This window comes from Ruegeria sp. YS9, assembly GCF_024628725.1.
Lineage (GTDB): Bacteria > Pseudomonadota > Alphaproteobacteria > Rhodobacterales > Rhodobacteraceae > Ruegeria > Ruegeria atlantica_C.
In genome coordinates, this window is the sequence record NZ_CP102409.1 from 1,979,330 (window position 1) to 2,034,881 (window position 55,552).

Consider the following 55,552-nt stretch of genomic DNA (forward strand, 5'->3'; position numbering starts at 1 on the left):
CAATTCAGGCGCGCGCGTTTCTTGTCATTCGATTTGATGATCGTCCACGGCGCGTCCGCGGTATCGGTGTAAAAGAACATGGCCTCTTTTGCTTCGGTGTAATCGTCCCACTTGCTGAGGCTGGCCTTGTCAATCGGTGACAATTTCCACTGTTTCAGAGGATCCGTCTCGCGACTTTTGAAACGACGCTGCTGTTCTTCCTGCGTGACCGAGAACCAGTATTTGTAAAGCTGGATGCCCGACCGCACCAGCATCCGCTCTAACTCCGGCGTCTGCCGCATGAACTCTAGATATTCATTGGGAGAGCAGAAGCCCATCACCCGCTCGACACCCGCGCGGTTGTACCAGGACCGGTCATAGAACACCATTTCGCCAACTGTAGGCAGTTCCTGAATATAGCGCTGATAATACCATTGCCCCTTTTCTTCCCAAGTGGGTTTATTCAAGGCCACGACCCGGGCCTGACGCGGATTGAGGTGCTCCATGAACCGCTTTATCGTACCGCCCTTGCCAGCAGCATCGCGCCCTTCGAACAGCAGAACGAAACGCTGCCCGGTTTCCTGCGCCCACAGCTGAACCTTCAGCAACTCTGCCTGAAGCTTGGCCTTCTGTTCTTCGTACACCGACCGCGCCATCTTGCGGCCGTAAGGGTACTTGCCGCTTTCAAACGCCTGCCGGATCTTTTCCGGGCTGGGCTCTGCGACCTCTGCAACCGGGGTCGGCCCAGTCTTGGTCTGAGTTGAATCTACTTTGACCCGAGCAATGGCATCCATAAATTTTTCCTTTTCTGTTGTCCCGAAAGTGAGCTAGCAGAAAGGCCAAGGATGCGCTTTGATTGGGGTCAAATTGATGCCTCAAAAACCCATGAATTCCAAACCGGATCCGAGGTTCCGATGCAAACGCCGTTTTTCAAGCTGTGCCCAAGCGGACCTTGCCTGAATCCTCAATGACATCTTTTTGAACCGCCCTCGGTCAACATGCCAAATCTGGCACCCGTATAGCGCACCGGATCTGCCGATACCCCTTGTTTCAGGCTTTATCGATGCCCCCAATCGTCAGGGTTGTCCGAGTTGTTGGGCGACAGACCCAATTCGTCGCCTTCCGTCGAACATCCCAGCCCCAGAACTGTCCGGTTCGCATAAGAGAAGTAGGAACAGACCTGATTGATCTCGAGGATTTCTCCATCGTCCCACCCCGCGTCACGCAGCGCGATCACATCCGCTTCGACCAGATTGCCCGGATCCTCGGTCAGCTTGCGTGCATAGGTCATGGCCGCCACCTGCGCTGCATCCAATGGCGCGGCCGCCGGATCGCGGGCTTCGATCGCCGCCCGGATCGCATTTCCCCGTTCTTCATCGCCCAGCAACCGCTGCAACCCTGCGAAATGGTGTTCGACGCAATATCCGCATCGGTTCAGCGCGCTGACCCACACGCCCAGCACCTCGAGAAACCATTTCGGTATCTTGTTGCCCGAGTGATGCAGCACTGCCTTGTAGATCGCCATGTGGCCTTCCATCGAATGCGGACGCAACGAATGCGCCATCATGATATTGTCCACATTGTTGTCCGGGCCCGTGACGCGGTCATAGAGTTTCTTCAGCCTGCCTGTGGCCTGCTCGAATGGGATGGTTCTGATCCAGCTCATTTGGCTTCCTGTTGACGTGATTGCCTGTTGTTCAGAGACTAGAAGCGCATTGAGCCCGAGGCGAGACGAATTCGCCACCTTGTCAAAAAGAACCCGGACCAGCGCAGACCGCAATTCGAATGTCGGTCCGGTTTCCCCAAGCACCAACATGGCATGTCCATACAAAGCCCAGCGAGCATCCGCCCTCAGCCACCAGTCGTTCGGCAACCCGGTCAGATTGGGCTAGACGCTATCTATCTCCATGGTGCGGAACTCATTCTTCAGCCAATTGTGCCGGGCACACATCGGTCTTGTGAAATGCTGACGTATCAACTTGCTCATGGCCTTCTGGATCAGAACCGACGTCGTTGCCGGATATACTTCGGTTGTAAACAGCGACACTGTGCGAACGAAGTTGCTGCCGGGAAATGGCATGGCCTTTACGCTGTTGTGAAACCTCTGCGTTCGGTGAAAGCACGCGGCGGTCGTGATTGCCCAGCCGCTGCCCTGCGCAACCAGGCCGATGATGGATTGATTGCACTCCAGCTCAAACCGGTTGGGCAGGCTGTATTTGCTCCGGGCCAGTTGAGTTTCGATCTGCTTGCCGATCACATAGTCGCGCGAATACCTCAACAACGGTAATTCGGCATCCGGGTTGAACAGCTCATCCGGAGACCCTTCAAACTTGTTGGGAACCACGACGATGAAGGGGTCTCTCATCAGCGGGTATTCGATCAGCCCTTCGGTACGACCCAGCGGTCGCGTGGCGACGCCCACGTCAAGCTTGTGTTCCTGGAGTTTTGCAAGAATTTCGTGGCTGGGACGCGTGAAATGGCGGAAATTGCACCGTGGCAGAGCCTGTGCCAGAAAACGAACAAGATCGGGCGCGATCTGATTGTCAAAATCATCGACCAAAGCCAGTCGCAAGTCCGTCGCATGCTGCCAGTTTCCCGTTCGAATTTCGGCCTCACCACGCTTCAGCACAGTCAGACCATCACGCACATAGCGGGCAAATACCTCGCCCGCCGGCGTCAGGCCCATGGGGCGGCGCCCATGGTCGACCAAATCAATCCCCAACGCGCGTTCAAGGCTGCGCAGGTGGTTCGAAACCGTGCTGATCGACAAATCTGTTTCTGATGCGACCTGCTGAATCGATCCGGATTTGGCGATCAGCTGAAACACTTCCAGCCATCGAAGACTCAGAGATTTGGACACGGCAACCAACCATTGTTTCGATTTGTTCGAAACTAGCGAAGCAAAGTTTTGCCCCTGCGGCAATGAAGAAGTTGATCGAAAGGGTCGTTTCTAGGCTTTCATCCGCACAAAATCCGGGTCGTACGGGCTTGGGCTGATAACCGTCGCACCAATCCGTTTCCCGCAACTGTCCAGTTTCATTTCACGGCCAACCTGCGCCAGGGACGGATGGATGAAAGCGTGCGCCAGGTTCAGCTCCGTCCGATGCCCCCATTCGCCCGACGTGACAGTACCAACGACGGTATCATCCTGCATCAGTGATGCGCCGGGATGCGCCGGGCCATGGGTTGAATCGATGCGCAAGGGGACCAGCTTGCGTCGCGGTCCTTCCGATTTCCGTTTCAACAGGGCATCACGCCCCACGAAGGCGCCCTTGTCCAACCGGACGAACCGATCCAGGCCGGTTTCAAAAGGATCAAATTCGGTGATCAGATCGGCTTTCCAATGCAAAAAGCTCTTCTCCATGCGCATGGATTCAACGGCCCTGGCACCGAACAGTTTCAGCCCGTGCGTTTCGCCGGCCTCGCGCAAGGCAAGATAGGCCGCATAGACCGAGGCGTTGGGAACATGGATTTCATAGGCCAGCTCGCCCGAGTAACTCAGGTTCATGACCGTGGCCGGAGCAATACCGACAAAACACTCGCGCACGCTGAGCCAGGGGAACGCATCTGCCGACCAATCTCCTCTGGTGCAGGCTGACAGGACAGAACGCGACTTCGGGCCAGCCAGAACCAGAATGGTCTGATCGTTCGTCAGGCTGTGCAACTGAACGTCCTCATCGCTGCGCAGATGCAGGCGCAACCAATCCATGTCGTGAAACTCGCTTGCCGCGGCAGAGCCATACCAAACGCGGGCCGGTCCCCGGTCGCTGGCGGGCAGATTGGCAATCGTCGCTTCTGCCTTGATCATACCGTGGTCATTCAACAGGTATCCCAACCCGACACGCCCCTCACGCCGAGAAACAAGCCCGCAAAACAACCGGTCCAGGAATGCGTGCCTGTCGGATCCCGTGATCTCGATGCGGTTGAACCCGTTGACCTCGGCAAGCCCGACGCCGGTTCGAATGCTTTCGACTTCGGCGGCCACCAAATCGAAGGTTTCGTCAAAATCGAAACTGAGCGTTGGCGAGAAATCGGGATCGGGTTTGAAATAGTCCACCCTTTCCCACCCGTTGACCACGGTGAACTCGGCCCTTTCAGATGCCAGAACAGGCGTCAGAGGGGTCGTCTTGGCGGGCCGGCCCGCGGGGCGGTGTTCATGCGGAAAATGAAACCTGAATTCGTTCTGATAATCCTCGATCGCTTTGAGCGCGGTGAGTTCCACATTGGCATGACCCGAAAACCTCCGCGGGTCGAGGCACCACATGTCATAGCACGCCTCGCCATGTACGATCTGCTGCGCCAGCAACCACCCGTGACCGCCACCTTCACCCAGCCCGGCCCGCAGGCCAATGATGCAGTACGCGTTGCGCTTGCCCGGGATCGGACCGACCAGAGGCGCCCCATCAATTGTGTAGGTGATCGGCCCGTTGACCACGGTGTGAATGCCAACCTCCATCAAGGCGGGCATGCGCGCAAAGGCCCCTTCCAGAACATCGGTTACACGGTCCAGATCATCCGGGCACAGCGCGTTCACGAAGTTCGGATCAATACCGTCCATACCCCAGGTTTTGCATCCCTGCTCGTAGAACCCAAGCAGCAGCCCGTTCTTTTCCTGTCGGCAATAATAGTCGCTGATCGGGCAGCGCAGCAGCGGCATCCGATGCCCGGCATCCCGGATAGCCTCAATCTCTTCGGTCAGGAAATACTGATGTTCCATGGACGTCACAGGATGATGCACACCCATCATGGCGCCAACTTCGTTGACCCTGTAACCACAGGCGTTGACGACGACATCACAGTCGATATCCCCGTGCTCAGTATGCACCGTCCAGGTGTCATCGCTGTGCTGTGTCAGCGCGGTCACCGGCGTATTTCGATACACCTCGGCGCCCGCCTTGCGTGCCCGGCGCGCAAGGGCCTGGCACAATTGCGCTGGATCGATGTCGCCGTCCAGCGGATCCCAAAGCCCGCCGATGAGATTGTCGGTCGAAATCAACGGGTGTCGCCGGGCACATTCATCCGCGTCGATCACCTCGAAATGCACGTCCATCCCCCGCGCCATGGACGCGAAGTGACGATAGCCTTGCATCTGCCCTTCGGTATTCGCCAGACGTATCCCACCGTCTGCGTGGTGATAGTTGATAGGATAATCCGGATCGTCGGCCAGTTCCTTGTACAGACGGATCGAATGGGATTTCAGGCCGACCATCGTCTGGTTCATGCCGAAATTGGTGACCTGCGCCGCCGAATGCCATGTCGTGCCCGAGGTCAGTTCATTCCGTTCGACCAAAACCACATCGGTCCACCCTTCCTGGGTCAGGTGGTAGAGCGTCGAACACCCGGCGATCCCGCCCCCTATCACAACGGCTCTGGTACGCGACTTCATGGCATTGCTCCTTCATCTTCGGCACCAGTCTTGCTGAATAACGGGATGGGCATACAACAGGGCAAATGCGGGTGCCGGAAAATCGAAACCGCGATTTCGAATTCTGAAAACGGCACTTCTTCTTTGATACCGGGACAAGTTGGGTCCTAGGGTGCAGGAAAACGCAAGGTAACGTAAACGAATGCCATCGGAGAGCGTCAAAAGAAGCGGTCGAAAGGCACGGCACGCACAGCGTGCGGCCAAGCCCGTTTTTGACCCTTGCCCGCCCGGCCAAAAAGGCGGGGCATTCAGGCCCTTGGACCTATCGGAAATCGAGAAAATTAACGACACCGCGCTGCGTCTGCTGGAAGAACTGGGGATGGGAGACGTGCCGGACAGGCTGGCCATCGACCTCAGGGCAGCGGGGGCTCAGGACCGGGAACAGAACCGGCTGGTTTTTCCCCGTTCAATGGTCGAACAGGCCATCGCCTCGGCCGCGAAGAGCTTCACCTTTCATGGCCGGGATGAAAACCGGTCCATCGAGGTGGGTGGCGACCGCGTGTATTTTGGCACCGGCGGTGCTGCGGTTCAGACACTTGATATCAACAGTGGGCTTTATCGCCCGTCTACCCTGGCGGATCTGCATGATTTCACCCGGCTACAGGATACGCTGGCCAATGTCAGTTGGTTCACCCGGTGCTGCGTGGCGACCGACGTCCCCGATGTGTTCGATCTGGACGTCAACACGGTTTATGCTTTGGTACGGAACACAACCAAACCAATAGCAACGTCCTTCACGTTGGCGGAACATGTCGGCCCGATTGTCGAGATGCTGGACATCGTCGCCGGAGGGGTCGGGGAATTCGCCAAACGCCCCTTCCTGAAAGCGCATATAAGTCCGATCATTTCACCAATGCGATACGGCGAGGATGCCGTGGATGTGGTTTATGAATGCATCGCCCATAACATACCGATGTCGTGCATTACGGCCGCGCAAGCGGGCGCAACCGCCCCGGCAACTCTGGCCGGATTTCTGGCGCAGTCACTGGCCGAAACGCTGGCCAGCCTCGTGATGGTCAATGCGATCAAACCCGGCTTTCCGATGGTCTTTTCCAACTGGCCTTTCATCGTGGATCTCAGGACCGGCTCTTTCGCAGGTGGCAGCGGTGAGACCGCAATTCTGAATGCAGCGTCAGCGCAAATCACGAACTGGCTGGGTTTGCCATCGGGTGTGGCCGCTTCGATGGCCGATGCCAAGGCCATCGACGCCCAGCATGGGGCAGAAAAAGGCATCACATCGCTGGCGGCAGCGCTGGCAGGAGGCAATCTGATCTATGAAAGTTCGGGGATGACGGCATCTCTGCTCGGGGTCAGCTTCGAGGCCTTTGTTCTGGACAACGAAATGCACTCGCACACGTATCGCATCCTGCGCGGGATCGAGGTCACCGAAGCGAACCTTGGCTTTGACGCCATCTGCCATTCGGTTCTGGGCGAGGGGCATTTTCTGGGCAGCGAACAAACCTATGAAGCCATGGAACGAGATTACTTCTATCCGAAACTCGCCGATCGCCAGGAGCCTCGCACGTGGCAAACAGACGGTGCACTGGATGCATGGTCATCCGCACGGCAAGTCGCTCAAGAGGTGTTGAGCACGCATCACCCTGAATACCTCACCTCAGAACAAGACGCCGAAATTCGCCGACGTTTTCGTATCCTGCCCTGAATGACGGCGGGCATTCCCAGCACGTTGCCGAACCGTTAGGGTCACTGGAGAAACTTGCATAGGATAGGGCATCATGGCCGATTCATTTTTTCAACCGGTATCCGCCATGGAACTGGCCCGATTTGCCGGCATTCCCGCATTCATGCGCCTGCCTATTCTGGATCTGGCACACGAACGGATCTCGGAGGTCGAACTGGGCCTCGTGGGTATCCCTTGGGACGGCGGAACCACAAATCGCCCCGGCGCCCGGCATGGTCCGCGGCAACTGAGGGACTATTCCACGATGATCCGGGCGATGAACCCGGTTACGGGAGTGGCACCGTTTGCAATGGTGAACTGCGCAGATCTAGGAGACGTTGCCCCCAATCCCGTCGACATAGAAGACACGCTGGATCGGGTCACGCGTTTCTACACGGATCTTCAAGCCCGCAACATCACGCCATTGACGGCCGGAGGGGATCACCTGACCACCCTGCCCGTCCTTCGTGCCCTGGCCGCTTCGGGTCCGGTTGGCCTGATCCAGTTCGACAGTCACACGGACTTGTTCGATACCTATTTCGGAGGTCACAAGTTCACCCACGGCACCCCGTTCCGCCGCGCGGTCGAGGAAGGGTTGGTGGACCCCAAGCGTTTTGTACAAATCGGAATCCGTGGCACGGCCTACAACACTGAAGATATCGAATGGGGCGAGGCGCAGGGCATCCGCATCATCCGTATCGAAGAGCTGTTCGACCGGGGCATAGACGACGTCATGAACGAAGTGCACGAGATCGTTGGCATGCAGCCGACCTACTGCACCTTTGACATCGACTTTGTTGATCCAACTTACGCCCCCGGTACGGGAACACCTGAAATCGGCGGACCCAACAGCTTTCAGGCCCAGCAGGTCATTCGCAGGATGTCCGGTCTGAACCTTGTCGGCGCCGATCTTGTCGAAGTGTCACCGCCATTCGACCCCGACGGTGGAACGGCGTGGCTTGGCATCTCGCTGATGTTCGAGTTGCTTTGCGTTCTGGCACAGGCGATCGACACGCGGCGCTAGGCCCGCGCGACATTCTCGGCGATCATCGAAATCATCTCGAACATCACCGCCGCCGCCGTCAGTGCGGTGATGTTGTTGGGGCTGTCCTTGGTGGGCATCATGCAAACCACATCGCCGCCGACGATGTTCAGTCCGCGCGCCGCGCGCAGGATGCCGACCGCCTCATCTATGTCAAACCCCTTCTCACCCGGCTCCAGATTGGACACGGCCGGCGCGACGGTTGGGTCAAGACAGTCCAGATCGAAAGTGATGTAAACCGGGCGGTCGCCCAAAACCTCTTTGGTCTGCGCGACCACATCGGCCAACCCGCGCTGACGGAATTCGCGCATGGTGACGATGTTGTACCCGTAATCGTACGACGGTTGCAGCCAGTCCAGGCTGCGTGCATGGCCCCGCAGACCGATCTGCATCGACCGGGTTGGATCCACCTGCCCCTGATCGGCCAGATAGGCCCCCCAGTGGGCCGCGGATTTCTTGGCCCCCAGAAAGTGATCAACCTTGGTGAACACATCCGTATGCGCGTCCAGATGCAGAAAGCTGACCGGCTGTCCGCCCGCAAGTTTGCCGCAACCCAGGGCCTGAACAATGCCACCGGTGATGGAATGGTCGCCTCCGACGGAAACGGGGCGCGCTCCGGCCGTGTCTATGGTCTTGTAGAATTCAGTGATGCGTTCGATGCAGTCTTCGTTGTCGTTGGCCTTTGGAAAAGGCACATCACCAACATCGGCGATCCGCGCACTCTGCCAGGGATCAATTTCAAAGACCGAATGCACCCTGCGTTGTACGGCCGAGACATGCCTCAAGGCGCGAGGCCCCAGGTGCTGGTCCCTTTCGGTCGTGCCGTTGCCGGTTGAATGCGGCACGCCCGCCAGCGCGATATCCTGCCCTTCCGGCCCGACATGGGGACACCGGAACAATGTAGGTACGCCCCACCAATACAGGTTGTCCATCATCGACTGTTCATAGGGATCTGTCATGGCTTCCCCGGTTCAAAGAAAAGCGCCCCCGATCGGAACCGGGGGCGTTTGCGTTCAGAGTTTTTCGTCTTCTCGCCGGAACGCGCCCTGCACGATCCGGTCCATGACCATGGCAAGGAACAGGATCGCAAAGCCGCCCAGCAGGCCCGGCCCCTTGGCGGCGTATTGCAGCGCCTCAAGGATTTCCTTGCCCAGGCCGCCCCCGCCGATCAGCGAGATGATCACGACCATGGACAGGCACATCAGGATTGTCTGGTTTACACCCGTCATGATCGATGGCAGCGCCAGAGGGATTTCAACATCCTTCAACAATTGCCATTTCGACGCGCCAAAGGCGACCGCAGCCTCCTTGATGCTTTCCGGAACCCCTTGCATGCCCAGCGCCGTCAGGCGGATCACCGGCGGCATGCCAAAGATGATGGTGGCCAGAATTCCCGGCGGGTTGCCGGTGCCGAAAAAGGCGATGATCGGGATAAGGTAGACGAAGGCGGGAAGCGTCTGCATCAGGTCCAGAACCGGTTCCGCCGCGCGATAGGCGCGCTGCGATTTGCCGAACCAGATACCCAGCGGAATGCCGAAAACGACGCACAGCAACACCGCCGCACCGACCAGAGCAACCGTTTCCATCGCCACGTCCCAGTACCCCAGCAACGCGATATAGGCCAGGGAAGATGCGGTGAAGATGGCAACCCTTGGTCCCGCCGCACGCCAGGCCGTCACACAGATGACCAGCATGACCACCGGCCAGGGTGACCCGATCAGTGCAATCGTCAGCGCATCAAGCACCGACCGGACACCCGCCACGATCCCGTCGAATACGTCGCCTCCAGCTGCCGCTGCAGCATCAATCCTGGCCTCCATCCAGTTTGCCAGGCTCGAAAACAGCGTGCCGTTGCCTTCGCCAAGAAACATCGCAGAGACTTGTTGTTCCGGGAACGCGTCCAACAATGGAAGGGATGCGTTCACGGTGAACTTGTACACGATCAATGGTCCGATTGCTGCGACAAGGATCGCACCCATGACGATATTACGGGTCGAACGCCCACTTTCCGTGCTGTCCGGATCAATGCGCCAGTTCGAATACTGTTTTTCGTAGACGCGGTCGGCGTAGAACCCTTGAACCAACTTGAACACCAGCAACATCAACAACCCGGTAATCAGGATGCCTGCCGCCTCGGACTGGGCGGCGGCGGCCCTTTCCAGGCTTGTGGCCGCTGCTTTCTGTATGTTCTCGGCCAGTTTGGTGAAACGGTCGATATCGGCCTGTTCCGTGGCATCCGCTGCGCGCGCCAACAGTTCGGCCGCGCGTTCCTGCTGACGGGCGGCGCGGTCCGCGAAATCGGCGCCGGGATTACCCCACGCGCCCCTGCCGATCTGAACCCACGCGATGATCTCAAGGATCAGAAAGGTCCAGAACATGCCCCAAATGGCGCGTGACGCAGACCAGAATGGCCCCAGCAACGCGGCCCACTTGTTGAATGTGTTGGGAATCGCGCTGGTCGCATCATGAATCTTGTGGAATGCGTTGACATAGTAGTCACCGTTCGGACCCGCGAACTCTTTGATGGAAAGGTCCAGGGCCTCGCGATCGACCTCGATATCAGAGGCGGCGGTTACTTTCATCTCTGTTGCAGCATCAGTCATTTTTGCCCCCCTGGATACCGCGCAACAGGCGCGGCTTGGTCACGACGCCCACATCAACGCCCGCATCCGTGATGACGACCGGCAGATCAGAATTCACGGCCAGGTCGATCAGTTGATCCAGATCCGCGCCCTCGTCCGCTCGGGGCGCACCGTCGAGCGGCCCTGAATAACTGTCCACCGGCTCCATGATGGAATGCGCCTTGACCAGTTTGAGTTTTGAGATGCCCTGAACGAATTCGCGTACGTAATCGTCGGACGGGTTCATGACGATGTCTTCGGGTGTTCCGATCTGCACGATGACGCCGTCCTTCATGATCGCAATCCGGTGGCCGATCCGAATGGCTTCGTCCAGATCGTGGGTGATGAACAGCGTGGTCTTCTTCAGCTGTGCCACAAGCGCTTTGAACTGGTCCTGCAATTGCAGGCGGATCAGCGGATCGAGGGCCGAGAACGGTTCATCCATCAACAGGATTTCCGGGTCCGAAGCCAGCGCCCGCGCGATCCCCACGCGTTGCTGCATCCCGCCCGAAAGCTCTTTGGGCAGGCGGTCCTCGTAACCTGTCAGATTCACCAGGCTCAGCGCGTGATCGGAGACGGCCCAGCGCTTTGACTTGGAAACCTTTCGGATCTCCAATGGATAGGCCACATTATCACGCACGGAACGATGCGGCATCAGCGCCATGTGCTGAAAGACCATACCGATTTGCTGGGCGCGAATGCGGCGCAACTCGGCTTCCGACAGTTTCGAAACATCGTGACCCAGAATTTCGATCCGACCCGCCGTCGGTTCGATCAATCGATTCACGTGGCGCACCAATGTGGACTTGCCCGAGCCGGACAGCCCCATGATACAGAAAATCTCACCCCTCGGCACTTCGAACGTGGCGCCCTGAACGCCGACAACACAGTTGAACCGCTCCAGAACTTCCGGCTTGCCTATGCCTTCGTTTCTGACCGCTTCCATTGCCTCTTCTGCACGCGAGCCAAAGATCTTCCAAACGTTTTCTAATTTTACGACAGGTTCGTCCATTTATCCCCCACAGGGCGAAGCCCTGCCCGACAGAAAAAGGCCGCCGCGGTTTTGCGCGACGGCCCAAAGAGTGATTGTTTAGTTGGTCAGCCAGCCGATGACGGTGTCTTCATTCGCAGCCACCCATTCCTTGGCGAACTCAGCGGCTTCGATGTTGTCGACGGCCAGCGCCTTGCCCATCGCGCTCAGATCGTCGCCTGTCATCTGATAGTTGCTGAACAGGGCGGCCACTTCGGGATAGCTCTCTTCCAGTTCCTTGGCATAGTGCAGGTGAAGCGTTGCCCCGTTCCAGGCCGAGGACGCCTCGGACTTGGACAGCCAATCAGGATCATCCGTGGGCTGAACGATTGTCCAGGTGGCCGGATCGTGGGGCGGTTCTTCCAGAACCGTCAGATCCTGTGTCACGAAGATATAGTGCGGGCTGTAGCAAAACCCGATCCACGGATCGCCCGCCTTTGTCGCGTTCGCCAAATTGGCATAGGCAATGGTTTCCTCGTATTCCGTCAGTTCGAAGATCTGGTCATAGCCATAGGACTTGGCCCGGATCTTCTCGACGACGGTCGACGCCCAACCCGGTGCACCGATCCATACCTCGGGTGTTCCGTTGCCATCGGTATCAAAGATCGCAACCTTGTCGGGGTCGCTCAGATCATCGATCGACTTGATGTCATATTGTTCCGCGATGTAGGTCGGCACGCACATGCCCTGCTCGGCCTGAACCGGGTTTTGGTTCATGACGACGGTGCCGTTTTCCTTGACATAGGTATCGTGCAGGTTCTGCTGATTGGGCATCCACACTTCGGGATGGACATGCATCGAACCGCTGTCCATGGCTTCAAACACAATCGGGTTGGTGCCGTTTTGCAATTCCACGTCCAGGCCGAGGTTTTCTTCGATCACGACTTCAAGAATATGTGCCGTGGCGTTCACCGAGGCCCAGTTGGGCACACCGATCACGATATCCGCGGCCATGACCGGCCCGGCAATCGCGAAGGACGCGCTTCCAAGTAGCGTTGCAGTTTTTTTCATCTGATATCTCCGTGTTGGGTAGCTTCCGCGCTTGTTTTTCTCACCCTCTCGGGCCGTGGTGCGCTCTGGTTCAGGTCTTGAAAGGCCGTGCCTTTCGGGTTTTTTGGGGCCAGCAAAATCACAGGCTTACATGGCTCCAAAAGTGAAGCACGTGGATGCGTGGGCCTTCAAGAGATACGTTTTATTACCCCTTGAATGCGGAATTATCGCAACATGGTTTCGACTTTCTGCGATTCAAGGAGGTGCGTCCGACATCTCCAAAGCCGGAAGCACCCTCAGGTATAATGAGCACAAGAATTGCCCGGGCAGAAAGCGCACCAGTCTCAACGCGGTCGGGCAGGTTTCCCTTTCAGTACGCTAAGGCCCCTTTCGGCAAACACTGGTTGCGTCTGGTTCTTTGGTTTGCGCGCGCTCTGTCCGTAAAGGCGGCGTGGAGCCTCCTCTCAGTTTTTGTCCCCCCCACTTCAACCAGGTCCTTCTGACAAGACCAGGTTCCTGACAAGACCAGGTTCAACACTCTGTGAAAAGTGGCGCTTAATCGAACTTTGAAGCTGGCTTTTGCCTACCTACTGGTAGATAGTTTCCATGTCGTAACCATCAAAGAGAACTGACCCCATGGAAATCAATTCGGACTTCTCTGACCGCGTCGTCGTTCACTCAGACCAGCTGGAGTGGCAGGCCTCTCCCATGAAGGGTGTGGATCGCAGGATGTTGGACAGGATCGGAGGCGAGGTCGCCCGGGCCACCACAATCGTGCGTTATGCGCCGGGCAGTCATTTCTCTGCACACACCCATACTGGCGGTGAGGAGTTCATTGTCCTTGACGGTGTGTTTCAGGATGAGCATGGCGACTATCCTGCGGGGACCTATGTCCGCAATCCGCCCACCACGCAACACACGCCGGGGTCGGAACCGGGCTGCACGATATTCGTGAAGCTCTGGCAGTTCGACATGGACGACCGAACCCAGTTTCGCAAAAGCATGGTGGATGAGCTGGGCGCGCCCGCAAATGGTATCGCCACCGCAATCCTGCATGAGGATGCGCGCGAGGTCGTGACCTACTCCCATCTAGACGCGGGTGCGACGCTGCGCTCGGACGCCCCTGGCGGGATCGAGGTTCTGATCATCGACGGGTCGGTCACCGAAGGCGGGGATGAACTGGTCAAAAACGATTGGCTGCGCCTGCCTGAAGGCCACAGCCTGATGGCCGTTGCGGGGCCGGACGGGGCCAGGATCTGGATGAAGACAGGCCACCTGCCTTTTGCCCAACCGCCGTCGGTGTAACCGATGGGTGACCAAAAACCCCTGGCGCAACACCCCTGGTCGAGCGGGCCCCAAAAGCTGAACCTGCGCTCTTCAAGTGAGGGGTTCTGAACCATGCGCACGGATACGCTCATCATCGGCGGGGGGCTTTCAGGGCTCAGCCTTGCGACACAGCTTGTGGATCAAGGTCAGGAAGTGCTGATCGTCGAGGCGCGCAATCGTCTGGGCGGGCGCATTCTGACCGAGACTCTGGGCGACGGCCGTTTCGACATGGGTCCGGCCTGGTTCTGGCCTGGCCAACCACGGATTGCCGCGCTGATCGAACGGCTGGGCCTGCACAGGTTTGACCAATTCAGCTCCGGCGCGCTGAGTTTCGAAGATGAACAAGGCCGTGTTGAGCGCGGCCGGGGGTTTTCATCCATGGAAGGGTCTTATCGTCTGATCGGGGGGCTCGCTGCCTTGACGGATGCGCTGTCGGCACTCTTGCCGGATGGGGCAATCCACCTGTCAACGCAGATCACGGCCTTGGCGCGCACCGAAGGTGGGGTTCGGGTCACCACGCAATCTGGGCGGCATATTTGGGCGAGGCATGTTGTGCTTGCCATACCCCCACGTATCGCGGCCGAGTTGATCTTTGAGCCCACCCTGCCCGATGGCACGTTATCAGCCATGCGGGAAATCCCGACATGGATGGCAGGTCAGGCCAAGGCGCTTGCGGTCTATGACACTCCGTTCTGGCGTGACGACGGACTGTCTGGCGATGCCATGAGCCGACGCGGCCCCATGGTGGAAATCCACGACGCGTCACCTGCCAGCGGTGGTCCCTTCGCGCTGTTCGGTTTCATCGGCATCCCTGCGCAAGCTCGCCGGGATGAAGGGGCGTTGCGGCAGCAGGTTCTGGCGCAGCTGGGGCGATTGTTCGGGCGCAAGGCGGTCAGCCCCAGCACGCTTTTCCTAAAAGACTGGGCGTTCGACCGCTTCACAGCGACCGATCTGGACCTTCAGCCTTTGTATATCCATCCGCAATACGGCTTGCCGAAGGCCATGACGCGGATCTGGGAAGACAGGATCATTCTCAGCGGCACTGAAACAGCCGCGCAATTTGGGGGATATCTTGAAGGTGCATTGGAAGCAGCAGAGACCACCGCAGCATTGTTGAGCGCATTAAGGATGAACGCGGCATGGAAATAGACACAAAGACCGCTCTGCTCAATTCTGCCGAATTGGCCGTGCGCAGCAAAGGCTTCGACGGGTTCAGCTATGCCGACCTTGCCAATGATGTAGGCATCCGCAAGGCATCGATCCACTATCACTTCCCAACCAAAGCCGCGCTGTCAGCAGCTTTGATGGACCGCTACCATACCGAGCTTACCGGGCGCTGCGCCGAGATCGAGGAAACTTGTGACAAGGCGGGTGCGCGCATGCGCGCACTGATCGCGCTGTATCGCGCGGCTTTGAACGACGGGAAAACCCTGTGCCTATGTGTGTCATTGATCATCAGCCGGGAAAGCTTGTCGAACGAGGTCACCGACAAAATCCGCGCGTTCCGGCGCATGATGACCCGGTGGATCGAGAATGTCTTTGCGCTTGGCAAAACGGATCTGTCGATCACGGGGGTTGCGGATCCGAAAGCAGAAGCACGCGCGGCATTGGCCTTGCTGGAAGGCGCTCATCTGACGGCTCGGGCCGAGAGCAGCATACAAACCTTTGATGACGCCGTGGAAGTGCTAACAGCGCGATGTTTGTGACACGACCCAAACTTGCGCGCCCAGAATGGCCGCGTCGATTGTTGAGGCGCCTGCCCGCCTCAACCAAGTTTTTTTCATGCGAGGCCAGCAATTCAACCCGCAAGGCTGAAAACCACACTCCAGCTTGACCCAGGCCGAGTTTCTGGCCGAGCTTTGCGCGCATGCGGTCACGAACCGGACGCCCTCAAGCCCATCTTGGACCGTTGGATAGACCGCAGACGCGTCAGGCGAACTTCCGTTTCTGCACTCCGGATTGGCTTCGGCTGCTTCGTCATAAATATTGGCGAACCCTTCCCGGCAACCTTCGGGGCGTCCCGGCGGCACTTTGCCGAGCCGATTGGCCGCCCCCCCCTGCCCCAACCCATTTCGGGGGATCATCCTGGTGTGGTCTTTGTGGATGTCGATATTGCCTGCGATACAGCCCAGCAAGCGAATTGGCCGAGGCCGGATGTACTCACCTCCAGATTGCGGCCATCGCAGGTCACAAAAGCCTCTCTATGATTCTAGAATACTCGGCAGGTACCGGCCAAATGCGACTCGCAAAGCAGGTTCGGCCCAAGCGGGACCAGAACAGGAACCGAACATGGGAATCTTCCGGGAAAACCGTTGGTTCGGAAAATAACAAGAGACGGTCAGCGTGTGGTCGAATTTGCCATTTTATGGCGGGGAGACAGGGATTCGAACCCTGGGGACGCTCTCACGCCCAACGGTTTTCAAGACCGCCGCATTCGACCACTCTGCCACCTCCCCGTCGACAGCAGGGTCTAAGGCGAAGTTCGAGCGGAGGCAAGTCGAAATCGGGAAATCTTGCCGAAGCCTGTGCAGCGGTCTTTCCATGACACTTCAGCCACGTTATGATCCGCACGAAAGACCGCAACAGGCTGGCATACAGAACCAGCAGACCGGCAGCGGGGTTCGGAAAACGAAACCCCTTCAGGCAAGGGATAAGCAGATGAAGCGAGCGATCGAGACACGCCCGGGGCCGAAACGGCTGGCGTATCTGGCGTTGACTTTGACGATACTGGCCGGATGTGAAGAGGCTTTATCAACTTCTGAATCGGCTGAGAAACCGGAAGACAATTCGGGGAAGACGGAACTCCTGCCCGAGGTGGCCACCGGCTCTCAGCGTGATGTCGAAGCCCCTGAGGTTTTTCAGACAACCGAAGCAGGGCTTTGGGATGGCCGGCCGTCTCTTGGCGGGATATGGGTTGCGCACCCGGATGCGTCCCAACCTGAACGTGTCGTGATCAGAAACACGTCCAACAACAAATCCGTGACCGGCGCCCTGTTCCGGCGCGAGCGCAACCTGCCCGGACCCGCGCTTCAGGTCTCGTCCGCTGCCGCGAAAGAGTTGGGAATGCTTGCGGGCGCGCCGACAAAAGTCAGCGTCGTCGCACTGCGCCGTGAAAAGATCGAAGAACCGTCGTCGGAGGATGCGCCGGAGGCAGAAGAAACGGCAGCCGAAACCACGGCCGCAGGTGCCGATGAAGCTGCCGGCACTCAAGCGTCCACAGAGCCGGAAAAACCGGCCAAACGGAAGTGGTGGCAGAAAAAGGAAACAGCCGCCGCCGCGGCGGGTACGGCTGCGGTTGCAGCGGGTGCGGCCAGTGCATCGGATGAAACGGCTGAAGACGTCGAGCCCGCAAGCGAAGACGCCGAGACGGCCACTTCTGCGGACGATCAGGCCGAAGCACCTGCCGAAAAACCAGCCAAGCGGAAATGGTGGCAGAAGAAAGCCCCCGCAGCTGCGGCTGCGGGAACTGCCGTGGCCGCGGCAGATACAGCAACTGACAGCGCAGACGTAGCCGCCGAAGCCGCCGAAGCCGTGGCGTCCCCCTCTTTGTCGGATGCACCGGTCACGCCCCCCGCCGAGCAACCTGCCAAGCGGAAATGGTGGCAAAAGAAAGACCCCGCCGCGATCACCGAAACGCCACTGGACCCGGTAGAGGGGGCCGCAGCCGCAATTGATGCGTCAGAAGCCACTCCTGTCGCAGCCGCCACAACGTCGGCGACATCTCTGAGCAAACCGTTTGTTCAGATCGGAACCTTCAGCGTCGAGGCGAACGCCAAGTCAGCCGCCCAAAAGGTGCGTCGGAACGGCATGCCCACAGTTGTACGGGAACTGAAAACAGCAAATAGTACTGTCTGGCGCGTGCTGGTTGGCCCCGCCGCAACCCGGGCCGAGCGCAAAGCCTTTCAAAAGGACGTGAAAGACCTTGGCTTCAAAGACGCGTTCACGGTAACCGACTGATTAAGGGAGGCGTAACATGCTATCCTCAATACGAACATCCGTTCTGGCTCTTGGGCTTGCCGTTCTGGCGATACCTGCCCAGGCTTTTGATACATCCGCCCGCGCGGCTTATGTGATCGACCAAACCACCGGTACCGTGCTGCTGTCGAAAGAAGCCGACCAACCATTGCCGCCTGCGTCGATGTCCAAGCTCATGACGCTTTATGTTGCATTCGAAGCATTGCGGGACGGGCGCTTGACGCTGGACGAAACCCTGCCTGTTTCGGAACACGCGATGAGCTATGGCGGCTCGACAATGTTCCTGAACACGCAGGATCGCGTACGTGTCGAAGACCTGCTGCGCGGCATAATCGTTTTGTCGGGCAATGACGCCTGCGTGGTCATCGCCGAAGCGCTCAGCCCGGATGGCACCGAAGCAGGATTTGCGCGATACATGACCCAGCGGGCCAAGCAGATGGGCATGAACAATTCGAACTTCGCAAATTCAAACGGCTGGCCCGCCGCCGGGCATATGATGTCGGTTCATGATCTGGCCGTTCTTGCGGATCGGCTGATCTCGGACTTTCCAGAATACTACCCCCTTTTCGCCGAAGAGGTTTTCGAGTTCGATGGCCGCGCACCCTCGAACGCCCGCAACCGCAACCCGTTGCTGCGGCTGGATATCGGTGCAGATGGCCTGAAAACCGGCCATACGCAAGAAGCGGGCTATGGCCTTGTCGGGTCCGCCAAACAAGGCGACAGGCGGGTGATCTTTGTGCTGACGGGTCTCGACAGCACCGGCCAGCGGGCAGAGGAGGCTGAGGCCGTGGTTAACTGGTCGTTTCGAAATTTTGTCGAGAGGACAGTTGCCACCGCGGAAACGCCGATAGCCGAAGCCAAGCTGTGGATGGGCGAGAAAAAGTCCGTGGGGCTTGTTCCCGAAGGTGATCTGAATGTGCTGTTCCCGGTTCTGGGCACCCAGAATGTCGAGGCCGAAGTGGTCTATGAGGGCCCGATCAACGCGCCCGTCAAGAAAGGTCAGCAACTGGCCGAACTGGTGATTAAGCCCGAAGGTTTGCCGGAAATCCGGCGGCCTCTGGTGGCAGCCGAAGATGTTGCGATTGGCGGGTTTGTGGTTCGCATGCTGACCGTCGGCGGTATCGTATTGAAAGACGTGATAAACAACCCGCTGGAGTCGATGTGACGAAAGCGGGGTTTTTTCTGACCTTCGAAGGCATTGACGGTTCAGGCAAGTCAACACAGGCGCGGATGCTGGCGGAACATCTGCGTGCGCAGGGTCACGAGGTGGTACTGACGCGCGAGCCCGGCGGCTCTGCGGGGGCCGAGGAAATTCGCAGACTGGTTTTGGAGGGCGACCCGGATCGCTGGTCGGCCGAGACCGAGATTCTGCTGTTCACCGCGGCCCGCCGCGACCATCTGGAGCGCACCATCGAACCTGCACTGGCAGCAGGGAAGGTGGTGATCTGCGACCGCTTTGCTGACAGCACACGTATGTATCAGGGCCTGTCCCGGGGCGACCTGCGAAATCTGGTGGATCAGTTGCACAGCCTGATGATCGGGCGCGAACCGGACATGACGCTGCTGATCGACATGGACCCTGAAACGGGCCTGGCACGCGCCAAGGGGCGACAAGGCACCGAAGAACGGTTCGAGGACTTTGGCCCGGAATTGCAGAAGAAGATGCGCGCCGGCTTTCTGGCGCTGGCCGATGAGTTCCCGGACAGGTTTCACATCGTGGATGGCAACAGGGACATGGACAGCGTTGCGCAGGATGTGACAGAACTCGTCCAGGCAGCACTGCGGTAGACGATGAGCGACGATATCCCTTCTCCGGATCAGGTGCCGGGCGCACCACATCCGCGCGAAACCGGTCGGCTTTTTGGCCAGGACGCGGCGGAACAGGCCTTTCTGACCGCTTACACGTCAGACCGTTTGCATCACGGTTGGCTGCTGACAGGGCCACGCGGTGTCGGCAAGGCGACACTGGCCTGGCGAATTGCACGGTTTCTGCTTGCTACACCTCCGGCAGAGGATGACGGGTTGTTCAGCGCGCCGCCTCCGCCCAAGACGCTCGACATCGATCCCGACCACCCGGTGGCCCATCGCATTCAGGCGGGGGCAGAACCGGGTTTGGCGGCGATAACCCGGTCGCTGAACGATCAGGGACGGCTGCGCAGTGAGATCGTCGTGGATGACATCCGCAAGCTTGGGAAGTTTTTTGGTCTGTCCTCTGCCGACGGCGGCCGCCGCGTCGTGATCGTGGATTCAGCAGACGAAATGAACGTCAGCGCCGCCAACGCGTTGCTGAAGATGCTGGAAGAGCCGCCTGCCCGCACCACCCTTTTGCTGGTATCGCATCAACCCTCACGCCTGTTGCCAACCATCCGTTCACGCTGTCGCACGCTGCGCCTCGGCCCGCTGAACGCGCAAGACATGCAGGCCGCCCTGTCACAAACGGAAACCGAAATTCCCGCGCGGACAGAACACCTCGCCGCGCTTGCAGCGGGTTCAGTCGGAGACGCCGTGCGTTTGATCAATCTGGGTGGTCTGGACATCTATGCCGAACTGATCGCCATTCTGGGCACCCTGCCCCGCATGGACCGCCAGCGCGCGCTGGCTTTGGCCGAAGCGGCAGCGCAGCGCGGCGCGGCAGACCGGTTTGAACTTTTGCTGACATTGATCGACGTTGCTCTGTCACGGCTGGCCCTGACCGGGGCAACAGGCACGCCCCCGGTTCCTGAAGCCGCCCCCAACGAGGGTGAAACACTGGCGCGTCTGTCAGCATCGCCGGATCAAGCCCGTCGCTGGGCCGAGGTCGCCGCGACGATCACCGCCCGGGCGCGACATGGTCAGGCTGTCAACCTTGACCCTGCCGCTCTGGTCCTAGATACGGTGTTCAAGATACAGGAAACCGCCGGTCAGAACAGATGAGCGACACCCCCCAGATTACCGACAGCCACTGCCATCTGGACTTCCCGGATTTCGAAGGCCAGTTGGACGACATCATCGCGCGTGCAGCCCAGGCTGGCGTGACCCGGATGGTGACGATCTGCACCAAACTGCGCAACGAACCCGCTGTCCGTGCGATTGCCGAAGCCTACGCGCCGGTCTTCTATGCCGCCGGCACACACCCGATGAGCGCCGCGGACGAGCCATTGGCCTCGGTCGATGATCTGGTCGCCCTGGCACAGCATCCGAAATTCGTCGGTATCGGAGAAACCGGCCTAGACTATCACTATACCACAGATAGCGCGGAAGTTCAGAAACAGTCCCTGCGCGTCCATATCGAAGCAGCCCAGCGCACCGGGTTGCCCCTGATCATTCACGCCCGCGCAGCTGATGAAGATATGGCCGGCATTCTGGCCGAAGAATATCGCAACGCGCCCTATTCCTGCGTCATGCACTGCTTCTCCTCCTCTGCTGAACTGGCCAAGGCCGCCTTGGATTTAGGTTTTTACCTGTCGATGTCCGGCATAGCCGCCTTCCCCAAGAGCCAGGAATTGCGGGACATTTTCGCAAGCGCCCCGGTGGATCGCATTTTGGTGGAAACCGACGCGCCCTATCTGGCCCCGCCGCCCTATCGCGGCAAACGAAACGAGCCGGCCTATACTGTGCACACGGCCCAAAAGGGGGCCGAAATCTTTGGCATGGACTATGCCGCTTTTGCTGACCAGACACAGGCAAACTTCGACCGGCTGTTCACCAAAGCGGCATCATACAAGGCCGCCGCATGACCGGCTTCCGATTTACAATTCTGGGCTGCGGATCCTCTGGCGGCGTGCCGCGATTGGGCGGTCAATGGGGCGATTGTGACCCTGCGAACCCCAGGAACGTCCGGCGCCGCTGTTCGATGCTGGTCGAACGCGACGGGCCAGATGGCACAACCTCGGTTCTGATCGACACCACGCCTGATATGCGCAGCCAGTTGCTGGATACAGGTACAGGGCGGTTGGACGGGGTCGTCTATACGCATTCCCACGCAGACCATGTGCATGGAATCGATGATTTGCGCATGATCGTGTTCAACATGAAAACCCGTGTTCCTGTGTGGGCGGATGGCGACACCCAGAACGCTTTGTTGGGGCGGTTTGGATACGCGTTCATTCAGCCCGAGGGCTCCCCTTATCCTCCGATCCTCGAGCTCAAGTCTATCGACGGTCCTTTCGAAATCGACGGCCCCGGCGGCCCGATTCCGTTTCGTCCTTTCAAAGTGAATCACGGTTCGATCGATTCCCTTGGCTTCCGCATTGGGCAACTCGCCTATCTGCCGGATGTCGCCGAGATCTACGACGACGCCTGGCCCGAAATGAAAGGGCTGGACTGCCTTGTCATCGACGCCCTGCGCCGCTCGCCTCATCCGACGCACGCGCATCTGGAAAAGACGCTTGGGTGGATCGAAAAGCTGCAACCGAAGCGCGCGGTATTGACCAACATGCATATCGACCTCGACTACGCGACCGTCGACGCCGAAACCCCCGACCACATCACCCCCGCCTTCGACGGGATGGTGATCCATCAGGCACAGTAGGCCGCTGCCCGCCGCCCGCAAAATATCGCAGCAGGTCCGTCGCGGGAGGGTCACATGCTGCAAAGCCTGATCGACGTCATTCTTCCGGTTTTCCTTGTAATCGGGGCCGGGTATACGGCAACCCGCACGGGGTACTTCAAACAAGCGCATGTCGATGGGCTGATGAAGTTCACCCAAGGCTTTGCGATTCCCTGCCTTTTGTTCCTGGCCATCGCGCATCTGGACCTCGGCGCCAGTTTCGACCCCCGTCTATTGGCCAGTTTCTATTCCGCTGCCGCCCTGTGTTTCACGGCAGGTCTGTTCGGCGCACGCATCATTTTCGGGCGCGACTGGGAGGATTGCGTCGCCATCGGGTTTTGTTGCCTGTTCTCGAACTCTGTCCTCTTGGGCTTGCCGATTACCGAACGCGCATATGGGCCCGAGAACCTGACGGGCAACTACGCGATCATCGCCTTCCATTCTCCGTTTTGTTACGGCGTCGGGATCACGGTGATGGAGGTCGTGCGAAGTCGCGGTCATGGAGGCATCAGCATGGCACGGTCTGTTTTGTCCGCAATGTTCAAGAACGCGCTGATCCTTGGTATTGCCCTTGGGTTTCTGGTCAACCTGTCCGGTCTGGCGATCCCTGCCGTGGTCGACGAAGCGCTGGGGTTGATCACCCGTGCTGCCCTGCCCGGGGCATTGTTTGCCTTGGGCGGAGTGCTGGTCAAATACAAGCCCGAAGGCGACCTGCGCACCATCGCATATGTTTGCTGTATCTCGTTGATGCTGCATCCCAGCCTGGTGTGGATGTTCGGCAAATCCGTGGGCCTGCCGCAGGACCTGTTTCGGTCGGGCGTATTGAATGCCGCCATGGCTCCGGGTTTCAACGCCTATATTTTCGCCAATATGTATGGACGCGCAAAACGGGTCGCAGCGTCGGCCGTACTTATCGGAACAGCCTCGTCCATTCTGACCGTCTGGCTATGGCTGACACTTCTGGGCTAACTGTGGTGTTGACTTCAGGTCGACGTGAAACACCTATCGCGCAACGCAGCAGGAGATCCGAATGTCACATGCAATTATCGTCGCTCATGGCCAACCGTCTGACCCGGAACCGGCGGAAGCTGCACTTGCTGCATTCGCAGCCAAGGTCAACGCGCTGACCCAGCATGTGGCGGTGCATTCGGCCACTCTGGCCGCGCCGGGCGCGTTGGAGGCGAAGCTGGACCGCGCGCCCGAAAATTCGGTCATCTATCCACTTTTCATGGCAAAGGGGTGGTTTGTCACCAGCGCGTTGCCCAAACGGCTTGGGCACCATCCGGCAAAGATTTTGGACCCGCTTGGAATTGACCCGGACCTGCCGGCCCTGACCGCAGAGGCCCTGCAATCGGAATTGTCCGACAAACACTGGGCCGCTCGGTCCACCGATCTGGTCATTGCCGCGCATGGTTCCGGGCGCAGCCGGAACCCGTCGTCCGTGGCGTTGCAGTTTGCGAAACAGCTTGCGGGATTGGTGGCTTTCAAATCTGTTCGCGTCGGTTTCGTCGAAGAGCCACCTTCCATATCTGACGCCGCCAACGGCACCGAAGATCAGGCGCTGTGCCTTCCGTTCTTTGCCTGTGCCGGAGGGCACGTGCAGGAAGACGTCCCGCAAGAGCTGGATCGCGCGGGGTTTTCAGGCGTGGTCCTGCCGGTGGTGGGAGAGTTGCCTCCGATCCGGCAACAGATAGCCAAGAAGATAAATGAGGCATTCGATTCAGCCTGAAGCCCCGATACGTTGCCCATCGTGTTTTCCGGGCGAATTCAGGTTTGCGCCTTGCTCAACGCTGAATACATGCGATGGCATGACCGGCCGTCACGTTTGGCCTGATAAAGGGCCAAATCTGCTGCGTGAAGTATGTCGGCGGCGTTGGGGCAGTCGAACTGCGTGGACAAGGCGGTGCCAATACTGGCCGAGATCGTACAGCTTTGATTCTGAAACATCATCGGTTCATTCAACTTTGATATCAGACGCCCAGCAATGCAGGCCAGAGTATCTTCCCGAGTCAGATCTTTGAAAACAATAACGAATTCATCCCCGCCGACCCGGGCCACAGTGTCGTTGCTTCGTGTTTCCTCCTGCATGATGCGGGCGGCCTGCTGCAAGACGAAATCACCAGCCGCATGACCCAGCTTGTCATTCACGGCTTTGAAAAAATCCAGATCCAGATGCATGAGCGCGAAGGTGGAATTTCCCGAGATCAAATGCTCGAGCAAGTGATCCATTGCCCTGCGGTTCTTCAGTCCGGTCAACGTGTCGGTATAGGCCTGCTCTTCGGCTGCAAGCATCGCACCCTGTAGCCGAAGGTTGAGAGAGCGGGATGCCTCCATCGCGGCGGATTTGGCTTCGACCAGATACAACAGCTCGATCGCCAGATCCGTGCCTGAGAAATCAGCACTAGTCAGCGCATAGTCCCGTACCGCATCCAAAATCGAGATACCAAATGACAGATTGATGACCGCACCACCTGAATGCGGCAAAGGAGCAACCAGGCCTTTGAGGGTTGTACGGGGTTCATCATGGAACCTCAGGTGCAGCTTCGCCCCCGCCATTGACATCAGGGCGGGAACGGTTGTGATCGTTCTGGGGCGGATCAGTTCAAATACATCCAGAAAACCCTGCCCCACCAGCGGCAATTCAGGTCGCAACTTTTGCAGGGTCGGACCTGCTTGTTGAATATGCCCGTTTTGGTCCACCAACAGGAACATCGGGCAAAGCGTTTCCAGCAGACCAGCCAGTTCTTGGGTATCTGTCATCCGTTCCGAGCCCCCAGATCAAAATGCCGCCCCTCAGCAAATGCGCTTTCAACCAACATGATGGAAATGACGTCACTCCCTTGCTGCTGCCCCTCGTGTGACAGCATCACCAGCGCACCATAGTCATCCGCCATTGCGCGCAGGACCCCAACCATGACATTGGAGTACCCGGGCAGGCCCGGGGAACAACTCAGTTGAAATTCCGTGGCTGACAGCTCTCTCAGTTCCAAGGTCGGCAAGGTCAAATCAGACACCGCCAGCCGTACGCGGTCCGCCAGATCGTCGAGCGAATGAAGAAACTCGACATAGCTGACGCCGCCAAACCTGAGAAGGCGGCGCAGCCCTTCCATATTCGGGTGAGACACGAGATACGTTCCCAAGTCCTCAAAGACTTCGGCTTGCGGCCGATCGAGGTCGGCACTCAGCGCCTCCATTACCTTGGACGTCATGTCATCGTCATAGACGAGCATGGCTTCAAACTCGACAAACCCCAGCCGCGCGGCGTCGGTCACGCGCAACCAGCAGGATCGCCCGTAGGTCGCACAGACAAAGGACTGTATCGCCCGATTGATCAGACCATGCATCAGATGCCCCAGATTTGTGTCCTGTGCACTGTGGCCGGAAAAACCTTAACAAATAGCCAAAATCCACCCTGAGTTGTAGCGAATTCAACCGAGTATCAACTCGATACCACCCGTCCGGTCAGAAATCCGTGGGCGCGCCGCCTTCCGCTTTGCGGCGTTCGACAAAAGCGGCCAGTTCCTCGCGAATACCTTCATCCATCGGGGGGGCTTCAAAGCTTGAGATGATCTCCTTGAACATGTGATGCGCGCGTTCTGCGGTCCAGATACCGCCGGCGACCTCCCATCCTTCATAGTTTTTCCAGTCACTCAGGAAGGGTTGATAGAACGCCGTGGTATAGCGATCCTGCGTATGCTGAATGCCGAAGAAATGGCCGTCATTGCCGACTGCCCTGATCGCATCCAGGGCAATCTCGTCCGGCCCTGTGGCGGTCAACTCGGGGTCCATATAGCGTTGAATTTGCTGTAGGATTTCGCAGTCCATGATGAACTTTTCCGGGCTGGCGATCAGTCCGCCCTCAAGCCAACCGGCTGCGTGGTAAACCATATTGGTGCCCGATTGCACGGCTGCCCAAAGCGAGTTCGAAGTCTCCCACACCGACTGGCCGTCCGGCACATTTGCCGCACAAACACCCGAAGACCGCATGGGCAAACCATAGAACCGCGCCATCTGGCCGGTCATCTGGGTCGAACGCATGTATTCCGGTGTTCCAAAGGCCGGCGCGCCGGACTTCATGTCCACATTCGACGTGAAGGTACCGATCACACAAGGGATACCCGGGCGCACATATTGGAACAGCGCAATGGCGCACAGCGCCTCGGCCAGGGACTGCGCCACGGCACCCGCCATGGTTACGGGTGCCATGGCCCCGGCCAGCGTAAAGGGCGTGACTACAATCGCCTGACCGCGCCGCGCCAGGCGCAGACACCCGTCTATCATCGGGTGATCGTGTTTCAGCGGCGAGGTTGAGTTGATATTGGTGTACATGCGCGGCGCGGCTTCGAACTCTTCGTGGCTCAAACCGCCTGCAATGCGCACCATTTCCATGACATCTTCGACCCGTTCCTTGCCCAGCGAATAGGCGTGCATCGCCTTGTCGGTCAGGGTCAGCTTGTCGTACAGCACGTCCAGATGACGGACGCTGGCATGGATATCGACCGGCTCGACCGGGTATCCGCCCGCGAAATGGATGCTGTTGAAGTATTGCGTCAGCTTCAGAAGATTCCGGCACATCTCGCGATTGCCCGGCACTTTTTTCCCGATCTCCATGTCCCAGTAGTTCGGCGGGGAAGAGACGTTGCCGAACAGGATGTTCTTCCCCCCGATTTCGATCTTGCGATCCAGATTGCGAGGGGTGATCGAAAACCGGCTGGGAGCCTTGGCGATCATCTCCATGACAAAGTCCCGCCCCATGCGGACATTGTCGCCGTCGATGGTACAACCGGCTTCGCGCAGGATGCCTATTGCCTCTTCGTTGTAAAACTCGATCCCGATCTCTTCGAGGATCCGCATCGCCCCTTCATGGATCGCTTCGATGCCGGCCTGATCCAAAGGTTCCGTAGGTCGATCGATATTGACCGGCGGATCCCAGGGCATCTGGTCAATCGCTGCACTGCCTCTGCGCGCAGCCGCCCCTGCACGCCCTCCTCCGCGGCGCTTGCGTGTCTTGGTCTCGGCCATCGGTGCCTCCTGTTCTTGCTTTCGTCAAGCAAGCCCCGAAGAGACGCCTATGGCCGCTCCGTCTGCGACAGAATATGTCGGTTTTTCATTCCGTTTTGTCGAATCCCGGATTTGAAAATCAAATTTTGGTCAACCATTCGGGAATATGTCCGATATCCGGCAAAATCACATCCGCCATCGGAGCCAATGCATCGGCCTCGGCCAAACCGGTCAAAACACCGATCGTGGTCATCCCAGCAGCGCGCCCGGCCTGCAAGTCATGAAGGCTGTCACCCACCATCGCGATACGAGATGGCTCGACCCCGATATGGGCGGCAAAGGCCAGCAACTGGCCCGGTCCCGGCTTGAACCCGTGACCGCTGTCATACCCGGCGACGAAATCGAAATGCCCCCTTACCCCGACAGATTCGAGATGCTGCAAAGCGGGATGTTCACTGTCATTCGTCGCAACGCCCAGCTTTATTCCGGCATTTTGCAGACCTTCCAGGAAAGGAACCAATGGCACCGCGGGCACCTGCGGGGCCGAGGCGGCCTCGGAGTTCATCAAATCGATGATCTCCTGCAAGATCACGCCGTCGACATGGGCAATCAGAACCTCTGCGATTTCCTCGACCGTGGCGGCGATTACAATGCTGTCTTCGGTATATTTCCCTTGCTCGAAATCATATCCGATGACACGGCCAAGCTCGGTCGCGCGATCTTCGTCCCCGTTGGAAAGGCGCAACAGCATGGAGCGTCCGAACTCTCCCCACGTATTTGCAAAGTCAAACAGCGTGCCATCTTTGTCAAAGATGATCGCATCTATCGGCATCCGGTGCTCCTGCGGAAAAATAGGGTTATGTCCAGTGTACCTCAGCGCCGCCGGACAATACCGCCCTTGCCTGGGCGGGAAGATCATAGGCGAGTGAATTGGCGTCACAAAACGCCATGACCCACGAATCGTCAAGCACCAGAAAATCAAGAACCGACGCCAGAAACTCGGGATCGCCTGCCCGATCGCGCACATCCTCGATCGATGCCCCCGTGGAACCCAGAAAAACAGGCAAAAGCTCGTCATTGCCGACCAGCCAGGCCAGGGCCGTCAGTGCAAGAGTTTCGGCGGAATCAGAGGATATCGGCATAAACTTGGGTCAGATCCGGTCTTGGAAAGGGTTTGTTAACCAGAGTCATAAACACTTTGTTCACGCATGCAATCAACGGTGAACAACTATGTCTGTGCAGGGAACCATCCTTGTCCTCGACGGGGTATCGACCAATCGCATCATGCTGAAGGTACAGCTGACGGCGGCCTGGTATCACGTGGTGCAGGGTGAAAAGCTTGAAGGTTTGCCCGCACTGGTGCGGCGTACGCAACCGGATCTGGTTCTGACGGCCCAGACGTTGCCGGATGGAACCGCTGCGGATGTGAAGAAGGCGATCGTGAAGGAACCCGGCCTTGACGACGTTCCGGTCGTGGCGATTGCCGCGCAAAATGACCGGGACGCTCGGCTGCGGGCGTTGAAGGACGGGCTGGATGATGTGTTGACGCACCCGTTCAAAGACACCTTATTGTTGGCGCGCATTCGCAGCCTTTTGCGTGCCCGTGCGGTCACTCAGGATTTGCAGGTCAGCAACGGATCGCAACCGATCGGCTTCGCAGAGCCGGCCCCGACGATCATCAGACCCTCCAAAGCGGCGCGGGTTGACATTCTGACCCACACGGCCCGAACCGGCGCCCTTTGGCAAAAGGCCCTGAATGATCAACGTCAATTTGATCTGAACTGGCATCTTCAGTCAAACCTGCGTGGTGTATTGTCCGGGTCTGTTCCTGATGCGATCGTGGTTGAGCTGGGGTCGAACCCGGCCGGCCTGAATATCCTTGCCGACCTGAGATCACGCGGCGTGACCCGGCACACAGTTTTGATCGGGGTGCTGAAAGACGAAGACGCCGGACAAGCTTCGGAAGCTCTGGACCGAGGGGCCGATGCCGTCTGTCTCGGCGGGTTCTGCGCGCAGGAGATCCTGCTGCGGCTTGAAAACCAGATTGCCCGCAAGGCGCGGCTGGATCAGATGCGGGTCTCTCTCAAAAGGGGTATCGCGGAATCCTGGATCGACCCGTTGACCGGGCTGCACAATCGCCGCTACGCCATGCGCGCGCTGGATCAGATCGCGCGCCAATCCGCCAGAACGGGGCGCAGTTTTGCCATCATGCTGGCCGATCTGGATCACTTCAAGGCAATCAATGATGGCCATGGCCATGCAAGCGGCGATTACGTTTTGACGCAAGCGGCGGAACGAATGCAAAATGCCTTGGGATCCCGTGGCTTTGTCGCTCGCATCGGGGGTGAAGAGTTCATGATCGGGGTACCGGATGTGTCGCCCAAACAGGCGTTGAACCTGGCCGAAATCGTTTGTGACAGCATCTGCCAGTCCCCGTTCCTGTTACCGGACCATGGGGCACAGGTTGATGTGACGGTCAGTATCGGGTTGAAGTTGTCTCAGGCCGGTTTTACCCGGCAAGACTGTGCGGCCGAAAGCGTGGCAAACCTGATCAAGTCCGCGGATAAAGCGCTTTATGCTGCGAAGAAAGCAGGGCGCAATCAGGTGAGTATCAGGCAAAGTGCCGCCTGATCTGTTCAGTCTTTTTTCTTGTGCCCATGCGGCCCGCGTTTGACGACCTCCTGCAATCGGTCTGCATAGGCCTGCCGTTCATCATCGCTCATGGCGGTCACACGTGCCAGCCATTGCGTTTGCAAAGCCTGCTGCAAATCGGCAGTGGCCTGTGCTTGTTGTTGCAACAGAACCTGAACGGCGACCGGGTCGAAGGGCGTTGCGCGCAAAGCCTGACTGAGCGCTTCAAAATCCTGAGCGCGACCCTTGGACCCTTTTTTGTGCAGGCCCGTCAGCTCGCCCCGCATAGCCTTTCGATCATCCTTGGGAAGGGCCCGGTACAACGCGGGGCCGAAGCCGGGCGGTGATTTGGCATGATCCCCACCTTTGAGGCGCAATACCGTTCCAACAGCGACACCGACAACCAGCAGGTTCAGCGCCAGTGACAGGACCAGGACGACAGGAACCCACCTGCGTTTGGGCTTGGGATCAGCGTTCATTCCGTGCTCTCCAGAAAACTCGAGTCAAATCCAAGGTCGGCCACGAGGAAGGATGTCTCCTCCGACGCCAACAGGTTGGCCGGGTCCGGCAGAAAGGCTGGTGCGGAAAACCCGATCCAGACACCCGCAGAACTTGCGGCGACAAGCCCGCCAAGGCCCTGCCATCCCCCTACATTGCTTATCAACCTGTTCCATATCGAAGGTTTCGGGCGCGGCGCAGGCGCAAGGCGACCGAGGCGAACAGTTTCAGCATCCATCTGGATTCGCACGGCAAGATCGTCCGGCAGTGCCGGTCGCTGCCGCTGTGCCCGTGCAAACAAATGATCCAGTTGCAGGTCTTCATCCGCCATTTTCATACCCCAGTTCTTCACGTCGTCCGGCCAAAATCGCGGTCAGGCTGCGCTTGCCTCTTGCGGTCAGGCTTTCAACTGCTTCTACCGAAATGCCCATGATCCCGGCAATTTCGGGGTTGGGCAGCTCTTCAATATGGCGCAGCACGACCGCTTGTCGCTGCCGCTCGGGCAGCTCGGCCAGAGCCGACTGCAAGGCATCCTTGCGCGCCTCATCCTGCATACGGTCAACCACGCTGGCCTTGCCGTCTTCAGGTTCGGGAACGTCCGACAACCTGTCGGGTGTCTTCTTGCGCCTTATGTCCACGCACAGGTTCAACGTCACCCGGTACAGCCAGGTCGAAACCTTGGCCTGACCCGACACCCAATTCGGCGCCATCTGCCACAACCGCATCATCGCATCCTGCGTCACGTCTTCCGCCTCGGCCCGATTACCCAACATGCGCAGTGCAACCGAGTAACAGCGTGGCCCCAAACGATCGGTCAGGATGCGCGCGGCCCCCGCCTCGCCGTCGGCGAATTGCCTCAGCAACGCATCGTCGCTGAGAGTGCTCGCGGCGCAATCCGTACCGCGAGCGTCTTGTGGGTGGGAGGTCAGGTCCTCCATCCTGCATCAGTTATCGCTTGCGTTCGACTTGTGATGCTTTTTCTTTTGGTGCCGTCCCATCCGGTCCTTGGCATCGGCAAATTCCTGTTCCGAGATTCCGCCACTGTTGTCCGCATCCATCCGATCAAACATCTTGGCAGCCCGGCGCGGTTTCGGCAACTCATCCTGGCTGAGGAAGCCATCTTTGTTCGCGTCGTTGTTTTCGAACATCCTGGCAACCCGATCGCTTGCTTTCTTTTGGGCAGCGGCCTGCATTTCTTCCTGGCTCAGCTGTCCATCCCCATTTGTGTCTGCCTCGGTGAAACGCGCGGTGCGGTGCGCCTCCATCTCCTGTTGCGTCACCTGACCATCGCCATTGGCGTCCAGTTCCTGAAAGGACACCGGCTCGCGGCCACCCGGACCAGCGGCCAGAACAGAAGTACCGGTAATCGCAACCGCCGACATGACAATGGCCGAGATGAATGTAACGTTTTTCATTTCCGTTTCCTTTTGTTGACGCGGCCCGAGTGCCGCCGCTCATACCCATTCAAACGGGCTGCGCCAGGAATTCCGTCGCTGAAGTCGATATAATTTTTAAAGTTTCGGAATCGCCCCAAGTCGACGTGTCGGGCAGACGTTGCAAAGCGACGCACCCCCCTTTTAAAATTTCACGATCAGGCCCATTATCCGCAAAAGATTAATGCGCGAGTTACATTATGACGGATCAGACGATCGAGACGACCTCTGAAGATGAGCGTGAGACATGGCCCGCCCTGGTCAAGGGTTTTCGCTGCAAATGCCCCAACTGCGGGGAAGGCAAACTGTTGCACAGCTATCTCAAGGTCAATGACTCCTGCTCGAACTGCGGGCAGGAACTGTTTCATCATCGCGCTGATGACGGGCCTGCCTACCTGACAATCCTGCTGGTCGGCCATCTGCTGGCGCCGGCTCTGCACGTGTCGTACGTGCATTGGCGGCCCGATCCGTGGACAATGGCCATTGGCTTCTCCATCGCCTGCGTTGCCCTGTCCCTGTTCCTGTTGCCGCGCCTGAAAGGTGCCGTGGTGGCGTATCAATGGGCGCGTCGCATGCATGGCTTTGAAAAATCCGCGTGAACCGAACCAGTTGATCAGTTTGGACATGACACCCGACAAAACCGCCATCCGGGACGCAGCGACGGTTATCGTGCTGCGGGACAGATGGACAAACCCCTCGATCCTTATGGGGCAACGCGGGTCCAAGGCGGCGTTCATGCCGAACAAGTTCGTCTTTCCCGGTGGCGCGGTTGATCCGGCTGACGCGGATGTTCCATTGGCAACGGAATTGCCGGATCTGTGCTTTGAACGTTTGGGCGAACAGGCCGAGCCGGGGATTCAACGCGCCCTCGCCGCTGCCGCCATACGTGAACTTTGGGAAGAAACCGGTCTTGTTCTTGGCCAGCCGGGCACATGGCCCGGTCATGTTCCTGACGATTGGCAAAGCTTTGCCGCATTGGGTTACCTGCCAACTGCGGCTGCGCTTCAGTTCGTCTTCCGCGCCGTAACTCCTCCGGGCCGTCCCCGCCGGTTCGATGCGCGGTTCTTTCTGGTCGACGCCGAAACCCTGCAAGGTGATGTGGATGATTTCAGTCACGCCTCGGATGAACTGTCGCACCTGCAATGGGTGCAACTGGATCGGGCACGGGATCTGGATCTGCCGTTTATCACCGAGGTCGTTCTGGCGGAAATAGCAGCCCGGGTTACGTCCCCCGAGCCGCCATCGTCGGTTCCATTCTACAAAAACAACGAAGAAGCCAACCTGTTCCTGCGTCTCAGGGGCTATCCGATGCCAACCCACGACTGAGGGATCGGTTTCACCGCATCCGGCTGACCACCACCGTCACTTCGGGCTTTTTGCCAATTTCGGCTTTGGCTGTCTGCCGCACGATGCGCCGCATTTCTTCTTCCAGCTTGTCGTCATCGCGCAGGGTCTTGGCAGCGGCCCGCATCAGGAACTGGTTCAGATCCTCTTCCAGCACTTCGACCAACGCCGCACGGGACGTGCCGGTTTCGGGCAACCCCATGGTGTCGCACCACGGCTCGCCCAGCGGTTCGTCTTCTTCGTCCAGAACCACCGTCACCGTAACATGGCCGTTCAAAGCCATGCGGATACGATCCCGCACCACGCCGTCAAGGGCACCGATCTTCACGGTGCCGTCCAGATATGTGCGACCGGTTTCAACATAGTCGACGACCACAGGCGCATTGCCGCTGAGATCCAGCATGGTGCCGTTCACCGCCAGCACTCCGGTTCTGCCGCCTTGCTCAGCCAGTTTGACGTGTTCGCGCAGATGGCGGTGCTCACCATGCATCGGGATAACAATTTGCGGGTCGGTCAGTGCGTGCACTTTCTCAAGATCCGGCCGGTTCGCATGGCCTGAGACATGATAGAGGCCCGAACTGTCATCGACGACATCCACACCCTTTTCGCTGAGCTGGTTCATGATGAAGATCACGCCCCGCTCGTTACCGGGAATGGTTTTCGAGGAAAACAGGAACAGATCGCCCTCGGCCAGTTCCAGACCGCGGTATTTGCCACGGGCCAGTTGGGCGCTGGCAGCACGGCGTTCCCCCTGGCTGCCGGTCACGATCAGCATCAGGTTCTGACGCGGAAGGTCCAGAGCTTCCTCGGCGCTGATCACCTTTGGAAAATCCGCAAGAATACCGGTTTCGGTCGCGGCTTCGATCATCCTGCGCATCGCGCGACCCAGCAGAACGACGGAACGCCCGGCCTGTGCACCCGCTTCGGCCAGCGTTTTGACCCGCGCGACGTTTGAGGCAAAGGTGGTTGCCACGACCATGCCTTCCGCGCCTTCGACCAGCTTGACGATCTCGGGGCCAACTTCGGATTCTGAACGTCCCGGATGGGTCGAAAACACGTTCGTACTGTCACAGACCAGCGCCTTGACGCCGGGCTTGGCGACCTCGGCCCACAGGTCAGGATCAAAAGCCTCGCCCACGACTGGGGCCGCATCGAGCTTGAAGTCGCCCGAATGCACGACACGCCCCGCGGGTGTATCGATGACCAATGCGGCACTTTCGGGAATCGAGTGCGAAACCGGAAGGAAGCCAACGGTGAACGGCCCGACGGACACCTGTTCAGGCCAGGCGGAAACGGTCGTCACCGCCTCGGTCGGGTGCGCGTGTTCTTCCATCTTGCGGCGCGCGATATTGGCCGTGAAGGCACGCGCATAGACCGGCGCACCCAAGGCTTCGTAACAATGGGCTACGGCGCCGACATGGTCTTCATGGGCGTGCGTGATGAAAACACCGTCCAGCCGGTCGGCACGCTCTTTCAGCCATGAGATATCGGCATAGATAAGGTCAACGCCCGGCGTTGTATCCATATCGGGAAACGTCACCCCCAGATCCACAAGGATCAGGCGTTCCTTCCCCGGTTCACCATAGCCATAGACATAGGCGTTCATGCCAATTTCGCCCGCGCCACCCAGCGGCAGGTAGATCAATCTTTCACTGCTCATACGGAGCCATTATCCTTGTTGTAGCGATGGATCACGGTCAGCCCGTGCATCGTCAGATCATCTTCGATTGCGTCGAACCCCACGTCGGCCTGATCGAACAAGGGGGCCAGCCCTCCGGTGCCAACGACTTTCATCGGCATTCCGTATTCGTCCTTGATCCGGGCGATCAGCCCCTCGATCAGACCGGAATATCCCCAATACACGCCCGACTGGATACAACCAACCGTATTCGTTCCGATCACCTTGTCCGGTCGGGTGATATCGATATGCGGCAGTGCTGCCGCGCCCTGGTGCAGGGCCTCAAGGCTCAGGTTTACGCCCGGGGCGATTATGCCACCCACATAGGCACCATCGGCAGCGACGACGTCGAAATTCGTTGCAGTGCCGAAATCCACGACAACCACATTGCCGCCATGACGATCAAAAGCGCCAACCGCATTGGCCAGTCGATCCGGACCGGGCACCGTGCCTTCATCCACACGCGGCGGGACAGGCAACAGGCAATCGGGTTTACCCACGACCAATGGTCGGCAGCCAAAAAAGCGATCGGCGAAGATGCGCAGGTTGAACACCACACGCGGCACGGTCGAGGCGATGATCACGTCGGTGATGTCCGCTTCGATCCCGTAATGCTTCACCAGCGTCGAATACCAGGTGAAATACGCGTCTGCCGTGCGCGCATGGTGGGTCGAGGTGCGCAGGGTGCACAGGAATTCCTCACCGTCCCAGATCGAGAAAACGGTATTGGTATTGCCGCAATCGATGGCCAGAAGCATCTGCGCCCCTCTCAGAAAAAGACATCCGCCGCAGGAATGCTCACGCGGCCCTTGGCGGTGTTTAAGACAAGGTTACCGCTTGCGTCCACCGTTTCGAAGGTCCCAACCGTTTCTGACGTTCCGGTCCGCGCGGTGATGACCTCGCCCAACCGGGCCGCGCGGGACAGCCAGGCGGTGCGGATCGGTTCGAACCCATAGGTAACGAATTGGGTTTCGTAGTTGGCGTAGGCTGCGGCCAGTTCAGTCAAAAAGTCCTCGGGCGAGACATGCGCACCGGTTTCCGACAAAAGTGAAACGGGGCGGAGCGCGCCGGGCTCTACCGCGTCGGCATCCGGGGCATTGGCCAGATTTACTCCGATGCCGATGGACAGATGCGCGACACCACGCCCCTGCCCCGTGCTTTCCAAAAGGATACCGGCAAGCTTGCCACCGTTCAGCAGCACGTCATTGGGCCATTTCAGCGACAGTCCGGCAGCCCGCCCGGTAACGGCGACACACGCGTCAAAAAGTGCCAGCGCCGCCACGAAACTGCGCAAGGCCGCCTGTTCCGGCGCGCCCTGAGGACGCATCAGCAAGGTCGCCGCCAGGTTGCCCATCGGGTTGGCCCAGCTTCGCCCGCGCCGCCCACGCGCGGCCGTCTGATGATGCGCCATGATCCAGACGGGACCACGCGCATTCGGAGCAATCCGTGCCGCTTCGTTCAGCGTACTGTCGACTTCCTGCACCTCGTGCAGGCCATAGCCTTGGGGCCATTTTGTCATATCAAAAAGGCCCGGTCGCGCGACCGAGCCCCTCTTTCCGGTTGTGCAATACGATCAGTTGACAAGCGTGGCCGCCGCGGCTGCTGCCGCGCCCTCGACGCCGAACTGATAGAAGATACCGATCAGCATCAGGGCCGCAGACCCCATCAATGCCACCCACAGAACAGGGGTCGACCGGGTTTCGATCGGCTCTTCGTTCTCGGCCCCAAAATACATGTAGAACACGATCCGCAGGTAATAGAAGGCCCCGATGACCGAAGCGATGGCCGAGACGATCACAAGCCCAGTCAAACCAGCACTGACACCGGCCTGCCAGACGCCGAATTTCGCAAAGAAACCAAGCATCGGAGGTACGCCCGCAAGGCTGAACATCAGGATCAGCACCGCCAGCGCCTTGCCCGGATCACGTTTTGAATACTGGCGCAGAGCGTCAATGTCGGTGATGGGTTTACCGTCACGTTCCATCATCAGAATGAAGGCGAAGGTGCCGATATTCATGGTCACGTAGATGGCCAGATACATCAGCATCGCCTTGATACCCAGCTCGGTGCCGGCGGCCAGGCCAATCAGCGCATAGCCCATGTGGGCGATGGACGAAAACGCCATCAGACGCTTGATATCGCGCTGCCCGATCGCGGCCACGGCCCCCAGCAACATCGACAGGACAGATAGCAGGACAATCACTTGCTGCCAGTCTTTGACAATGCCGCCGAACGCGTCATGCAACAGGCGCGCGAACAACGCCATCGCCGCAACCTTGGGCGCCGTGGCAAAGAAGGCCGTGATCGGCGTAGGCGAACCTTCGTAAACGTCCGGTGTCCACATATGAAACGGAACAGCCGAGACCTTGAAGGCCAGACCCGAGATCAGGAAGATCAGGCCAAACAGCAGACCCAGCGAAACATCGCCGTGGTGAACTGTCTGGATGATGCCCGAGAACAACGTGGTACCGGTGAAGCCATAGACCAGCGACGCACCATAAAGCAGCAGACCCGAGCTCAGCGCACCCAGCACGAAATACTTCAGACCTGCCTCGGTCGATTTTGCACTGTCACGACGCAGTGCCGCCACGACATAGAGAGACAGCGATTGCAGCTCGAGGCCCATATACAGGGACATCAGATCCCCCGCGCTGACCATCATCATCATACCCACGGCGGCCAGTGCCACCAGCAACGGGTATTCAAATCGCAGCAGATCACGGCGCGCCATGTATTCCTGGCTCATGACCAGAACGGCACCCGCCGACAGCAGGATGGCAACCTTGGCAAAGCGGGCAAAGCCGTCATCGACGAACATGCCGTTGAAGGCGACGTTTGTACCTTCACCCTGAGTTGCAATCCAGATTGCCAGAAGGGCCATAAGACCTGCCGTGGTCCAGACCAGCAGAGGCGCCAGCCCGTCCTTTGTCGTATAGACAGCCCCCAGCAGCGCCGCCATCGCATAAAGCGCCAGAACGATTTCCGGCAGGATAATTGTCAGATCAGCCTGGATCATGTCTCCAAAGCTCCCTTAATGCGAAGCGGCTGTCTGAGTCGCAGCCTCAGCCGCGGCCAGAGCCGTGTCATAGTTCGAAATCAGCGCCGCTGTGGATTGCCCGATCACATCGGTCACCAGCGACGGGTAGACACCCAGCAGGATGGTCATCACGATCAGCGGGGCGAAGATCAACCGCTCGCGCGTGCTCATGTCGGTCATCGCCTTGAGGCTTTCCTTGATCAGATCGCCAAACACGACCCGGCGGTAGAGCCACAGCGCATAAGCCGCCGAGAAGATCACACCGGTCGCGGCCACCGCCGTTACCCAGGTGTTGACCTGGAACGCGCCCATCAGGGTCAGGAATTCGCCGATGAACCCGGATGTACCCGGCAGGCCGACATTGGCCATGGTAAACAACATGAAGACCAGCGCGTATGCAGGCATCCGGATCACCAGACCGCCATAAGCCTCGATATCGCGGGTGTGCATCCGGTCATAGATCACGCCGACACAGAGGAAGAGCGCGGCCGAGATGAACCCGTGGCTGAGCATCTGGAAGATCGCTCCGTCAATGCCCTGCTGGTTCGCAGCAAAGATGCCCATGGTCACAAAGCCCATATGCGCGACCGAGGAATACGCGATCAGCTTTTTCATATCCTCCTGCACTAGCGCCACCAGCGAGGTATAGACAACCGCGATGGCAGACATCCACAGCACCAGATCGGTCATCACGGCCGAACCCACCGGGAACATCGGCAGGCTGAACCGCAGGAAGCCATAGCCGCCCATTTTCAAAAGGATCGCCGCCAGTACGACCGAGCCCGCCGTGGGCGCCTGAACGTGGGCGTCCGGCAACCAGGTATGCACCGGCCACATCGGCATTTTCACCGCGAAAGAGGCAAAGAAGGCCAGGAACATCAGGGTCTGCATGCCGCCGACAACATAGATACCCAGCACGCTGAAGCCCTCGGACGAGAACTGGTGCGTCATCAGCGCGGCAATGTCCGTGGTGCCTGCATCGGCATACATTGCAACCATGGCCACCAGCATCAGGACCGAGCCAAGGAAGGTGTAGAGGAAGAACTTGAAGCTGGCGTAGATCCGATCCTTGCCACCCCAGATCCCGATGATCAGGAACATCGGGATCAGGCCCGCTTCGAAGAACAGGTAGAACAGCACCAGATCAAGCGCCATGAAGACGCCCAGCATCAGCGTTTCCAGCAGCAGGAAGGCAACCATATATTCCTTGACGCGATCCGTGACATTCCAGCTGGCCAGGATGGTCAGCGGCATGATGAAGGTGGTCAGCAGGACGAACAGAACACTGATGCCATCAACACCCATCTTGTACTTGAGGCCCATCAGCCACTCACCCTCTTCCACCATCTGGAAGCCGGGGTTCGACGGGTCAAAGCCTGTATAGATGCCGATGGAAACCAGGAAGGTCACAGTGGTGGCCAGCAGAGCAGTCCACTTGGCGTTCCGCTGTGCCGCTGCATCGTCACCCTGTAGGAACAAGGCCAGAATGCCTGCGGCGAAGGCGGGGATAAACGTGACGATCGAAAGGATATAGTCCATTAGTGGGCCCCTCCGCCGATCGACATCCAGGTCACAAGGGCCGCGATGCCCAGCACCATCCAGAAGGCATAGGTAAAGATGTACCCGGTCTGCGCCTTGCCGGCGAGGCGGGTGAAGAAGGGAACAACGCCCATTGCTACTCCGTTCAGGAAGCCATCGATTGTATTGCCGTCACCGCGTTTCCACAGGAAGCGGCCAAGCGCGACGGTGGGTTTGACGAAGATCGCATCGTAAATCTCGTCAAAGTACCATTTGTTCAGCAGGAACAGGTACAGAGGACGCTGGTTGGCGGCCAGACGTGCCGGTAGCGACGTATTCACGATGTAGAACCAGTACGCGACCACAAAGCCAAGCAACATGGCAGCGAACGGCGAAAACTTGACCCATTTCGGCGCGGCGTGCGCGTCGTCCAGAACATGGTTGTCTGGTGCCATATAGAGAGCACCCTCACCCGGCTTGCCCGCGAACACATAATGATGGTCACCGCCATGCGCGTCTTTCTCGCCATGTTCTGCATTGTCGGCATGGCTGTCAGCCGCGTGGCTTTCATCGGCATGGCTGTCTTCACCGTGCGAAGCATCCGCCGCAGCATGATCACCGGCCTCGGCGTGTTCTGACGCTTCTGCCACCGGAATACCGTAGAACTTGCCGACCTTGTCCGCATGGCCAAAGAAATTGCCATACCAGATCATCCCGGCAAACACCGCACCCAGCGACAGAACGCCCAGCGGCACCAGCATGGTCATCGGGCTTTCATGTGCGTGGTCATGCGTATGCTTGTCCCCGCGTGGTGTGCCGTAGAAGGTCAGGAAAATCAGACGCCAGCTGTAGAACGAGGTGAACATCGCCGCGATCACCAGCATCCAGAAGGCATAGCCGGTTCCGCCCGCATAGGCGCTTTCGATAATGGCGTCCTTGGACAGGAACCCGGCAAAACCGATTGTGGTAAGCGGAATGCCGACACCCGTGATGGCCAGCGTACCGATCATCATCGCCCAGAAGGTGTAAGGTATCTTTTTGCGCAGACCGCCGTACTCCGTCATCTCCTGCTCGTGATGCATGGCGTGGATCACCGACCCCGCGCCAAGGAACAACAGCGCCTTGAAGAAAGCGTGCGTCAGCAGGTGGAACATGGCCGCCGAGTACATGCCGACACCGGCGGCAACGAACATGTATCCCAGCTGGGAACAGGTCGAATACGCAATGACGCGCTTGATATCGGTCTGCACCAGACCCACGGTTGCCGCAAAGAACGCTGTCGAAGCCCCAAGGAAGGTGATGAACCCGGTCGCGCCCGGCGCGAATTCCATCAGCGGAGACATGCGGCAGACGAGGAACACGCCCGCCGTCACCATGGTCGCGGCGTGGATCAGGGCCGACACGGGCGTCGGGCCTTCCATCGCGTCGGGCAACCAGGTGTGCAGGATCAACTGCGCCGATTTACCCATCGCGCCGATGAACAACAGAACACAGATGACTTCGACGGCGGTCCATTCGCCCCACAGGAAATGCAGCTTTTCTTCTGCAAGAGCGGGTGCCGATGCGAAAATGTCCGAAAAGTTGATGCTGTCGGTCAGGAAGAACAGCGCAAAGATGCCCAGCGCAAAGCCAAAGTCACCCACACGGTTCACGATGAAGGCCTTCATCGCCGCCGCATTTGCCGAAGGCTTGCGATAGTAGAAGCCGATCAGCAGGTAGGATGCGACACCCACGCCCTCCCAGCCAAAGAACATCTGCACCAGGTTGTCCGCCGTCACCAGCATCAGCATGGCAAAGGTAAAGAAGGACAGATAGGCAAAGAAACGCGGCTTATAGCTCTCGCCTTCGCGCCATTGCGGGTCGTGATCCATGTAGCCGAAGGAATAGAGGTGCACGAGCGCCGAAACCGTGGTGACCACGATCAGCATGATGGCGGTCAGCCGGTCCAGACGAATGGCCCACGAGGTCGAGAGCGATCCGCTTTCGATCCAGCGCATGATCTCGATCTGCTGGGTGTGGCCGTCGAAGGTGAAGAACACGAGCCACGACAGCAGACAGGCCAGAAACAGCAGGCCCGTGGCCGTCCACATGGCCGCTTTCTCGCCTATGAACTTCCAGCCAAAGCCGCAGATCAGCGCGCCCACGAGCGGGGCAAAGAGGATTGTGGTTTCCATGATCCCTTACCCCTTCATCATATTGACGTCTTCAACCGCGATGGTGCCGCGGTTGCGGAAGAAGCAGACCAGAATGGCCAGACCAATCGCCGCCTCGGCCGCCGCAACGGTCAGCACGAACAGGGTGAACACCTGCCCGACCAGATCGCCGAGGAAGCTGGAAAACGCCACGAGGTTGATATTCACCGCCAGCAGCATCAATTCGATGCTCATCAGCAGGATGATGACGTTCTTGCGGTTCAGGAAGAGACCGAAGATGCCGATGACGAACAGCGTCGCCGCGACCGTAAGATAGTGTTCAAGTCCGATCATAGCTTCGCTCCTGGCGAGTCGGGGTAGTAGAGTTTGCAGCCGCAGGTGTAGTCGATGCGCTTGTGGTTTTCGGAACGACCAAAGAAATCTCTGACTTCTTTGGTAAACGTGTACCGGTTTTTGGTCGCAACCTCTTCAACGTTGGAAACCGTTGTTTCGGATGTCAGCCCAATTGCTCCAAGTGGCTTTTGGATGAGATCAATGGAACTCGGTGCATAGCCCGCGATTTCCGAAGAGTAATGCAACCCTTCCACGACGATGCCCGTTCCGTCAGCACAGTTCATAAAGAAAAGGCTTTCATCCGGGCTGCAGCCTTCGCCACTGTGTATACGTTGCCCAACACGCCCATTGCCAATGTCGACAACAGGCTTGCCGCCGAAAATCGCAAATTGCCCTCTGCCGCCATTTCGAAAACTGCAATCAGGCAGAACCTTTTTTATCTTGAAGCCTTCGTTTTGCGGCGCACTTTCACAGGCCATCGCACCTGTCGAAAGCGAAGCAAGGCAGCCTATTGCAGCAACAATTTTTGAAAACTTGTGCTTCACAACCCCTGCCCCGGTTTCACGTCCTTCAACTCCATCGCCTTGGCCGGGTCACGCATCATCTGGCCGATGATGTCCTGACGCTTGATGTCCTGACGGTGGCGCAGTGTCAAAACAATGGCGCCGATCATGGCCACCAGCAGGATCAGACCCGCCAATTGGAACAGAAGGAAGTATTGATCGTAAAGGATGACACCCAGCGCCTCGGTGTTGTGGCGATCTGCCGGGACCGGCTGAGCCAGATTGGCCGCCGCACCCTGCGCGCTGTCCCATGCCCCAAAGGCCATGACGAACTGCATCAGGATGACCAGACCGATCAGCAGGGCCAGCGGCATATAACGCGCCATTTCGGCCTTCAGCTCGGCAAAGTCCACGTCCAGCATCATCACCACAAACAGGAACAGAACCGCGACCGCGCCCACATACACGATGATCAGCAGCATCGCCACGAACTCGGCCCCCAGCAGCACGAACAGCCCCGCCGAAGACAGGAAGGACAGGATCAGCCACAGCACCGAGTGCACCGGCTGGCGGCTGATCACCGTGAACAGCCCGCCGGTGATGGCGCTGATGGCAAACAGGTAGAAGGCAAAGACGGTCATTGATCCTCATCCTCGTTGTCGCCCATGACCTCTTGCGCCAGATCCAGCGCGCGGGTCATGGCCGGGATGCCGGCAAAGACCGACATCTGACCGATCGTTTCCACGATCTCTTGTTTCTTGGCACCCGCCTCCAGTGCGTGGCGCACGGTCTGACGCACAGCCGCATCCGCCTGAGCGCCCTGACAGGTCAGCCCGGCCAGCGTCAGCAGCAGGCGGGTTTTGGCATCAAGCCCGTCGGTGTTGACGGTGTTGCCGAACATCATCTCCATGACCTCTTTCGGCATGGTCGGCCACAGCGCCTCGAAACCCTTGGGCGAGAAATTCTCCATCGCCGGATTCATCGCCTTGGCCATGTCCTGAGCCTGCTTCATCATCAGCTCGAACGGATTTGTCGGGCTGTCAGTCATCTGTACGGCGCGTCCATTTCCAGATTGCGGGCAATCTCGGCTTCCCAGCGTTCACCGTTATCCAGCAGTTTTTCCTTGTCGTAGAATAGCTCTTCCCGGGTTTCCGTGGCGAATTCGAAATTCGGGCCTTCGACAATGGCATCGACCGGGCAGGCCTCCTGGCAGAAACCGCAATAGATGCATTTGGTCATGTCGATGTCATAGCGCGTGGTGCGGCGGCTGCCGTCTTCGCGCGGTTCGGCGTCGATTGTGATCGCTTGCGCCGGGCAGACTGCCTCGCACAATTTGCAGGCGATGCAGCGTTCCTCGCCATTCGGGTAACGGCGCAGGGCGTGTTCGCCGCGGAACCGTGGGGACAGAGGCCCCTTTTCGTGCGGATAGTTCACGGTGGCCTTTGGGGCGAAGAAGTACTTCAGCCCCAGCTTCATGCCGACCCAGAAGTCTTGCAGAAGGAAGTATTTGGCAGCGCGGGTATAGTCGATTTGGGTCATATCAGCCTCCTACGCTCCAACGCGCAAACGCGCCCCAGAACCAGTCGAATTTCGCCGCAAAGGCCACGAAAACCACCCAAGCCAGCGAGAACGGCAGGAAGACCTTCCAGCCCAGCCGCATCAGCTGGTCATAGCGGTAGCGGGGCGTGATCGCCTTGACCATTGCGAAGATGAAGAAGAAGAACGCCATCTTGGCAACCATCCAAAGCACGCCATCGGGCAGGCCCGGAATCGGCGACAGCCAGCCGCCGAAGAACAGCAGTGAAGTCAGCGCGCACATCAGGAAGATGGCGATGTATTCGCCTGCCATGAACAGCAGGAAAGGCGTGGCCGAGTATTCGACCTGGTAACCGGCGACCAGTTCCGATTCCGCCTCGGGCAGGTCAAACGGGGGTCGGTTGGTTTCGGCCAGGGCCGAGATGAAGAACAGGAACACCATCGGGAAATGCGGCAGCCAATACCAGCTGAAGAACCCGAACGACCCATCCTGAGCGCGCACGATGTCACCGAAATTCATCGACCCGGTCGAGATGATCACGCCGATGATGATCAGGCCGATCGAAACCTCGTAGGAGATCATCTGCGCGGCCGAGCGCAGCGAGCCCAGGAACGGGTACTTTGAGTTCGACGCCCAACCGCCCATGATCACGCCATAAACCTCAAGAGAGGACACCGCGAATACATAGAGGATCGCAACGTTGATATCCGACAGAACCCAGCCATCGTTGAACGGGATCACCGCCCAGGCGATCATCGCCAGAACGAAGGATGTCAGCGGTGCGAGGATAAAGACCGTCCGGTCGGCGCCCGCGGGGATGACCACCTCTTTCACCACATATTTCAGGGCATCCGCCACCGATTGCAGCAGGCCGTAGACGCCCACCACGTTGGGGCCGCGGCGCATCTGGACAGCGGCCCAGATCTTGCGGTCTCCGTAAACAAGGAACAACAGTGAAATCATCACAAAGGCAACAACGGCAAGCACTTGCGCCAGAATGATGATGGCTATTCCGCCTGGGGTGTTAAAGAATTCAGCCATTGGTCCTCACACCGTGGGTATTCCGTTTTCCGCGCGCGATGCAAAGGCCAGAAGCCTGCGCAAACTGCGGCTGGGTCGGCGCGTTGGTGTAAACAGCATCTGCCGCCATTTCGCCACCCTTAATATTCGGTTTCACACGCAAACAAGGCGCGGCCAACTGCCGCCCGGCACCGGATGCGCCGATCTGCGATATGAAAAACGTCTGGGTCATTCCGCCGCGATCTTCTCGGATTTGCGGGCCTGTGCCAGTGCCGACAACTCGGCCATAAGCTGTGAAGCCCGTGCGATCGGGTTGGTCAGGTAGAAGTCCTTGATCGCATAGCGGAAAGTTGCGTTGCCCAAAGTACCGGCATCGAGAGCTTTCACGTCGTTCTCGATCACTTCGTCGATGCGGGCCAGATGCGGAACCGCCTCGATCAACGCCGTGCGCAATTGTGCCAGCGTGTCATACGGTAGCGTTGCGTTCAATTCGGCGGACAAGGCGCGCAGGATAGCCCAGTTTTCTTTCGCCTCACCCGGAGCAAACCCGGCCCGCATCGCCAGTTGCGGTCGGCCTTCGGTATTTACGAACAGGCCGTTTTCTTCGGTATAGGCCGCGCCTGGCAGGATCACATCGGCGCGGTGCGCGCCACGATCACCATGGCTGCCCTGATAGATCACAAAGGCGCCTTCGCCGATCTCGACCTCGTCCGCGCCTAGGTTATAGATCACATCCGCTGCGCTGATCGCGTCCATTCCGCCTTCGTTCGTGGCACCCACATCCATCGCACCGACGCGCGACGCCGCAGTGTGCAAAACGATCAGACCACTTTCCGTATTGGCCGCGATGGCTTGCGCAGCAGCCAGCACGGCGGCGCCGTCCGATTCCTGCAAAGCGCCCTGCCCGATGATGACCAACGAACGTTTGCTCTTGATCTCGTCATCTCCGCCCATGTCGACGACCTTTTGCAGCGCTGTTCGATCATCGCCAACATGGTGGTAGTCATATGTCAGATCGACCGCAGGACCGACCAAAGCGACTTCGGCGCCATGCGCCCACGCTTTGCGGATGCGCGCGTTCAGGACAGGCGCTTCGTCACGTGGGTTTGTCCCGATCAGCAGGATGCGTTCCGCGGTGTCGATATCTTCAATCGCGGCAGTGCCCGCGTAAGCGCCACGATTGCCCGCCGGAAGCTTTGCGCCATCGGTACGGCATTCGACAACACCACCCTGCCCTTCGATCATCTGTTTCAGCGCAAACGCCGCCTCGACCGGAGCCAGATCGCCCACGATACCGGCAGGTTTCTCGGCGCCCTTCAGCGCCTCTGCGGCCCTGGTCAGCGCCTCGGGCCATGAGGCCGGGCGCAGCTTGCCGTTTTCGCGGACATAGGGCTTGTCCAAACGCTGACGGCGCAGGCCATCCCAGACGAAACGTGTCTTGTCGCTGATCCATTCCTCGTTCACGCCGTCATGATTGCGCGGCAGGAAACGCATGACTTCACGGCCTTTGGTATCGATGCGTATGTTCGATCCCAACGCATCCATCACATCGATGCTTTCGGTTTTGGTCAACTCCCACGGACGCGCGGTGAAGGCATACGGCTTGGAGGTCAGCGCCCCGACCGGGCACAGATCGATGATGTTGCCCTGCAAATTCGAATCCAGCGTCTGGTTGAGATACGAGGTGATCTCGGCATCCTCACCGCGACCGGTCTGACCCATCTGAGTTATCCCGGCAACTTCGGTGGTGAAGCGCACGCAGCGTGTGCAGCTGATGCAGCGGGTCATCGCCGTGCCCACAAGCGGGCCAAGATCCAGGTCATCGACCGCCCGCTTTGCTTCCTTGAAACGGGATCCGGACATGCCATACGCCATCGCCTGATCCTGAAGGTCGCATTCACCACCCTGATCGCAGATCGGGCAATCCAGAGGGTGGTTGATCAGCAGGAACTCCATCACGCCTTCGCGGGCCTTTTTGACCATGGGAGAGTTCGTCTTGACCTCCGGGGGTTGCCCTTCAGGCCCCGGACGCAGATCACGCACCTGCATCGCGCACGACGCCGCGGGTTTCGGCGGTCCGCCGACGACCTCGACCAGGCACATCCGGCAATTGCCAGCAATCGACAGACGCTCGTGATAACAAAAGCGCGGCACTTCGACCCCGGCTTGTTCACAAGCCTGGATCAGGGTCATCGCGCCATCGACTTCGATTTCCTGTCCGTCGATATTGATCTTGCGGAGGTCAGACATGGCTCTCAATTCGCCCTCAAATAAACGCCAATGGCGCTGTTTCTTTGGATTTCTTTCTGCCCCAGAGTGCAGAATGTGTTGGGGTTGTCATAGGTCACGCCATTCGAAGCCAGATACGCCTCGCCCTTGGCGCGCATCCGGTCTTTCTCGGTATCCGAGTCGACATATGAGCGGATTTCACTGTCCGAATACCCCAGTTTGTTCGCTTTGGAGCGCAGCCCCCACATCACACTGATCGCTTTCAATCGCCGCCCGCTGATCGAGGGGCAATATTCCGAAATTTCATTTGCGATGGCGATGTAATAGAGTTCATCGTCGATCTCTTTGACATCCCTCAAGGGCGGCTTTGCTTCTGCGACGGCGGGAAACGTGATCAAGGCGGCCAGGGTGAGTGTCTTTGCAAAAGACATGGGTTTTCCTTTCGTTTTGGAAGTTCCAAAACGAACTGGTCCGGTCTTGCTAGGCAATAGCGGCCCGCGATCCATGTCGTGATATGCAAAACCGCGCGTCATGGCCGTTGGCATTTTCCCGCGAAGGTCAATTGATCATCAATGATGCGCAGGTTTTGCGGTTCGGTATCCGGCCCCACCTTCCAATCGATCCGCGAAGACCCGAAATTCTGCACACAGAACTTGGTCCCTTCATGACGCCCGGCTTCTCGCGCGCCGTCCAAGGACGCAGACGCGCCTTTCACCACAACGGTAAAGTCCGTAGGCGATGCTTTCTTGTCGACCGGCTTCGCCTTCGCCTTGAACGACTTCCCATCGAACAGAAGACGATCTTCCGACGGCTTGATGATGCCGCAGGCGGACACGCTTGCCAGTGCCAGCAGGACTACAAGGGTTTTTGGGGCCGTCATACTATCCCTCTTAGTGTTCTCGTCTGCCGGGTCGCCATCAGAACGCCGCCACCAATGCCATAAGCCCAATCACAAGCATGCAGGCCCAGCCCAATACATACAGCACGGACCGCAAGCCACTGTTTGGCTTACCTATGCCATTGATGTGCACCACCAGCATCACCAACCGCGCAACCAAAGCGACAGACGCCAGGAGATTGACCCAGAACGGGCTGACGCCCAGCAAAACCGCCGCGGTCACAACGGCCACAAACGCCGGAAGCGTTTCCGTTCCGTTCAGATAGGCCCGGTTCAGACGATAGGCCTTGTCAGAATAATCCTGCTCAGGGGTCGCCCCCGGCGCGAGGCCCTTGCCCTGCTTGGCCAAAGCTGAAAACGGGGCCAGGAACAGAACCACCAGTGTGAAAAGCACAACCGATGAAATCGCGTGGCTGTATTCTGCAAACATGTCCATCCCGTTCACTCCGCCGCCATCGCACCCATACGGCCCGATTTCTGAGCCTTGATGCGGTCTTCGATTTCTTCTCGGAAATTGCGGATCAAGCCCTGAATCGGCCAGGCTGCCGCATCGCCAAGCGCGCAGATCGTGTGACCCTCGACCTGTTTTGTCACGTCAAACAGCATGTCGATCTCTTCCAGTTCAGCTTCGCCGCGCACCAGACGGTCCATGACCCGCATCATCCAGCCGGTGCCTTCGCGGCAGGGCGTGCACTGGCCGCAGCTTTCGTGTTTGTAGAATTTCGACAGGCGCCAGATCGCCTTGATGATGTCGGTTGACTTGTCCATCACGATCACCGCCGCCGTTCCAAGGCCGGAGCCCAGATCGTTGCGCAGATAATCGAAATCCATGATCGCGTCGCGCATGTTCTCACCGCGCACACACGGAACCGAGGATCCACCGGGAATCACCGCCAGCAGATTGTCCCAGCCGCCGCGAATGCCGCCGCAATGGGTCTCGATCAGCTCCTCGAAGGAAATCGACATCGCCTCTTCCACGACGCAGGGGGAGTTCACATGGCCTGAAATTGCAAACAGCTTGGTGCCCGCGTTGTTCTGGCGACCGAAGCCAGCGAACCAATCCGCCCCACGACGCAGGATCGTGGGCACGACAGCGATGGATTCGACGTTGTTCACGGTCGTCGGGCAGCCATACAACCCCGCACCTGCGGGGAACGGCGGCTTCATCCGCGGCATGCCCTTTTTACCTTCGAGGCTTTCAATCAGGGCGGTTTCCTCACCACAGATATAGGCCCCTGCCCCATGGTGCAGCAAGATATCGAAATCCCAGCCCGAACCGGCAGCGTTCTTGCCCAGCAGACCCGCGTCATAGGCCTCGTCAATCGCGGCCTGCAACGCCTCGCGTTCGCGGATGTACTCACCGCGCAGGTAGATATAGCAGGTGTGGGCGTTCATGGCGAAAGACGCGATCAGGCAGCCCTCGATCAGCGTATGCGGATCATGGCGCATGATCTCGCGGTCTTTGCAGGTGCCGGGTTCGGATTCGTCCGCGTTGACCACCAGATAGGACGGGCGTCCGTCGCTTTCCTTGGGCATGAACGACCATTTCAGACCGGTTGGAAAGCCTGCGCCGCCGCGACCACGCAGACCGGAATCCTTCATCGTCTGAATGATCCAGTCGCGACCTTTATCGATCAGGCCAGCTGTGCCGTCCCAATGCCCGCGGGCCTGCGCACCCTTCAGCGTGCGTTCATGCATCCCGTAGATGTTGGTAAAGATCCGGTCCTGATCCTTCAGCATCGCGTGTTACCTTCAGCTGTCCTGACGCATGCGCCAGAGTTGAAAAATGTTGATGCCCGCATAGATGAACGCAGCCAGAGCCGCGAGATCAAACAGCAAAGCGTGCCGGGTCGTCAAACCCAGCGCGGGGCCAATAAACAGGTTCATTGCAAGCCAGATCAGCATGGTCACAGCGATGACCACTCCGATATGTCGGCCCTTGCGGGCTATGGCCTGTTCCTTGTTCTTGTCCATCTTCCCCCGATGCCCCGGTTGGGCACCCGTCTAGTCTTCGTACGTGCCCTCAGATTTGGCACGTTTGGCAAATTCGGTTTCTTCGCCCGCCGCAAGCTTGGTCGCCTGCTCGATCCATCCATCGCGTTCGATCCTGCCCTTGAACTTCAGGCGCGCATCAACCCACGCCACATGTTCGGGCGTCCAGGCAGCGATCTGGTCGTAGTGATAGAAACCCAGCTCGTTCAGCGTCTGCTCCAGCTTGGGACCGACGCCTTTCAACAGCTTCAGGTCATCTGCCTTGCCGTCGCGTGCAGCGGTCAGGGTCTCGGGCTGATCCTCTTTGACGTCCGTGGGTTTGGCTTCAACGTCTTTCGCAACTGGTTTGGCTTTCGCCTCGGCCGCTTGTTTCACAGCCGGTTTCGGAGCCTCAGGCGCCTTCGGAGGTTTCGCAGCAGCCGACGCACCCGCCTGCTTGCCATCCTTGCCAAGCCACGGTGTCAGGATCGGAACTTCGGTCCCGTCGATGCGCTTGACCGTGTCGCCCAGATCGGTCGCCAGTGCGACGCTTGCGTTGTATTTCGGCTTGCCGGCTTCATATTCGGACAGGCTGGAAAGCCCTTTCAACGGCTCGGCCGCGTAACGTCCGTTTTGAGGGCCGGGCGTCGGCACCTTGCCCGCCACCAGATCATCGAGAATCCTGCCGAAGCTCTCGGCGGTCAGGTCCTCGTAATAGTCTTTACCGATCTGTGCCATCGGCGCGTTGGTGCAGGAACCCAGGCATTCAACCTCTTCCCAGCTCAGCTTGCCGTCCGCCGACAGTTGGTGCGGCTTGGGCGCGATCTTTTCGCGGCAGACCGCGATCAGGTCCTCGGCCCCGCAGATCATGCAGGACGTGGTGCCACAGACCTGAATATGCGCAACGGACCCAACCGGTTGCAGCTGGAACATGAAGTAGAAGGATGCAACTTCGAGCACCCGGATATAGGCCATGCCCAGCATGTCGGCGACGGATTCAATTGCTGGGCGGGATAGCCAGCCCTCTTGTTCCTGCGCACGCCACAGCAGCGGAATGACCGCGCTGGCCTGACGGCCCTCGGGGTACTTGGTGATCTGCGCTTCGGCCCATTGCCGGTTGGCAGCGGTGAAGGCGAAACTATCGGGTTGTTCGGGGTGAAGACGGCGGAGCATTAGCGGTCAATCTCTCCAAATACGACGTCCATGGTGCCAATGATGGCGGCGACGTCGGCCAGTTGGTGGCCCTTGGCGACGTGGTCCATGGCTTGCAGGTGCAGGAAACCGGGCGCGCGCAGTTTAGCGCGGTAGGGCTTGTTGGTGCCGTCGGCAACCAGATAGACGCCGAACTCGCCCTTGGGGGCTTCGACGGCGGCGTAAACTTCGCCTGCGGGAACGTGGAAGCCTTCAGTGTACAGCTTGAAGTGATGGATCAGGCTTTCCATCGAGGTCTTCATATCGGATCGTTTCGGCGGGGTGATCTTGCCCCTTGCCAGAACATCACCGGGGCAGTCGCGGATTTTGGCGATGGCCTGACGGATGATCAGCAGCGACTGGCGCATCTCTTCCATACGGACGAGATAGCGGTCATAGCAGTCACCGTTCTTGCCGACGGGGATCTGGAACTCAAACTCATCATAGCATTCATAGGGCTGCGCGCGGCGCAAGTCCCATGCAAGGCCCGAACCGCGCACCATCACACCAGAGAAGCCGTATTTCTGGATGTCATCCTCGGTCACGACGCCAATATCGGCGTTACGCTGTTTGAAGATGCGGTTTTCGGTCAGCAGACCATCAATATCGTCCAGAACGGCAGGGAATTCGTGGCTCCACGCCTCGATATCGTCCAGCAGTTCCGGCGGCAGGTCCTGATGCACACCGCCGGGGCGGAAATAGGCCGCGTGCAGGCGGGCACCACAGGCGCGCTCATAGAACACCATCAGCTTTTCACGCTCTTCAAAACCCCAGAGCGGCGGGGTCAGCGCGCCCACATCCATGGCCTGCGTGGTCACGTTCAGCAGGTGGTTCAGGATGCGCCCGATTTCGGAATACAGTACCCGGATCAGCGAGCCGCGACGCGGCACCTCGACACCGGTCAGCTTTTCGATGGCAAGACACCAGGCATGTTCCTGGTTCATCGGCGCCACGTAATCCAGTCGGTCGAAATACGGCAGGTTCTGCAGATAGGTCCGGCTTTCCATCAACTTTTCGGTGCCACGGTGCAGCAGGCCGATATGCGGATCGCAACGCTCGACGATCTCCCCGTCCAACTCAAGCACAAGGCGCAGAACCCCGTGCGCCGCAGGGTGTTGCGGGCCGAAATTGATGTTGAAATTGCGGATCTTCTGTTCTCCGCTCAGCGCGTCCGTGCTGCCGTCATCGTATCTTGAGCCGTCCATCAACGCCCTCGTTTCTTTTTCGCTTCGGCCCGAACCCGAACCTTTTCCGCCTCGGCGGCCTTGGCTGCGGCCCCGGCCAGCAGAACCCCCAACGCGCCCAGAATGATCAACTCACCCATCATCTCAGCGGCGCTCCAACTCTTGCAGTTTCAGCCCGACCCACCACAGCAGGGCGATCGTGCCAAAGGGAACCAGACACAGCAGGCACCAGTATTTGTTGATCCCGAAGAACGGCAAAATCTTCACCATCGGAATGATGGTCAGCGCAGACAGGATCAACCACCAGATGCCATCCATTATTCTGTCCCCTGTTTCTCATCCCCCGGCAGAATGTAGTTCGCACCCTCCCACGGGGACATGAAATCGAACTGACGGTATTCCTGCACCAGGCTGACGGGTTCGTAGACCACGCGTTTCTGCGCCTCGTCATAGCGGACCTCGGTATAACCTGTAGTCGGGAAATCCTTGCGCAGCGGATACCCGCGGAACCCATAGTCGGTCAGGATGCGCCGCAGGTCCGGGTGGCCCGAGAACAGGATGCCGAACATGTCGAACACCTCACGCTCGAACCAGTTGGCCGAGGGGTGCACGTCAACGATCGACGGTACCATGTCTTCTTCACGGATCGAGACCCGCAGCCGGATACGCTGGTTCTGGTACATCGACAGGAAGTGATACACCACATCGAACCGTTTGGCGCGTTCGGGGTAATCCACGCCGGTGATATCCACCAGCGTCGAAAACTGGCAGCTGCGATCAGATTTCAGGAATTCGACGAATTCCACAAGATTCGACGGAGCCACGTCCACGTTCAGTTCGCCGTGGGTCACGTCCCATGACAGGACGCAATCAGTCCGTTTCAGCTCCAACTGCGTGCCGAGTTCCTTGAGTTCTTCGCTCATCAGATCTCTCCTCAGCGGACAATTGTGCCGGTACGGCGGATTTTGCGTTGCAACTGCATCAGCCCGTAAAGCAATGCCTCAGCAGTCGGAGGGCAGCCGGGCACGTAGATGTCCACCGGAACAACCCGGTCACAGCCACGTACGACGGAATAGGAATAGTGGTAATACCCACCGCCATTCGCGCAGGACCCCATCGAGATCACATAGCGCGGCTCGGGCATCTGATCATACACCTTCCGCAACGCCGGGGCCATCTTGTTGGTCAGTGTTCCCGCCACGATCATCACATCAGACTGGCGCGGGGACGCCCGGGGTGCGATGCCGAACCGTTCCGCATCATAACGTGGCATCGAGGTGTGCATCATTTCGACCGCGCAGCAGGCCAGGCCAAAAGTCATCCAGTGCAACGAACCGGTACGGGCCCAGTTGATGATGTCTTCGGTCGAGGTCAGCAGAAAACCTTTGTCCTGCAACTCGGCGTTCAGGGCCTGGGTGGCGACCTCCTTGTCGACACCGGCAGTGTTGGCACCCGTCATCACTCCCATTCCAAGGCCCCTTTCTTCCATTCATAGGCAAAGCCGATGGTCAGAACGCCCAGGAACACCATCATGGACCAGAACCCGACATCGCTGATGTCCTTGAAGCCCACGGCCCAGGGAAACAGGAAGGCAATTTCAAGATCGAAGATGATGAATAGAATCGAGACCAGATAGAATCGGACGTCGAATTTCATCCGCGCATCGTCGAAGGCATTGAAACCACATTCATATGCGCTGACCTTTTCGGGGTCGGGATTGCGGACGGCCAGTACGACGGCGGCCAGGATCAAGACGATCCCAAGGCCCACGGCAACGGCCAGAAACACCAGAATCGGGAGGTACTCCCGCAGCAGGTCTTCCACGAATAGCTCCTTTCCTGCGCACGCATCTTGTCGGGTGCGCCGTCAATTGGCGTGTTGACTGGACATTCTCTATCCCTGCGGGGTCAGAGGGTCAACCGAACACAGCCCCCTTCGCGATCAAACCTGCGCTTGACAGCGCGGCATAGAATCGCAGCACCGGCGTTTGGCATTGGCGTGGCGGACCCTGGTAAAACCTACTTATTCCATGCAGGTTTTCGTTTTTCAAAAAACGCCGCGATCCCTTCGCGTGCCTCTTGCGTTTCCCAGCGTTCGACCAGTTCGCCTATGGTCTGATCGATCGCGGCATCGTCGATGCGCGGACCCAGAGCGCGTACCAGCGCCTTGGCAGAGGCAACCGCCCCGGGCGCGCAAGACAAATAGGGGCGAATTTCGTCCTCAACCGCGTCCAAAAGCCGATCTGCCGAAACGGTTTTCGCCAGCAGGCCCAGATCAACGGCCTCGGACGCATCGAACAAACGGGCAGACATGAACACCCGGCGCGCGCGGGCTTCGCCCATGCGGGCGATGACATAGGGGCCAATTGTTGCAGGGATCAGCCCCAGGCGCGTTTCGGTCAGCCCCATCTTCAGACTGTCGACCCCGATCGCCACATCGCACACGGCCGCCATGCCTACCCCGCCCCCAAAGGCATTGCCCTGCAACGCCCCGATCAGGGGCTTTGGCATCGTGTTCAGAGCCTGCAACATCTCGGCCAGCTTGCGCGCCTCGACAAAACGCGTTTTTTTGTCGGCCGCCATCTGGTCCTGCATCCACCCCAGATCGCCGCCGGCACAGAACGTCTTGCCCGCTGCGGCCAGAACGACCGCCCGGACCGCGTCATCCTGACCAAGTTGCGATGCGGCCTCGGTCAATTCCGTGATCATCTGCCCCGACATGGCATTGTGTTTTTCCGGCCGGTTCAGGGTGAGCGTCGCGACACCACGCATATCCGTCGAGATCGTGATCGTTTCA

The 55,552-nt window shown here is 58.9% G+C and carries 60 protein-coding genes and 1 tRNA gene (2 of these 61 cut by a window edge); 16 read left to right on the forward strand and 45 right to left on the reverse strand.

Going from position 1 to position 55,552, the window contains the following annotated elements; translation table 11 throughout:
- The 4 genes from ppk2 to NOR97_RS10080 form a co-directional block, all read right to left on the reverse strand.
- Positions 1-773: the 5' portion of a polyphosphate kinase 2 gene (gene ppk2, locus NOR97_RS10065; protein WP_170343828.1), read on the reverse strand. Its footprint begins 151 nt before the window's first position; 773 of the gene's 924 nt are visible here — the first part of the coding sequence; the start codon lies at positions 771-773; its stop codon lies off the left edge, out of view.
- A 263-nt stretch (positions 774-1,036) separates the two neighbouring features.
- Positions 1,037-1,645: a carboxymuconolactone decarboxylase family protein gene (locus NOR97_RS10070; RefSeq protein WP_170343827.1), complete on the reverse strand. Its 609-nt coding sequence runs from the start codon at positions 1,643-1,645 to the stop codon at positions 1,037-1,039.
- A gap of 222 nt (positions 1,646-1,867) precedes the next feature.
- Positions 1,868-2,839, reverse strand: coding sequence for a LysR family transcriptional regulator (locus NOR97_RS10075; protein WP_170343825.1), 972 nt, complete (start codon positions 2,837-2,839; stop codon positions 1,868-1,870).
- Positions 2,840-2,929: 90 nt separating this feature from the next.
- Positions 2,930-5,365 carry an FAD-dependent oxidoreductase gene (locus tag NOR97_RS10080; protein ID WP_257599007.1) on the reverse strand — a complete coding sequence of 812 codons (2,436 nt, stop codon included), beginning with the start codon at positions 5,363-5,365 and terminating at the stop codon, positions 2,930-2,932.
- Positions 5,366-5,546: 181 nt separating this feature from the next.
- Between NOR97_RS10080 and NOR97_RS10085 the strand changes: the two genes are divergently transcribed.
- Together NOR97_RS10085 and NOR97_RS10090 are read left to right on the forward strand one after the other, a co-directional pair.
- Complete coding sequence (locus NOR97_RS10085) at positions 5,547-7,067, forward strand: trimethylamine methyltransferase family protein (protein ID WP_257599008.1); 1,521 nt, start codon at positions 5,547-5,549, stop codon at positions 7,065-7,067.
- A gap of 73 nt (positions 7,068-7,140) precedes the next feature.
- A complete protein-coding gene (locus NOR97_RS10090) occupies positions 7,141-8,109 on the forward strand; it encodes an agmatinase (RefSeq protein ID WP_257599009.1) in 969 nt (322 codons plus the stop codon).
- Here NOR97_RS10090 and NOR97_RS10095 read toward each other — a convergent pair.
- The 4 genes from NOR97_RS10095 to NOR97_RS10110 all read right to left on the reverse strand — a co-directional run bounded on the left by NOR97_RS10095 (position 8,106) and on the right by NOR97_RS10110 (position 12,789).
- On the reverse strand, positions 8,106-9,086 hold the full coding sequence (locus tag NOR97_RS10095; protein WP_257599010.1) for an arginase family protein: 981 nt from the start codon (positions 9,084-9,086) through the stop codon (positions 8,106-8,108). The genes NOR97_RS10090 and NOR97_RS10095 overlap by 4 nt on opposite strands.
- 54 nt (positions 9,087-9,140) lie before the next feature.
- Positions 9,141-10,730 carry a proline/glycine betaine ABC transporter permease gene (locus NOR97_RS10100; protein ID WP_170343820.1) on the reverse strand — a complete coding sequence of 530 codons (1,590 nt, stop codon included), beginning with the start codon at positions 10,728-10,730 and terminating at the stop codon, positions 9,141-9,143.
- On the reverse strand, positions 10,723-11,760 hold the full coding sequence (locus NOR97_RS10105; protein ID WP_170343819.1) for a glycine betaine/L-proline ABC transporter ATP-binding protein: 1,038 nt from the start codon (positions 11,758-11,760) through the stop codon (positions 10,723-10,725). Before NOR97_RS10105 ends, NOR97_RS10100 begins: the two co-directional genes overlap by 8 nt.
- 78 nt (positions 11,761-11,838) lie before the next feature.
- A complete protein-coding gene (locus NOR97_RS10110) occupies positions 11,839-12,789 on the reverse strand; it encodes a glycine betaine ABC transporter substrate-binding protein (protein ID WP_257599011.1) in 951 nt (316 codons plus the stop codon).
- A gap of 615 nt (positions 12,790-13,404) precedes the next feature.
- On the opposite strand from NOR97_RS10110, the gene NOR97_RS10115 reads away from it, so the two are divergent.
- The 3 genes from NOR97_RS10115 (at position 13,405) to NOR97_RS10125 (ending at position 15,800) form a co-directional block, all read left to right on the forward strand.
- A complete protein-coding gene (locus tag NOR97_RS10115; protein ID WP_257599012.1) occupies positions 13,405-14,073 on the forward strand; it encodes a cupin domain-containing protein in 669 nt (222 codons plus the stop codon).
- A gap of 93 nt (positions 14,074-14,166) precedes the next feature.
- On the forward strand, positions 14,167-15,243 hold the full coding sequence (locus tag NOR97_RS10120; RefSeq protein WP_257599013.1) for an NAD(P)/FAD-dependent oxidoreductase: 1,077 nt from the start codon (positions 14,167-14,169) through the stop codon (positions 15,241-15,243).
- Complete coding sequence (locus NOR97_RS10125; RefSeq protein ID WP_257599014.1) at positions 15,234-15,800, forward strand: TetR/AcrR family transcriptional regulator; 567 nt, start codon at positions 15,234-15,236, stop codon at positions 15,798-15,800. Before NOR97_RS10120 ends, NOR97_RS10125 begins: the two co-directional genes overlap by 10 nt.
- Positions 15,801-16,460: 660 nt before the next feature.
- On the opposite strand, the gene NOR97_RS10130 is transcribed toward NOR97_RS10125, so the two are convergent.
- Positions 16,461-16,550 (reverse strand) — tRNA-Ser (locus NOR97_RS10130).
- A gap of 202 nt (positions 16,551-16,752) precedes the next feature.
- Here NOR97_RS10130 and NOR97_RS21160 point away from each other — a divergent pair.
- The 8 genes from NOR97_RS21160 (at position 16,753) to NOR97_RS10175 (ending at position 24,326) form a co-directional block, all read left to right on the forward strand.
- Positions 16,753-18,051 carry an SPOR domain-containing protein gene (locus tag NOR97_RS21160; protein ID WP_306975956.1) on the forward strand — a complete coding sequence of 433 codons (1,299 nt, stop codon included), beginning with the start codon at positions 16,753-16,755 and terminating at the stop codon, positions 18,049-18,051.
- Positions 18,052-18,067: 16 nt separating this feature from the next.
- On the forward strand, positions 18,068-19,234 hold the full coding sequence (locus NOR97_RS10145) for a D-alanyl-D-alanine carboxypeptidase family protein (protein ID WP_257599015.1): 1,167 nt from the start codon (positions 18,068-18,070) through the stop codon (positions 19,232-19,234).
- 65 nt (positions 19,235-19,299) lie between these two features.
- Complete coding sequence (gene tmk, locus NOR97_RS10150) at positions 19,300-19,857, forward strand: dTMP kinase (protein WP_374041623.1); 558 nt, start codon at positions 19,300-19,302, stop codon at positions 19,855-19,857.
- Positions 19,858-19,860: 3 nt separating this feature from the next.
- The gene (locus NOR97_RS10155; protein WP_257599017.1) at positions 19,861-20,982 is read left to right on the forward strand and encodes a DNA polymerase III subunit delta'; all 1,122 of its coding nucleotides are present in this window, start codon (positions 19,861-19,863) and stop codon (positions 20,980-20,982) included.
- Positions 20,979-21,785: a TatD family hydrolase gene (locus NOR97_RS10160; protein WP_257599018.1), complete on the forward strand. Its 807-nt coding sequence runs from the start codon at positions 20,979-20,981 to the stop codon at positions 21,783-21,785. The genes NOR97_RS10155 and NOR97_RS10160 overlap by 4 nt, the downstream gene beginning before the upstream one ends.
- Positions 21,782-22,579 carry an MBL fold metallo-hydrolase gene (locus NOR97_RS10165; protein ID WP_170343809.1) on the forward strand — a complete coding sequence of 266 codons (798 nt, stop codon included), beginning with the start codon at positions 21,782-21,784 and terminating at the stop codon, positions 22,577-22,579. Before NOR97_RS10160 ends, NOR97_RS10165 begins: the two co-directional genes overlap by 4 nt.
- A 54-nt stretch (positions 22,580-22,633) precedes the next feature.
- Positions 22,634-23,566 (forward strand): AEC family transporter, encoded by a 933-nt coding sequence (locus NOR97_RS10170; RefSeq protein WP_257599019.1) that lies wholly within the window; start codon positions 22,634-22,636, stop codon positions 23,564-23,566.
- 61 nt (positions 23,567-23,627) lie between these two features.
- On the forward strand, positions 23,628-24,326 hold the full coding sequence (locus NOR97_RS10175) for a CbiX/SirB N-terminal domain-containing protein (protein WP_170343807.1): 699 nt from the start codon (positions 23,628-23,630) through the stop codon (positions 24,324-24,326).
- A 38-nt stretch (positions 24,327-24,364) separates the two neighbouring features.
- Here NOR97_RS10175 and NOR97_RS10180 read toward each other — a convergent pair whose 3' ends face one another.
- The 5 genes from NOR97_RS10180 to NOR97_RS10200 all read right to left on the reverse strand — a co-directional run bounded on the left by NOR97_RS10180 (position 24,365) and on the right by NOR97_RS10200 (position 28,740).
- Positions 24,365-25,357, reverse strand: a complete 993-nt coding sequence (locus NOR97_RS10180; RefSeq protein WP_257599020.1) for a diguanylate cyclase domain-containing protein — start codon at positions 25,355-25,357, stop codon at positions 24,365-24,367.
- Complete coding sequence (locus tag NOR97_RS10185) at positions 25,354-25,941, reverse strand: heme NO-binding domain-containing protein (protein WP_171615892.1); 588 nt, start codon at positions 25,939-25,941, stop codon at positions 25,354-25,356. The genes NOR97_RS10180 and NOR97_RS10185 overlap by 4 nt, the downstream gene beginning before the upstream one ends.
- Positions 25,942-26,059: 118 nt before the next feature.
- Positions 26,060-27,619: a trimethylamine methyltransferase family protein gene (locus NOR97_RS10190; protein ID WP_257599021.1), complete on the reverse strand. Its 1,560-nt coding sequence runs from the start codon at positions 27,617-27,619 to the stop codon at positions 26,060-26,062.
- 118 nt (positions 27,620-27,737) lie between these two features.
- On the reverse strand, positions 27,738-28,430 hold the full coding sequence (locus NOR97_RS10195; RefSeq protein WP_257599022.1) for an HAD family hydrolase: 693 nt from the start codon (positions 28,428-28,430) through the stop codon (positions 27,738-27,740).
- A gap of 25 nt (positions 28,431-28,455) precedes the next feature.
- Positions 28,456-28,740, reverse strand: a complete 285-nt coding sequence (locus NOR97_RS10200; RefSeq protein WP_170343802.1) for a DUF3572 domain-containing protein — start codon at positions 28,738-28,740, stop codon at positions 28,456-28,458.
- 88 nt (positions 28,741-28,828) lie between these two features.
- Between NOR97_RS10200 and NOR97_RS10205 the strand changes: the two genes are divergently transcribed.
- Positions 28,829-30,229 carry a diguanylate cyclase gene (locus tag NOR97_RS10205; RefSeq protein ID WP_257599023.1) on the forward strand — a complete coding sequence of 467 codons (1,401 nt, stop codon included), beginning with the start codon at positions 28,829-28,831 and terminating at the stop codon, positions 30,227-30,229.
- Positions 30,230-30,234: 5 nt separating this feature from the next.
- On the opposite strand, the gene NOR97_RS10210 is transcribed toward NOR97_RS10205, so the two are convergent.
- The 4 genes from NOR97_RS10210 to NOR97_RS10225 are packed head-to-tail and all read right to left on the reverse strand — an operon-like array spanning position 30,235 to position 32,142.
- Entirely contained in the window at positions 30,235-30,708 is a 474-nt protein-coding gene (locus tag NOR97_RS10210; protein WP_257599024.1) for a periplasmic heavy metal sensor, read from the reverse strand.
- Positions 30,705-31,058 (reverse strand): hypothetical protein, encoded by a 354-nt coding sequence (locus NOR97_RS10215; protein ID WP_257599025.1) that lies wholly within the window; start codon positions 31,056-31,058, stop codon positions 30,705-30,707. Before NOR97_RS10215 ends, NOR97_RS10210 begins: the two co-directional genes overlap by 4 nt.
- Positions 31,048-31,665: an RNA polymerase sigma factor gene (locus NOR97_RS10220; protein ID WP_257599026.1), complete on the reverse strand. Its 618-nt coding sequence runs from the start codon at positions 31,663-31,665 to the stop codon at positions 31,048-31,050. Before NOR97_RS10220 ends, NOR97_RS10215 begins: the two co-directional genes overlap by 11 nt.
- 6 nt (positions 31,666-31,671) lie before the next feature.
- Positions 31,672-32,142, reverse strand: a complete 471-nt coding sequence (locus NOR97_RS10225; protein WP_170343797.1) for an EF-hand domain-containing protein — start codon at positions 32,140-32,142, stop codon at positions 31,672-31,674.
- Between the two features lie 218 nt (positions 32,143-32,360).
- On the opposite strand from NOR97_RS10225, the gene NOR97_RS10230 reads away from it, so the two are divergent.
- Entirely contained in the window at positions 32,361-32,759 is a 399-nt protein-coding gene (locus tag NOR97_RS10230) for a DUF983 domain-containing protein (RefSeq protein ID WP_257599027.1), read from the forward strand.
- Positions 32,760-32,784: 25 nt separating this feature from the next.
- The gene (locus tag NOR97_RS10235; protein ID WP_257599028.1) at positions 32,785-33,486 is read left to right on the forward strand and encodes an NUDIX hydrolase; all 702 of its coding nucleotides are present in this window, start codon (positions 32,785-32,787) and stop codon (positions 33,484-33,486) included.
- Between the two features lie 10 nt (positions 33,487-33,496).
- Here NOR97_RS10235 and NOR97_RS10240 read toward each other — a convergent pair whose 3' ends face one another.
- From NOR97_RS10240 to NOR97_RS10370, 27 genes are all read right to left on the reverse strand, one after another.
- The gene (locus tag NOR97_RS10240) at positions 33,497-35,164 is read right to left on the reverse strand and encodes a ribonuclease J (protein ID WP_257599029.1); all 1,668 of its coding nucleotides are present in this window, start codon (positions 35,162-35,164) and stop codon (positions 33,497-33,499) included.
- Positions 35,161-35,940, reverse strand: coding sequence for a type III pantothenate kinase (locus NOR97_RS10245; RefSeq protein WP_257599030.1), 780 nt, complete (start codon positions 35,938-35,940; stop codon positions 35,161-35,163). The genes NOR97_RS10240 and NOR97_RS10245 overlap by 4 nt, the downstream gene beginning before the upstream one ends.
- 11 nt (positions 35,941-35,951) lie before the next feature.
- Positions 35,952-36,701, reverse strand: coding sequence for a biotin--[acetyl-CoA-carboxylase] ligase (locus NOR97_RS10250; RefSeq protein ID WP_171167330.1), 750 nt, complete (start codon positions 36,699-36,701; stop codon positions 35,952-35,954).
- Between the two features lie 54 nt (positions 36,702-36,755).
- On the reverse strand, positions 36,756-38,198 hold the full coding sequence (nuoN, locus tag NOR97_RS10255) for an NADH-quinone oxidoreductase subunit NuoN (RefSeq protein ID WP_117868412.1): 1,443 nt from the start codon (positions 38,196-38,198) through the stop codon (positions 36,756-36,758).
- 15 nt (positions 38,199-38,213) lie between these two features.
- Positions 38,214-39,758 (reverse strand): NADH-quinone oxidoreductase subunit M, encoded by a 1,545-nt coding sequence (locus NOR97_RS10260; protein ID WP_170343791.1) that lies wholly within the window; start codon positions 39,756-39,758, stop codon positions 38,214-38,216.
- The gene (gene nuoL / locus NOR97_RS10265) at positions 39,758-41,911 is read right to left on the reverse strand and encodes an NADH-quinone oxidoreductase subunit L (RefSeq protein ID WP_257599031.1); all 2,154 of its coding nucleotides are present in this window, start codon (positions 41,909-41,911) and stop codon (positions 39,758-39,760) included. The genes NOR97_RS10260 and nuoL overlap by 1 nt, the downstream gene beginning before the upstream one ends.
- Positions 41,912-41,917: 6 nt before the next feature.
- Entirely contained in the window at positions 41,918-42,223 is a 306-nt protein-coding gene (gene nuoK, locus NOR97_RS10270) for an NADH-quinone oxidoreductase subunit NuoK (protein WP_005984024.1), read from the reverse strand.
- Positions 42,220-42,768 carry a hypothetical protein gene (locus NOR97_RS10275; protein WP_257599033.1) on the reverse strand — a complete coding sequence of 183 codons (549 nt, stop codon included), beginning with the start codon at positions 42,766-42,768 and terminating at the stop codon, positions 42,220-42,222. Before NOR97_RS10275 ends, nuoK begins: the two co-directional genes overlap by 4 nt.
- Positions 42,765-43,367 carry an NADH-quinone oxidoreductase subunit J gene (locus NOR97_RS10280; protein WP_152458578.1) on the reverse strand — a complete coding sequence of 201 codons (603 nt, stop codon included), beginning with the start codon at positions 43,365-43,367 and terminating at the stop codon, positions 42,765-42,767. The genes NOR97_RS10275 and NOR97_RS10280 overlap by 4 nt, the downstream gene beginning before the upstream one ends.
- The gene (locus tag NOR97_RS10285; protein WP_257599034.1) at positions 43,364-43,774 is read right to left on the reverse strand and encodes a carboxymuconolactone decarboxylase family protein; all 411 of its coding nucleotides are present in this window, start codon (positions 43,772-43,774) and stop codon (positions 43,364-43,366) included. The genes NOR97_RS10280 and NOR97_RS10285 overlap by 4 nt, the downstream gene beginning before the upstream one ends.
- Positions 43,771-44,265: an NADH-quinone oxidoreductase subunit NuoI gene (gene nuoI, locus NOR97_RS10290; RefSeq protein WP_170331439.1), complete on the reverse strand. Its 495-nt coding sequence runs from the start codon at positions 44,263-44,265 to the stop codon at positions 43,771-43,773. The genes NOR97_RS10285 and nuoI overlap by 4 nt, the downstream gene beginning before the upstream one ends.
- Before the next feature lies 1 nt (position 44,266).
- On the reverse strand, positions 44,267-45,304 hold the full coding sequence (nuoH, locus tag NOR97_RS10295) for an NADH-quinone oxidoreductase subunit NuoH (RefSeq protein WP_152458581.1): 1,038 nt from the start codon (positions 45,302-45,304) through the stop codon (positions 44,267-44,269).
- Positions 45,297-45,515 (reverse strand): hypothetical protein, encoded by a 219-nt coding sequence (locus NOR97_RS10300; RefSeq protein ID WP_257599035.1) that lies wholly within the window; start codon positions 45,513-45,515, stop codon positions 45,297-45,299. Before NOR97_RS10300 ends, nuoH begins: the two co-directional genes overlap by 8 nt.
- Positions 45,512-47,533 carry an NADH-quinone oxidoreductase subunit NuoG gene (gene nuoG, locus NOR97_RS10305; protein WP_257599036.1) on the reverse strand — a complete coding sequence of 674 codons (2,022 nt, stop codon included), beginning with the start codon at positions 47,531-47,533 and terminating at the stop codon, positions 45,512-45,514. The genes NOR97_RS10300 and nuoG overlap by 4 nt, the downstream gene beginning before the upstream one ends.
- Positions 47,534-47,538: 5 nt before the next feature.
- Positions 47,539-47,943, reverse strand: a complete 405-nt coding sequence (locus tag NOR97_RS10310) for a DUF5333 domain-containing protein (RefSeq protein ID WP_170343786.1) — start codon at positions 47,941-47,943, stop codon at positions 47,539-47,541.
- Positions 47,944-48,041: 98 nt separating this feature from the next.
- Entirely contained in the window at positions 48,042-48,392 is a 351-nt protein-coding gene (locus tag NOR97_RS10315; protein ID WP_170343785.1) for a hypothetical protein, read from the reverse strand.
- Between the two features lie 37 nt (positions 48,393-48,429).
- On the reverse strand, positions 48,430-48,846 hold the full coding sequence (locus tag NOR97_RS10320) for an MAPEG family protein (RefSeq protein WP_257599037.1): 417 nt from the start codon (positions 48,844-48,846) through the stop codon (positions 48,430-48,432).
- A gap of 5 nt (positions 48,847-48,851) precedes the next feature.
- Positions 48,852-50,150: an NADH-quinone oxidoreductase subunit NuoF gene (gene nuoF, locus NOR97_RS10325; RefSeq protein ID WP_257599038.1), complete on the reverse strand. Its 1,299-nt coding sequence runs from the start codon at positions 50,148-50,150 to the stop codon at positions 48,852-48,854.
- 12 nt (positions 50,151-50,162) lie between these two features.
- Positions 50,163-50,384, reverse strand: coding sequence for a DUF5337 domain-containing protein (locus NOR97_RS10330; RefSeq protein WP_257599039.1), 222 nt, complete (start codon positions 50,382-50,384; stop codon positions 50,163-50,165).
- A gap of 30 nt (positions 50,385-50,414) precedes the next feature.
- Positions 50,415-51,554: an NADH-quinone oxidoreductase subunit E gene (locus NOR97_RS10335; protein WP_257599040.1), complete on the reverse strand. Its 1,140-nt coding sequence runs from the start codon at positions 51,552-51,554 to the stop codon at positions 50,415-50,417.
- Positions 51,554-52,777 (reverse strand): NADH-quinone oxidoreductase subunit D, encoded by a 1,224-nt coding sequence (locus NOR97_RS10340; protein WP_170343780.1) that lies wholly within the window; start codon positions 52,775-52,777, stop codon positions 51,554-51,556. Before NOR97_RS10340 ends, NOR97_RS10335 begins: the two co-directional genes overlap by 1 nt.
- Positions 52,777-52,899, reverse strand: coding sequence for a hypothetical protein (locus NOR97_RS10345; protein WP_257599041.1), 123 nt, complete (start codon positions 52,897-52,899; stop codon positions 52,777-52,779). Before NOR97_RS10345 ends, NOR97_RS10340 begins: the two co-directional genes overlap by 1 nt.
- A 1-nt stretch (position 52,900) precedes the next feature.
- Positions 52,901-53,074 carry a hypothetical protein gene (locus NOR97_RS10350; RefSeq protein ID WP_209504452.1) on the reverse strand — a complete coding sequence of 58 codons (174 nt, stop codon included), beginning with the start codon at positions 53,072-53,074 and terminating at the stop codon, positions 52,901-52,903.
- Positions 53,074-53,679: an NADH-quinone oxidoreductase subunit C gene (locus NOR97_RS10355; RefSeq protein WP_170343779.1), complete on the reverse strand. Its 606-nt coding sequence runs from the start codon at positions 53,677-53,679 to the stop codon at positions 53,074-53,076. The genes NOR97_RS10350 and NOR97_RS10355 overlap by 1 nt, the downstream gene beginning before the upstream one ends.
- Positions 53,680-53,690: 11 nt before the next feature.
- The gene (locus tag NOR97_RS10360) at positions 53,691-54,224 is read right to left on the reverse strand and encodes an NADH-quinone oxidoreductase subunit B family protein (protein WP_010442777.1); all 534 of its coding nucleotides are present in this window, start codon (positions 54,222-54,224) and stop codon (positions 53,691-53,693) included.
- Complete coding sequence (locus NOR97_RS10365; RefSeq protein ID WP_050602775.1) at positions 54,215-54,580, reverse strand: NADH-quinone oxidoreductase subunit A; 366 nt, start codon at positions 54,578-54,580, stop codon at positions 54,215-54,217. Before NOR97_RS10365 ends, NOR97_RS10360 begins: the two co-directional genes overlap by 10 nt.
- 194 nt (positions 54,581-54,774) lie before the next feature.
- Positions 54,775-55,552 carry the 3' portion of a crotonase/enoyl-CoA hydratase family protein gene (locus NOR97_RS10370; RefSeq protein WP_171167310.1) on the reverse strand. Its footprint extends 5 nt past the window's final position, so 778 of the gene's 783 nt are visible here — the last part of the coding sequence; the start codon falls outside the window, past its right edge; it ends in the stop codon at positions 54,775-54,777.

Excerpts from the sequence above, each read along its gene's own strand:
- NOR97_RS10070 (WP_170343827.1), bottom strand. The coding sequence starts at position 1,645 with ATGAGCTGGATCAGAACCATCCCATTCGAGCAGGCCACAGGCAGGCTG.
- NOR97_RS10080 (WP_257599007.1), bottom strand. The coding sequence starts at position 5,365 with ATGAAGTCGCGTACCAGAGCCGTTGTGATAGGGGGCGGGATCGCCGGG.
- NOR97_RS10085 (WP_257599008.1), top strand. The coding sequence starts at position 5,547 with ATGCCATCGGAGAGCGTCAAAAGAAGCGGTCGAAAGGCACGGCACGCA.
- NOR97_RS10090 (WP_257599009.1), top strand. The coding sequence starts at position 7,141 with ATGGCCGATTCATTTTTTCAACCGGTATCCGCCATGGAACTGGCCCGA.
- NOR97_RS10095 (WP_257599010.1), bottom strand. The coding sequence starts at position 9,086 with ATGACAGATCCCTATGAACAGTCGATGATGGACAACCTGTATTGGTGG.
- NOR97_RS10100 (WP_170343820.1), bottom strand. The coding sequence starts at position 10,730 with ATGACTGATGCTGCAACAGAGATGAAAGTAACCGCCGCCTCTGATATC.
- NOR97_RS10105 (WP_170343819.1), bottom strand. The coding sequence starts at position 11,760 with ATGGACGAACCTGTCGTAAAATTAGAAAACGTTTGGAAGATCTTTGGC.
- NOR97_RS10110 (WP_257599011.1), bottom strand. The coding sequence starts at position 12,789 with ATGAAAAAAACTGCAACGCTACTTGGAAGCGCGTCCTTCGCGATTGCC.
- NOR97_RS10115 (WP_257599012.1), top strand. The coding sequence starts at position 13,405 with ATGGAAATCAATTCGGACTTCTCTGACCGCGTCGTCGTTCACTCAGAC.
- NOR97_RS10120 (WP_257599013.1), top strand. The coding sequence starts at position 14,167 with ATGCGCACGGATACGCTCATCATCGGCGGGGGGCTTTCAGGGCTCAGC.
- NOR97_RS10125 (WP_257599014.1), top strand. The coding sequence starts at position 15,234 with ATGGAAATAGACACAAAGACCGCTCTGCTCAATTCTGCCGAATTGGCC.
- NOR97_RS21160 (WP_306975956.1), top strand. The coding sequence starts at position 16,753 with ATGAAGCGAGCGATCGAGACACGCCCGGGGCCGAAACGGCTGGCGTAT.
- NOR97_RS10145 (WP_257599015.1), top strand. The coding sequence starts at position 18,068 with ATGCTATCCTCAATACGAACATCCGTTCTGGCTCTTGGGCTTGCCGTT.
- tmk (WP_374041623.1), top strand. The coding sequence starts at position 19,300 with ATGCTGGCGGAACATCTGCGTGCGCAGGGTCACGAGGTGGTACTGACG.
- NOR97_RS10155 (WP_257599017.1), top strand. The coding sequence starts at position 19,861 with ATGAGCGACGATATCCCTTCTCCGGATCAGGTGCCGGGCGCACCACAT.
- NOR97_RS10160 (WP_257599018.1), top strand. The coding sequence starts at position 20,979 with ATGAGCGACACCCCCCAGATTACCGACAGCCACTGCCATCTGGACTTC.
- NOR97_RS10165 (WP_170343809.1), top strand. The coding sequence starts at position 21,782 with ATGACCGGCTTCCGATTTACAATTCTGGGCTGCGGATCCTCTGGCGGC.
- NOR97_RS10170 (WP_257599019.1), top strand. The coding sequence starts at position 22,634 with ATGCTGCAAAGCCTGATCGACGTCATTCTTCCGGTTTTCCTTGTAATC.
- NOR97_RS10175 (WP_170343807.1), top strand. The coding sequence starts at position 23,628 with ATGTCACATGCAATTATCGTCGCTCATGGCCAACCGTCTGACCCGGAA.
- NOR97_RS10180 (WP_257599020.1), bottom strand. The coding sequence starts at position 25,357 with ATGACAGATACCCAAGAACTGGCTGGTCTGCTGGAAACGCTTTGCCCG.
- NOR97_RS10185 (WP_171615892.1), bottom strand. The coding sequence starts at position 25,941 with ATGCATGGTCTGATCAATCGGGCGATACAGTCCTTTGTCTGTGCGACC.
- NOR97_RS10190 (WP_257599021.1), bottom strand. The coding sequence starts at position 27,619 with ATGGCCGAGACCAAGACACGCAAGCGCCGCGGAGGAGGGCGTGCAGGG.
- NOR97_RS10195 (WP_257599022.1), bottom strand. The coding sequence starts at position 28,430 with ATGCCGATAGATGCGATCATCTTTGACAAAGATGGCACGCTGTTTGAC.
- NOR97_RS10200 (WP_170343802.1), bottom strand. The coding sequence starts at position 28,740 with ATGCCGATATCCTCTGATTCCGCCGAAACTCTTGCACTGACGGCCCTG.
- NOR97_RS10205 (WP_257599023.1), top strand. The coding sequence starts at position 28,829 with ATGTCTGTGCAGGGAACCATCCTTGTCCTCGACGGGGTATCGACCAAT.
- NOR97_RS10210 (WP_257599024.1), bottom strand. The coding sequence starts at position 30,708 with ATGAACGCTGATCCCAAGCCCAAACGCAGGTGGGTTCCTGTCGTCCTG.
- NOR97_RS10215 (WP_257599025.1), bottom strand. The coding sequence starts at position 31,058 with ATGGCGGATGAAGACCTGCAACTGGATCATTTGTTTGCACGGGCACAG.
- NOR97_RS10220 (WP_257599026.1), bottom strand. The coding sequence starts at position 31,665 with ATGGAGGACCTGACCTCCCACCCACAAGACGCTCGCGGTACGGATTGC.
- NOR97_RS10225 (WP_170343797.1), bottom strand. The coding sequence starts at position 32,142 with ATGAAAAACGTTACATTCATCTCGGCCATTGTCATGTCGGCGGTTGCG.
- NOR97_RS10230 (WP_257599027.1), top strand. The coding sequence starts at position 32,361 with ATGACGGATCAGACGATCGAGACGACCTCTGAAGATGAGCGTGAGACA.
- NOR97_RS10235 (WP_257599028.1), top strand. The coding sequence starts at position 32,785 with ATGACACCCGACAAAACCGCCATCCGGGACGCAGCGACGGTTATCGTG.
- NOR97_RS10240 (WP_257599029.1), bottom strand. The coding sequence starts at position 35,164 with ATGAGCAGTGAAAGATTGATCTACCTGCCGCTGGGTGGCGCGGGCGAA.
- NOR97_RS10245 (WP_257599030.1), bottom strand. The coding sequence starts at position 35,940 with ATGCTTCTGGCCATCGATTGCGGCAATACCAATACCGTTTTCTCGATC.
- NOR97_RS10250 (WP_171167330.1), bottom strand. The coding sequence starts at position 36,701 with ATGACAAAATGGCCCCAAGGCTATGGCCTGCACGAGGTGCAGGAAGTC.
- nuoN (WP_117868412.1), bottom strand. The coding sequence starts at position 38,198 with ATGATCCAGGCTGATCTGACAATTATCCTGCCGGAAATCGTTCTGGCG.
- NOR97_RS10260 (WP_170343791.1), bottom strand. The coding sequence starts at position 39,758 with ATGGACTATATCCTTTCGATCGTCACGTTTATCCCCGCCTTCGCCGCA.
- nuoL (WP_257599031.1), bottom strand. The coding sequence starts at position 41,911 with ATGGAAACCACAATCCTCTTTGCCCCGCTCGTGGGCGCGCTGATCTGC.
- nuoK (WP_005984024.1), bottom strand. The coding sequence starts at position 42,223 with ATGATCGGACTTGAACACTATCTTACGGTCGCGGCGACGCTGTTCGTC.
- NOR97_RS10280 (WP_152458578.1), bottom strand. The coding sequence starts at position 43,367 with ATGACCGTCTTTGCCTTCTACCTGTTTGCCATCAGCGCCATCACCGGC.
- NOR97_RS10285 (WP_257599034.1), bottom strand. The coding sequence starts at position 43,774 with ATGACTGACAGCCCGACAAATCCGTTCGAGCTGATGATGAAGCAGGCT.
- nuoI (WP_170331439.1), bottom strand. The coding sequence starts at position 44,265 with ATGACCCAAATCGACTATACCCGCGCTGCCAAATACTTCCTTCTGCAA.
- nuoH (WP_152458581.1), bottom strand. The coding sequence starts at position 45,304 with ATGGCTGAATTCTTTAACACCCCAGGCGGAATAGCCATCATCATTCTG.
- NOR97_RS10300 (WP_257599035.1), bottom strand. The coding sequence starts at position 45,515 with ATGACCCAGACGTTTTTCATATCGCAGATCGGCGCATCCGGTGCCGGG.
- nuoG (WP_257599036.1), bottom strand. The coding sequence starts at position 47,533 with ATGTCTGACCTCCGCAAGATCAATATCGACGGACAGGAAATCGAAGTC.
- NOR97_RS10310 (WP_170343786.1), bottom strand. The coding sequence starts at position 47,943 with ATGTCTTTTGCAAAGACACTCACCCTGGCCGCCTTGATCACGTTTCCC.
- NOR97_RS10315 (WP_170343785.1), bottom strand. The coding sequence starts at position 48,392 with ATGACGGCCCCAAAAACCCTTGTAGTCCTGCTGGCACTGGCAAGCGTG.
- NOR97_RS10320 (WP_257599037.1), bottom strand. The coding sequence starts at position 48,846 with ATGGACATGTTTGCAGAATACAGCCACGCGATTTCATCGGTTGTGCTT.
- nuoF (WP_257599038.1), bottom strand. The coding sequence starts at position 50,150 with ATGCTGAAGGATCAGGACCGGATCTTTACCAACATCTACGGGATGCAT.
- NOR97_RS10330 (WP_257599039.1), bottom strand. The coding sequence starts at position 50,384 with ATGGACAAGAACAAGGAACAGGCCATAGCCCGCAAGGGCCGACATATC.
- NOR97_RS10335 (WP_257599040.1), bottom strand. The coding sequence starts at position 51,554 with ATGCTCCGCCGTCTTCACCCCGAACAACCCGATAGTTTCGCCTTCACC.
- NOR97_RS10340 (WP_170343780.1), bottom strand. The coding sequence starts at position 52,777 with ATGGACGGCTCAAGATACGATGACGGCAGCACGGACGCGCTGAGCGGA.
- NOR97_RS10345 (WP_257599041.1), bottom strand. The coding sequence starts at position 52,899 with ATGATGGGTGAGTTGATCATTCTGGGCGCGTTGGGGGTTCTGCTGGCC.
- NOR97_RS10350 (WP_209504452.1), bottom strand. The coding sequence starts at position 53,074 with ATGGATGGCATCTGGTGGTTGATCCTGTCTGCGCTGACCATCATTCCG.
- NOR97_RS10355 (WP_170343779.1), bottom strand. The coding sequence starts at position 53,679 with ATGAGCGAAGAACTCAAGGAACTCGGCACGCAGTTGGAGCTGAAACGG.
- NOR97_RS10360 (WP_010442777.1), bottom strand. The coding sequence starts at position 54,224 with ATGGGAGTGATGACGGGTGCCAACACTGCCGGTGTCGACAAGGAGGTC.